This window comes from Prevotella sp. TF12-30 (assembly GCF_003436715.1).
In the GTDB taxonomy this organism is placed as follows: Bacteria; Bacteroidota; Bacteroidia; order Bacteroidales; family Bacteroidaceae; genus Prevotella; species Prevotella copri_A.
In genome coordinates this window covers 3,739-61,409 of sequence record NZ_QSQJ01000007.1, presented here as the reverse complement: position 1 = coordinate 61,409, position 57,671 = coordinate 3,739, and the positions used below count along the sequence as shown (strand labels likewise).

Below are 57,671 nucleotides of genomic sequence, written 5' to 3'. Positions count from 1 at the left end.
TGATTGTTATAGCTTGCCATATAGGCACCCGACTGCAGGGCGGCAGGATTACCAATTGGATAGTTATATCCGAGACTATATGTCTGCTGGTATGGATAAAGACCAATATTCTGATTACCAAGCACACCATAAGAAACACGAAGTTTTAAGTTGTCAACGGTCTCTGCGAGACAGCTCTGCTTCCAAAAATCTTCTTCAGTAATTCTCCAACCAGCCGATACAGATGGGAATAAACCCCATCGATGACCTTTGGCGAAACGTGAGGAACCATCATAGCGAAGGTTTGCCTCAAGAAGATAGCGATCATTGAATGAGTAGTTTACTCTACCAAAGAATGACTGCAGGGCATATTCTTCCAACGAACTGTTATTGCTTGCAGTAGAACCATCACCAGAACCTAATTCGTATAAGTAGTTGTTAGGGAAAGTATTTCTAGAACCTTCCAAACCCTTATTGGAACTTTGCTCTACAGATGTACCAGCCAACAACTTGAAGTAATGCTTTTTGATTTGCTTCTCATAAGTGGCAAGTGCTTCAAATGTGGTATAGGTATTGTTGGCAGTCCAAATACTCAATGTAGAAGGACCTATAGTCTTGTTGGCATCAAAATAAGTTTCTGCTCTATAAGCCTTATCGTATTTTGTCCAGTAGGTAACTCCCGCTTTTCCGATAATCGACAATCCCTTAATCGGCGTATCCCAGGTAAGCTGAGTGGATGCACTGACATTTCTGTTGATATTCTTCACGAAAGATTCGCTGTTAAGCCATGCTTCCGGGCTATAATTATCTTGATATCCAAAACTTCCATCCGACTTTCTACCAGCGTAAATAGCACCTTCTCTTACTGCATAACCAATCATTCCATCAATGCTCTGTGGTTCTCCGTTTGGAGCATTGTATTTGTTGTTGTATGCATTGATGTTCAAATTGAGGTGTAAACATTTTGAAAGTTCACTCTTCATGCTGAAAAGAGCAGTAAGACGCTCATTATTGGTGTTGGCAGTCATTCCCTCTTGGTTTCTGTAACCTACTGAAAGATTGTAGCTGAGGTTATTGTTGCCACCCTGAATGCTCAAATTGTGCTGGTGCTGAAAACCCGATCCAGACTCAAGAAGCCATTTTAGATGGTTTACATTAGGGTAGTTGTCAGGATCTGAGCCATCACGATACTTCTGAATTTGCTCTGCAGTGTATGCCTCTTGCTTTCCCATATTCTTCATGGCCATGTTGTAATATGTGGCATATTCCCACGATGGCAAGAAGTCTGGAAGTTCTGTTGGTGACTGCCAGCCGAAAGAATTATTATAGGTGATGGTGGTTTTGCCGGTAGCCCCCTTCTTGGTTTCAATCAAGATAACACCATTGGCAGCGCGATTTCCGTAAATAGATGCAGACGCAGCATCCTTCAGGAAAGAGATGTTCTGTATATCATTAGGATCCACATCATCCAGATTGCCTGACAAGCCGTCAATCAAGACCAACGGAGCTGTACCTGCACTGGAGAATGTTCCTGTACCTCTGATTTTAACAGAAGCACCAGCGCCAGGACGTCCGGAATTTTGCAGTACACTCAAGCCAGGAGCCAGACCAGCTAATGCTTGCGCAGTACTAGTAACTGGCTTATTTGCCAATTCCTTGGCAGTAACAGCAGAAACAGATCCCGTCAGGTTTACTTTCTTTTGGGTTCCATAACCTACAACTACAACATCTTCCAGGATTTCCGAGTTTTCTTGAAGGACGATTTGTAAGGTCTTACCATTTTCGGCCTTGATTTCTTGTGAAATATAGCCAATGTAACTTACCTGAAGAAAGTTGCTCTTGCTGGTAGTTATGGCAAAGTTACCGTCTAAATCACTAACTGTACCATTAGAAGTGCCTTTCTCTTTGATACTGACACCTATTAATGGCTCACCTGAAACATCTTTAATGTTTCCTTTTACCTGAGTTTGCGCAATACTTATGCTGGTATAAAAGGAGACAATTACCATCATAAGAAATCGCCAGTAAGGCAAATTGTTTAAAGATAATTTGTACTTCATAACAAATATTTTTAGTTTGACAAAGAGATAGAAAGTACCTGTGACAGGTATAATACCTGTCACAAATTAGATTCTATATTATGATTAAATTTGTTACTTTCCGATTTTAATAACCGGAGCTATATCGTTTAACCTTTTAGCTGGAAGAGTTACAACAAGTCCCTCGGTAGTACGCGTAAAAGGTATCTTGCCATAGCCCAATAATTCTACCCTACTGATCTTCTTCTGGAAGAGAGGACTGTTGAGAGCCAATGACTTTATCGTTACCTTTTGCTCTGCAGGCCATGCCAGCATAGTTACGTATAGGGCTTTGGAAGTTTGTGTAAAACGTTTTTCTGCTGCAGTGGCATGTGTATAAGAACCTTCATTGAATCCCTGAGCATTGATCTTGATGTCAGATTCTGAGATTGGACCTTCACCAAACACCTTCCATGGCCGAGTATCGTAAATGGCCTCTTTGTTGATGTTCATCCAGGCACCAAACTCGTTCAGGACCTTTTCTTCCTTCTCATCGAAGCTGCCATCCGCCTTGAGAGGAACACTGAGCAATAAGTTTCCATTCTTGCTGACAATATCTACAAGCAGCTTGACTACCGAAGCTGCAGACTTATAGCCATTGTTCTCATAAATAGAGGTATTGTAGTGCCATCCTCCAATACAGGAACATGATTGCCAAGCAGTTTCTTGAATTTGGTTCGGAGCACCTCTTTCCACATCCCAAACAAGTCCTTTTCGCTGGTTCTCATCCAGAATCTTACCAAACATCACGGCTTCCAGCTTTCCTTTGTGTGTAGCCATGTTGTGATTATAGAAATGAGCAGCTATCTTCAAGCCTACATCGCTAACTGGATAGAAAGGTACTGCAGTAACGTCAAAGTAAATCAAATCAGGATTATATCTGTTTATTGCATCAAGAGTTCTATTGTAGAAGTTGGTGCAGAACTTCTGGGAAGGGGTTGCAGCACCATTTCCCCATGCCCATTGACGATGAATCATGCCATCAGCCCAACTACCCTTGCTCAAAGGGTGATTCTGTGCATAAAGATCCTGAGGGTCATATCCTTCCCACCATTTTCCCTTGCCGTCTGCTTTTGTCAAAGTACCATCATAACTTACACCCATTTTGTCTCCTTCTCTATCATAACGCTGGGCTGGTTCATACCAAGTCCAGGCATGATCTGCATGGAAACTGATACCAAATGGGAGACCGTATTTCTTGGCAGCTGCAGCCCAGCCTGCCAGAATATCTTGCTTAGGTCCCATATTCTTTGAGTTCCATGGCTGATACTTACTGTCCCAAAGATCAAAGTTGTCGTGGTGGTTGCCTAAGGCAAAGAAATATTGAGCACCGATTTTCTTATAGAAGGAAACGAGCTTGTCTGGATTCCATTTTTCTGCTTTAAACAGTGGAAGCAGGTCCTTGAATCCAAATTCTGAAGGATGACCATAGTGTTCAACATGATACTTGTATTCTCTGCTTCCCTCGATATACATTGAACGTGCCATCCAGTCGCCAGTTCCTTCCACACATTGAGGCCCCCAATGTGCCCAAATGCCAAACTTTGCATTTTTAAACCAGTCTGGTACTTTGTAGTTATTTTCCAAAGATTCCCATGTTGGTTCAAATTTACCTTTCATCATTGGCTCATCAGCTTCAGAGACAGGAACCTGGCAGGTTTGCGCCTGCACTCCTTTTGCCATAGTCAAGATGACTCCTATTATAAAGAATATTTTTTTCATTTGCATATTGTTATATTGCTTTAAAATAATTGTTTGTTAAATCTGCTGCAAAGATACACAGTTTTATCCGAAGTTCATGGGATTATATGATTCTATAATAGCACAATATTGATATTTCAATAGAAATCGCATTGCGGTATGAAAATAAAATGTTATCTTTGTACCAGAAACAATCATATAAATTTAGAATAAAGATGAATATACCTATAGAATCCTTGAATTTCCAGATGCTGAATGTTGGTCTGGCTAAACATGATGCAGATTGGAACTGGCAAAACGTGGTTTCTCCTTTTACTCGCATATACCTGGTCACAGAGGGATATGCCAAGCTTTATTTGCCCAACAGAGTTGTTGATTTGCTATCGGGGCATATGTATATTGTACCTGCGCATACAGTCCACAGTTATGAATGTGCAGGAAAATTCTCCCACTATTATCTGCATTTCTACGAAGGCTTCAAGAAGGAAACCGATATATTTGATTTTTATGATTTCCCTGTGGAAATTGACTCTAATGCCCTGGATGAAGCAATCTTTGATAATATGTGTAAGCATCATCCTGAAGCTCAATTACCTGCCAGTGACCCTACCGCGTATGATAATATGGGTAAATTCATTGATTATGTCCATCGTTATAATGAGTTATCATTGGCTGAGAAAATGGAGTTGAGAGGAAGTATTCTTATTCTCTTTTCAAAATTTGTGCACAAGGCTCAAGCTAAGGTCTGGACTCAGGATAAAAGACTAGCCAAAGTCTTGACCCATATACATAATAATATATATGAGGAAATCAGCATTGATGATTTAGCTGCAATAGCCTGTGTTACTAAATCCCATTTCATAAGAATATTCGTGAAAATGATAGGTATGTCTCCTCTGCAATATATAAACAGAAAGAAAATAGATAGAGCCGAGTTGCTGCTGATCACAGATGATCAGCCAATTAAAGAGATTGCTTATGATTTAGGCTATAATGACCACTCCTATTTTATACGTCTTTTTAAAAAGATTACAGGCATTACGCCTATGGCATATAGGAAAAACATGAGATAATAGTACAATATTGTCCTACCATACAACAAAATAATGCGATGCATTTCGCGAGATTATGAGTATTTTTGCAACATAATTCTAAAAGAACAAAAAAATGGATGGATATAAACAAAAGCAATACTCATGTCTCACAAAGAGATACGTTCAGTGTCTAGACTTAAAGTCTGATGAGGAAGCGATACATATTTACCGTAAGCTTCATTCAGAGGAGTGCCATTGGAAAGAAATCAGAGATGGCATCCGATGTGTTGGAATTTTGGAAATGGAAATCTATATCTCAGACAGTCATCTTGTCATGGTGGTGGATACACCTATTGACTTTGACTGGGATTCTTCCATGTCCAAGTTGGCTAAGTTACCTCGTCAGGAAGAATGGGAAGAATTAGTGGGTAAATTTCAACATTGTTGTGCGACAGCAACGAGCAATGAAAAATGGCAAATGATGGACAGAATGTTTTATCTCTATAATTAAAACGATATGCAATACAGAGAATTAGGAAATACGGGATTGAAAATCTCGAATTTGGGATTTGGAGCTTCTTCGCTGGGAAGTGTTTTTCACGAAACAAAGGAGAATGACAGCATTATGGCTGTGGAAGCAGCTATTGAGGGTGGCATCAATTTCATTGATGTAAGCCCATATTACGGCAGCTATAAAGCAGAAATGGTTCTGGGGAAAGCCTTGAAAGGAATACCTCGTGATAAGTATTATCTCTCTACAAAGGTGGGCAGATATTGCAAGGAAGGTATTAACAGTTGGGATTATAGTGCTAGACGGGCTACAGAAAGCGTTTATGAAAGTATGGAACGTCTGAATGTAGAATACCTGGATATTATTAACGTTCATGATATTGAGTTCCAAACCACCTTACCTGGCGGATTGCAAAAAATTTGCGAGGAAACACTTCCTGCACTGATAGAATTGAAACAAAAAGGAATTGTGGGACATGTGGGTATCACAGACTTACAATTGAAGAATATCAAATGGGTAATTGAACATTGTGATAGCGGTATGGTAGAATGTATTCTTAATTTTTGTCATTACTGCTTGAATGATGACGAATTAGTTGATTATCTGGAGTTTTTCGAGAAACATGGAATTGGCGTCATTAATGCTTCACCTCTTTCCATGGGACTATTATCGCAACGTGGGGTACCAGACTGGCATCCTGCCCCAAAAACACTTACAGAAGTTTGTAGCAGAGCAGCAAAATTCTGTATGGAAAAGGATTATCCCATTGAGAAACTAGCCATACAGTATAGTGTAGCAAACCCTCGAATAGCGAGCACACTCTTTTCATCTGCCAATCCGCAGAATGTAGCCCGTAACATAGAATGGGCCAACCAAGAGCCAGATGAACAGTTGGTAGCGGATGTAAGAAAAATCATTGGGAATCAAATGAGAGTAAGTTGGGCGAACACATAATCATTTAAGCTTATGATCATAGATGCGCATAGCCACCTTTGGCTTAAACAAGATGCAGTTGTTGATGGACAACCTATCCAGACATTACCAACCAATGGGTCTCGTTCTATTTTTTTCGGTGAAGAAGTGCAGATGTTACCACCATTTATGATAGATGGAATTAATTCGGCAGAGATCTTCCTTTCCAATATGGATTATGCACAGGTAGGTGGAGCAGTTGTAGTACAAGAAGTTATAGACGGCAATCAGAATTCTTATCTGGCAGAGGTCCAACGGAAATATGCTAATAGATTTTGCTGTTTAGGCATGGCTGATAGCATTCAGGATGTTGACAGGATAATGGAAATTGGCTTAAAGGGGATATCCATTCCTGGACATCGTCTTTTAGGTACATCTCTTTTGAACAAGATGCCTCTATTTAAGTATTTAGAAGAAAAGGGGCTGATTCTTTCCATGTGTTTGGCCGATAATGAAGTGCAGATTTCTGAAATGGCAGAAGTCATTGAAGAATGCCCCAATTTGAAAGTTGCCATCGGACATTTTGGTATGGCCAATACCGCTTCTTTCAAGTCACAAGTGATGTTAGCCCGTAAGAGCAGACATGTTCGTATTGAATCTGGCGGTATCACCTGGCTCTTTCATTCAGAGTTCTATCCTTACCCTTCTGCTATTAAATGCATTTATGATGCTGCAGAATGGATTGGTGAGGATAAAATTATGTGGGGCAGTGATTATCCTCGCACAATCACTGCCATAACTTATAAAATGGCTTACGACTTTGTATGGAAATCCAAAGAACTTTCAGATTCTTTAAAAGATAAGTTCCTGGGGGGCAATGCCTATGTTTTTTATCGTTTCCACGATATACCAGAACTTAGTTATATTAAAAATATGTCAGAATAAATAGTAGATATGAAAGCAATCAAAATTTTTCATGATAAAAAACTTGAAGTGATTGATATAGAAAAACCTAAGACACTTCAAGAAGGAGAAGTACTTCTTAAGTTACATTATATAGGTTTTTGCGGCTCAGATCTCAGTACGTTTAGAGGGCGCAATACAATGGCTTTAAATCCCGTGATTCCTGGCCATGAAATTGGCGCAACCATAGAGGCTGTCGGAGTAGGTGTGCCAAAAGGTTTAAAACCAGGAATGGTTGTAACTTGCAATCCATATACCAATTGTGGAAAATGTGCCTCATGTAGGAATGGACGCGTCAATGCCTGTCAGCATAATGAAACTTTAGGAGTTCAACGGGATGGTGCCATGCGGGAGTATATTGTTCTGCCGTGGGAAAAGGTGATTCCTGCAGGGCTTCTCTCACCTACGGCATGTGCATTAATAGAGCCGATGTCTGTTGGGTTTCATGCAGTAAGTCGTGCCCAAGTTACAGATATTGACGTTGTGGTAGTGATAGGTTGTGGCATGGTTGGTATGGGAGCCATTGTGCGTTCTGCCTTACGTGGTGCTACTGTTGTCGCAATTGATATCGACGAAGATAAATTGGTAATGGCGAAGGAAGTCGGAGCAAGTTATATCATCAATTCTACAACCGAAGATGTTCATTTACGTTTGCAAGAAATAACTGGTGGTTACGGTCCTGATGTAATTATTGAAGCAGTAGGTAGTGCACCTACCTATCAGCTTGCAGTAGAGGAAGTGGCATTTACGGGGCGTGTTGTGTGTATTGGATATTCAAAAAGTGAAGTAACATTCCAAACAAAGTATTTCGTTCAAAAAGAATTAGATATTCGTGGATCACGAAATGCTTTGCCACAAGATTTCCGTGCTGTAATCCATTATTTAGAGCGTGGGAAATGCCCAATAGAAAAGTTGATTACAAAGATTATTGAACCAGAAGATGCTTTAAGTACGTTGCATTGGTGGGATGCTAACCCTGGAAAAGTTTTTCGTATTTTGGTTCATTTTTAACCGTTTTAAGTATCTAACAATACTGCGTTAAATTAAGAAATGAAAGCCAAACTTTCTGCTTTGGCATTCATTATAATATTCAGTAATAAGACTATAATTGAGGGTGTGTCATAAGCCAGTGACACACCCTCACTCCATTTATCTTATGATCTTAATCCAGGAACTTAATCATATCCTGTCGTCTTGACTTTGCCTCTGGCGATTCATTTGGGTAGCCCAGACATCAATGTCCTTAAGTTCGAAATAATTCTTCCCTTAAAGGAATTACTTTCTACCTTTAAAGGAAAATGTTTCTAGAGTTAGTAGAAAGTTTCGTTCAGTGATTTTGAATGTCCGTTCAATGACGTTGAACGGAACTTTCTTCTAGTCTTAAAAACAATTTCCTTATATGAGTTACCGCGAATTCAACAAGCAAGTGCAAAATTTGGTGGTATCGAAGATTTTTCGTACCTTTGCCGCAAAATCATCAAACTTAGAAATTATGGCAAGAACAAGAATAAAGAATCCTGTAGTATTGACCCGCATTGCGCAATATGCCATGTATGCATATTGCATTTTCGCTTTGTTCTCGATGGTATTTTTTATTTGCGGGCAAGTTAACCTGTCCTTCAGAATAAGTCCAGTCCTGATTACCCTCAAGCAGTTGGTATTGCAGCTTACCCCTATAGCTTTATGGGGAATATTCCGCTTCACGCTACCAGCAGGCGTAAGATTGCTACGACGCTGCAGCGAGTTGATGGTACTTTACTATGTGCTCTCATTCATCCTGGGACAATGCTTCAAGTTCAACTTTGTAACGATGATGCAGAACGGACAGATAACCCCCACGGCAACGATTCTCACCTGGATACAAAGCACTATGTTATTGATTTCCGTCATCACCTCCCTGGTAGCCGGCTGCCATCTGTACAGCAAGCACAGAGGTAACATGCGCAAACTGGGCATAGCCCTTGTCCTGGTTTTCATGGTATGGCTGATATGCTCAAATATACTCCCTGTTGCAGTGTTTTATCTGGCAGGTAACACCCAGCAGGCAGCCTTCACCTGCATGAATCTCATCAGTATGATAACAACGACATCGGCTTATATATACGCATACTATAGGATGTTTCGGGCAATAAAAACTATAGGATGTATCGGGCAATAAAACTAAATAAATACAAATTCTCGGATATACAGATTACAGAAAGGTTATCAGTTCTGCAGAAAGAAATTTGCAATACACTGCAAATTTTACTCAGAAACACGAGAAATTTGCAATGCACTGCAAATTTCTCGAAAAAGTTTCGTATATTTGCAGCGCATTTCATTTTTAACAATCAAGATAGAATGCAAAATGAATAGCAAAGTGAATAAATAGAACATAAAGAGAATATGATAGAGCGTAAAGAATACATGAATCTCCTGGAGAAATGGAGAGACAAGAAGACCATCAAGGTAGTAACAGGCATACGACGCTGTGGCAAGTCATCGCTGCTGAGGATGTTTAGGGAGAAACTTCTCTCGGACGGAGTATCCGAAGAACAAGTACAGGACCTCAACTTCGAGGATCTCGACAACGAACCGTTCCTCGACTATAAAATTTTGTACGCGCACGTAAAGCAGAACCTGTACCCAGACAAGATGAACTATCTCTTCTTTGACGAGATACAGATGGTGGAAAATTTCCAAAAAGTGATAGACAGCCTGTTCCTGCTAGACAACGTAGACATTTACGTTACTGGCAGCAATGCCTACCTGCTCTCTGGCGAAATAGCCACCCTGCTCACCGGAAGATACATCGAAATCAAACTCTTCCCTTTCTCCTTCCGAGAATTCATGCAGACGCAGCCTGCCCATACTTCCCGAGAGCTCGCCTATCGCCAATACATCGAACTGGGTTCCTTCCCATACATTCCCCAAATCTGCCAAGACCGAGAGATGGTGCGTGAATACCTGTCAGGTCTCTACAACACCATCGTACTGAAAGACGTGGTGAGCCGCAAGAAGATAACCGATGTGATGATGTTGCAAAGTGTGGTAAGATTCCTTGCTGACAATATAGGCAACATATCCGTAATCAAGCGCATCAGCGACACCATGACCTCGCTGGGCAGAAAGACTACATCTCATACGATAGAAAACTACGTCTCTGCCCTCACCGACAGCTATATCTTCTACCCGGTGCAGAGATATGATGCCAAGGGTAAGCAGCTATTGAAGACTGGACAGAAACTTTATCTTGCCGACGTAGGTCTGCGCCAAGTCATCAATGGCACAAAAGGTGGCGACTTGGGGCACGTACTGGAGAACATCGTGTATCTGGAACTAGCACGACGAGGCGGAGAAATCTATGTAGGCAAAGCCGGTGATGCAGAGATAGACTTCGTGGTAATCATTGGTGAACACAAGGCATACTATCAGGTATCGCTCAGCGTAAGGGATGAAACCACGATGCAGAGAGAATTGGCACCCCTGAAGTCCATCTCCGACAATTTTCCAAAATATCTGCTCACCCTGGACAACGACCCCGTCCAGTTTCATGATGGAATCAAGCAAGAATATGTGCTCGACTGGCTTATGGAATGACGCTCCTGTCTGAATTGGCAGCAAAGGATAAGAGGAGAATATTTCCTATAATAAATTGGATGGAGAAAAATTCATAATACAAGAGAAAGAAGAAGAAATAGGAAAAGAAGAAAAATAATAATAAGGAGTATGAATATCAAGGAGAATTATCAACAATATGTAAGCCGATACGCTTCTGAGGTGGCTGCCCTGAAGCGTAAGAATACGGGATTTATAATAGAAGAGCTGCTGGCTTTTGGCGGCATTCTCGCCTTCCTGATCTGCTATTTCGCATTGGATAGGGATACGCAGAACTATCTGTTGGGGGCGGCGTTGTGCCTGATTGCCTATCTGGGTATCAGACGACTTGACGACAAAAATAAGGAGAAGATAGAGCATCTTTCGGCTTTGCTCAAGGTTTATCAGGACGAAATCAAGGCTTGGGAGGGCGATTTCTCGCCTTTCGAGACGGGCGATTTCTATCAGAATCCGCAGCATCCTTATTCCTTCGACCTCGATGTCTTCGGCAAGAGTTCGCTGTTCAACCGCATCTGCCGAACCATCACATCGGGCGGTTCGGAGGCACTCGCCAGGAATCTTACCCGGGAAACACCTCTGAATATGGAGGATATCAAAAGAAGAAGAGATTTGCAGAAGGAACTGGCGGGAGAAGGCGAAAACTGGCGAATGGAATTCCTGGCACTTGGCGAAAAGAACAGAAGCCAAACTGCGGATGGCAAAATGGTGAATGGCAAGATGAAGAAGATTGATTCTGCTGCGGTGGTGGATGCGATGCAGAAGGTTTCGAAGATGGAGGTGCCGGCATGGTTTGGATCACCGGTTTCGCTCGTTATCGGATGGATGATGATTATCGGAGTCGTCGGTTCCGTGATTTTATCGATATGCGATATGGTTTCGGTGAATTTCGCCCTGTGGTGGGGGTTGGTTCAATACATGGTGGTATTCTTCGTCTGCAAGCAGACACTTGACAAGATAGACAGCAACGGAGGCAAGCTTCGCCATCAGCTCATCGCCTATGCCCAGATACTTCAGCTTATCAACAGGCGCAATTTCCATAGCGAATTAGGCAAGGAAATGCAGAATTCCCTGGCAGATGCCCTGCCTTCCTTTGCCCAACTGGAAAAGATATTGAAGGGGTATGACAGAAGAGGCAACTTCCTGGGTCTTTTCTTCACCGATGCCTTCATGCTGAGCGATTTCTTCCTGGTTCGCAGTTTCCTGAAATGGAAGAATACCTATATGGTGAAGATGGAGGAATGGATGCACATCATCAGCGAGATGGATGCAATGGTTTCGATGGCGGATTTCAGATATAATCATCCCGAGGCGGAAGAGGCTGAATTTATTTCGGGAAGTCCGGAAGCAGATACTGAAAGCCATGTTTCAGAAAATGCAGGAATCGGAAGTCCGGAAATCGTGTTCGAGGGTAAGAATCTCTATCATCCTTTCCTGGGTGCCAAGGCGGTGAAGAACGATTTCACCATCAAGGACGGCAACTATTATATCATCACCGGAGCCAACATGGCGGGAAAGAGTACCTTCCTCCGTTCGCTGGGCGTGAACTATATCCTGGCGATGGCGGGTATGCCGGTATTTGCGGATCAACTGAAGATTTCACGTTTCAGATTGTTCTCGAGTATGAGAACCACCGATGATTTGACGCATGGCATTTCTTATTTCAATGCAGAATTGATCAGATTGGAGGAACTTCTGAAGTTCTGCAAGGAAAGTGCAGAGGGAATGTTCTGCAAGGAAAGTATAGCGGGCAATAAGGAATCACTCCGAACGCTGATTATTCTGGATGAGATTCTGAAGGGAACGAATTCATTGGATAAGCTGAATGGTTCGAGAAAGTTCCTAGAAGCCATCGCCAAGCAGCCGGTGAGCGGTATCATCGCTACCCACGATTTGGAACTCTCCAAGATGGAGAATGATGCATCAGGCAAATTCCACAACTATTGTTTCGAGATAGATTTGGGCACGGATGTTACCTATACTTATAAGATACAGAAGGGTGTGGCAAGAAACCAGAATGCCACCTTCTTGCTGAATAAAATTCTAGAGAAATATTAAAATAGAATTAATAAAAGCACTACAATAAGATTTATAAAAAAGGGAAACTCCCGATAAGTTGAACAGTTTCAAATTATCGGGAGTTTTCCTTTAAAAGAATACATTATAACTCAACACTATAAAGTTATAACTCAACGCTATCCAGGCGGAATTTGAGCAAGCCGGCTGGTACCTTAACCATTACCTCATCACCTGCCTTCTTGCCCAGAAGGGCCTTGGCGATAGGCGACTTGATAGAGATTTTTCCACTATGCAAATCAGCCTCATGCGGATTTACGATAACATAGCTCATGCTGCACTTGTTGGCGAGATTGGTAATCTTAATCTTGCTCAACAAGCCAACGGTATCACTCTTCAATCGAGACTTGTCGATGACACGGGCATTCTCCAAGACCTTCTGCTTGAAGCTGATGCGACTCAAAAGCTTTCCCTGCTCACGCTTGGCAGCATGATACTCGAAATTCTCACTGAGGTCACCCTTGTCGCGAGCCTCAGCAATCGCATCACGAACGGCTGGCAACTCTACGTTAACCATGTGTTGAAGTTCGGCCACGAGCTCATCGTAGCCTTCTTGAGACATATATTCCATTTTTCCTTGTTTTCTAGTTTCTTATTGTTCTTAATGAATGATGATTTTTTATTCGGGGTGCAAAGTTACTAGTAAATCACGAAATCACCAAACTTTTTTAGTGAAAAAGTGAAGAAACTAAAGATTAGAAAAAACAGAAGCATCCTAAATCATTATTTTTGGGTATTGCAGATGTTGATAGATATTCTTACCTTTGCAACCCATTTAGTAGAAAACAACAATGTTTAGTAGAAAACAACAATGAGAGAAAAAAAGAAGAAACGTTTTACCTGGAAGAAATACCATCGTTGGTTCGGACTTGTACTGTCTGTCTTTATGTTGGTATTCTGCGTATCAGGTATCATTTTAAATCATCGCCAGCTATTCGCCGGTTGTGAAGTAAGCAGAAGTCTGATGCCATCGGCTTATCATATCAAGAATTTCAACAATGGCATCATCAAAGGTTCTATCAAGATCAATCACCGCATCGGCAAAACTCCAAGTGATTCCATCCTGGCGTATGGTTATGGTGGCGTATGGCTTACCGATGCTGAGATGAAAAGCTGGAAAGACTTTAACCAAGGGTTGCCTGAAAACGTGGATGGCAGGAATATCCGCAACATCGTGCAGACAAAAAACGGAGAAATCTGGTGTGCAGCCATGATGGATGTATATCGCTTCGATGGAAAGGAATGGAAAATGTTTCCACTCGCTGATAATGATGAGCGTATCGCCGACATTACATTGACCAAAGATAGCACAAGCATCATCGCCATGACCCGTTCTGCCGTTTATGAAATATCCGGAAAGAAGACGGATGCAGCCAACGAAAAGAGGGATGCTATCAGCGAAAAGACGAATGTTACCCGCAAAATCATCGGTCAACCGGAAGGTTTTGTTCCGGAAGTTACCCTTTTCAAGACCGTTTGGAACCTGCATAGCGGTGCTTTCTTCGGATTAGCCGGAAGATTGGTGGTGGATGCCATCGCCATCGTACTTATCATCCTTTCGATAACGGGCATCATCCTTTTCATTCTTCCTTACCGTATCCGCCGACAGAAGAGATTACAGGCAAGAGAAAAGATGCTGAAGCTTGGCAAACAGATGGTTTTCAATGCCAAATGGCATAACAAGCTGGGATATACCACCATCATTCTGACGCTCTGGCTAGCGATAACAGGAATGTGTCTCCGACCACCATTGATGATACCTCTAGCCATGAACAAAACCACAGAAAAGGTGAAGAATGGAAATGTCTGGCACGATAAACTTCGCGCTATCCGATGGGATGCAGCAGAGGGCAACTGGCTTGTTTCTACCTCAGAAGGTTTTCTGCGAGTAGATGAGCATTTCTGCCAGAAGCCGGTTTTATTGGATAAGAAGCAATCACCAAAGATAAGTCCGATGGGAGTGAATGTTTTCGAAAGCGACGGCAAGGGTGGTTGGCTGATAGGATCATTCAGCGGTATGTTCCGTTGGAATCCGGAAAAGAATCTGATAGTAGATTATTTCACGGGGAAAGCCAACCAAGGAAAATCGATGATTCCGATTTCCAGTTCTTTGGTCAGCGGTTATTCCAAGGACTTCTTTGGAGGAAAAGAAGTGGTTTTCGATTATAGCAAAGGGGCGAGTTTCGGGAAAACAACCTCTACCCCCGAGTTGCTTTCAGCCACCCCAATGTCACTTTGGAATGTGGCTTTAGAGCTTCACGTGGGTAGATGCTATTCTCCATTCTTAGGTCCTCTATCCGACCTTTTCGTCTTCATCTCCGGCTTGCTGATTACGCTGGTTTTGCTTTCCGGCTATATCATTCTGCATCGGAGAAAGAAGAAGAGCCCCAAACTTCCTCGGAAATCTCTCTAACCAGATCTATCTTTGCCCATTGCTCAGCATCGGTCAGTTTATTGCCGATTTCACAAGAGGCGAAACCGCATTGAGGACTGAGGCTCAGACGATTGAGAGGGATATATTTGGCAGCTTCGTGGATTCTGGCGATGACCGTAGCCTTATCCTCCAACACAGGAGATTTAGAGGTTACCAAACCCAGAACCACCTTCTTGCCATCTGCCACATATTTCAATGGTTCGAAACCGCCCGAACGCTCGTCGTCATACTCCAGATAGAAGGTATCTACATCTTCATGAGCGAAAAGATAAGGAGCTACGGCATCGTAGGCACCTTTGGTGGCATAGCAGGAATGATAATTGCCACGGCATACGTGGGTGTTGATAGTCAATCCCTCCGGTTTGCCCTCGATGGCAAGGTTGTTCACCTTCAGATATTGCAGGGCTTCCTGTTCAAGGGTGAAGCCGTTGCCCACCTTGGCCTTCCAGTAATCGCTATCCACAATCATTCCCCAGGTGCAATCATCCAGCTGGATGGTGCGGCAACCGGCTGCATAAATCTCCTGGAAGAAGGTGCGATAAGCTTGGGCAATATCCTCAATCAACTGGGTGGTATTAGGATAGAACTTGCGGGTATTCTCGGCATTCTTTCCACGAAACAGTTCGGCAAGAAACTGTGCAGGAGCCGGAACCGTCTGCTTTGCCTCGAAGATATACTCGCCCTTGTCATCCAACTCCTCAAATTTTTTCACAAACAGGAAATCCTTGATAAAAGGATGATTCTCTCCGGTAATCTTGCCGGTCAGTTGGATAGAACCCTTGGTTGTCTCCTCGCCATGAAACTGGTAGCCATGCTCCAGTTCGATATGCTCCACGCCATTGAAACCCCACATAAAGTCGAGATGCCAATAGCTGCGGCGGAACTCACCATCGGTGATATAAGGCAGGCGATGCGCCTTCTGCTGCTTGATGACCTCAGTAATCAGACGGTCTTCGATGCTGCGAAGGTCGGTGGCAGAAATCTTGCCATCAGCAAACTTGGCTCTTGCTTCTTTCAACTCTGCAGGACGCAAATAGCTGCCCACTGCCTCAAAATGTATATTTCTTACGTTACTCATAATTATTTTATCTCCTATATTTTTTAATGATGAATGACTTTTAATTTGCCATTATCAGATGATGAACGGCTCTTTGCATCCGGAATTGCGAGTGCAAAGGTAAGAAGAAGAATTTTATCTACCAAATATTCTTCGTAATTCAGAAAAATATGCTATCTTTGCAGCGTATTTGGCAAATCAGCAGAATATTATTCTGCAAGAAACGCTAAAAGGAGAAACAAAGAAACTATAAAACAGAAAGAAAAGGAATAATGGCTACAGAAGAAAATCTCGATGAAATCGATATCAAGATACTCAAGTTGTTGCAGCAGAACTCCCGACTCACCGTGAAGGAACTTGCCGCAAGAGTACACCTCTCCCCTTCTCCCACCTTCGAGCGACAGAAGCGATTGGAGCGTGAGGGATACATCCAGCGATACGGAGCGATAGTGGATCATCACAAGATGGGACACAACGTGATCGTGCTCTGCAATATCCGATTGAAGCAGCACACCCACGACTTGATTCAGCAATTCATGGATACCGTGCAAACCATCGACCAGATAACAGAGTGCTACAACACCACCGGCGATTACGACTTCCAGATCAAGGTGTATGCCCGAGACATGAAGGATTATCAGGACTTCATGCTCAATACCCTGGGAAATATCGACTGCATCGGAAGCCTTCACAGCATCATCGTAATTGGCGAAATCAAGGATTCGCATTATATCCCTGTGAATCAAAACAAGGAGAAGAGAAATTAAATCAAGAAAGAATGAAAGAGAATAAATATTAAGGAGAAAGAATTATGTTTTGGAAAAAGATCATCATCCTATACTTTGCTCTCCCCATGCTTTTCTGCCTTCCATCCAAGGCACAGAAGCCAGGAGAAATCGTCAGCGAGCAAACCATCAGAAAACTTGGAGAGAAGCATTTCTTCTCCACATCCCCCATTCCTGATGATATTTTCCACCTGATGCAAGGAAAGACATATAAGAAAAACTGCACCATAGCAAGAAGCGAACTGCGATATCTGCGATGCCTGCATGTGGATAAAAAAGGCAGAAACATCGTAGGTGAAATGGTGGTAAACAAGGCGATAGCCGCTGATGTACTCGATATCTTCAGAAAGCTATATGAAGCAAAATATCCGATAGAACGAATGAGACTTATCGACTACTGGGATGCCGACGACGAGAGGGCGATGAGGGACAACAACTCCTCCAGCTTCAACTTCCGCTTCATCTCGCACACCCATACCGTTTCGAAGCATGGCAAGGGACTTGCCGTTGACATCAATACCCTCTACAATCCCTATCATAAGCATTTGAAGAATGGCAAGGAAGTGGTAGAGCCAGCTACGGCACGACCTTATCTCGACCGTAACAAGCACCATACTTACATGATCAGAAAGGGCGATTTATGCTACCGGCTTTTCAAGGAGAAAGGGTTCCGATGGGGTGGCGACTGGAAACATAGCAAGGATTACCAGCACTTCGAGAAATAAGGACACAAGAAGGCTATGCTGTTGTTGCTTGAGATTCTGCAATAAACAGCATAGCCCTTTATTGTCTAACTGCATCCAATTACCTAACTGTACCAAACAGAATTATAATCTCTGCGGTCATCTTCCTCATTATAGAGGTTCTCATACTCAAGGTTCATTGCCTCGAATTTTTCCTGTGTCTGTTTCATGATAGCCCCTCCTATTACTTTAAGTTAATAAATTCGTTTCTATCTTTTGTATATGCAAAAATAGCAAAAAAATGAATCGATGCTGTCAACTATTCAGAAAACTTTTGTATTTTTGCATCAGAAAGCCATATTTGGCGACATTAAGAACAATTAGAATGAAGAAATAATGAATATGAAGATACTGCATACATTTCGACTCAATCGGGTAAAGTGGCGCCACTGGTTATTGCTGGTACTGCTCCTCCTCGTTACTCTTACCAAAATGATTCCTCTATGGGGATTCATCTACACCACCCGTATCTATCCGATTATCGGCACACTCCTCTCTCCCATCTCAGGATTTTTTCCTTTTGCCGTAGGCGATATCTTCATCGCTCTCAGCATTGCCTGGGTTATCTTCTATCCCATCTACGAGATAGGATTGAGAAAGAAGCTTGCCAGGCGATACTTCTTCCTGGCAGCGAAGAGAGGCTGTTATCCCAAGAAGAAGGTTGTATTCGGAAGAGTGGCAGAATACCTGCTTTGGGTATATGCCTGGTTCTACATCGCCTGGGGATTGAACTACTCCCAGCCGAATATCTATGATAGAATAGGAATGAAGCCGGTGGAAGTAAGCGAAGCTAAATTCAAGGCATTCGCCTATCAATATGCCGACAGCCTTAACGCTTTAAGCATTTCTGAAAAGAGTTTTTTCTCTGATAGCATCGCAGATGATGGTTTGAAGAATCGGGTGCGGGATGCAATTCTGAAGGAATATAATAAAATAGGTTATAAGGAGGGTATCAATGCACCTTTCAACCAGCATCCTCATGCCAAGACTATGGTATTCACACCCCTCAGTTCGATGTCGGGCGTTACCGGAAGCATGGGGCCTTTCTTCTGTGAGTTCACGCTTAATGGAGATATTCTTCCCCACGATTATCCTGCCACCTACGCCCACGAGTTTGCTCACTTTCTGGGTGTTGCCAACGAGGGTGAGGCGAATTTCTACAGTTACATCGTGTGCACGGCATCGGCAGATAAGCAGGTGAGGTTCAGCGGATATTACCACATATTCTTCCATGTACTGAACAATGTTTTCGATATTCTCGGCGAAAAGGAGGGAGAAAGATTCCTGAAACACATCCGTCCCGAGATTATCCAACTGGCAAAGAGCGACCGCCGCTACTGGCTCAGCAAGCGATACAAGGCATTGGATGCCGCCCAGGATTTCATCTTCGAACTCTACCTCAGGGGCAACCATGTGGCGGAAGGCAGGAAGAGCTATTCGGGCGTTATCGGCTTGATACTGGCTTGGGAAGAAAAAAAAGAATACTCAAGGAAAAGATGAGCAAGGCAGGAAATAAAAAAGAGCGGTTGATGCAATCTCTGCACCAACCGCCATTCGCATATATCTGATATTATAGAAAGTAATTTTTTAAACTAACATCGTATTTCGCAAGAAATTCTCTATAGGAGAACTACTTATTCTGCATTGGCTGTCCCTGAAATCTTCCAGGTTTTGATTTACCTGCGTAATTGCCCCCCTTGCGCGGACCTTTCTGAGCAAATCGTTTTCTCATCTGTCGTTCTATCTCATAAACCCGCTGAATCTGCTGCTGTGTCAGGAACTGAGAATACTTCTTGTAGTATTTCTGGCGGATGTTGAGAATCTTCTCGCTCATCTCAAAACGCTGCTTAATCTCCTGCTCTGTCTGAGCATCGGATTTCATTTTCCCCTTCTTGTGATGAGGACGAGGTCCTAATGCCCAAACCTCTTTCTGGAACTGGGTATAGGTGTCGATAAATTTAGAACTGGTCTTGTCATCAAGACCCAAATCGTGAGCAATATATTGTGCCTGCTTTTCAGCCAACTGTTCACGAGAGAGACGCTGCTTCTGATTAGGCGCCTGTGCACATACACTTGTTGAAACGGTCATCATTGCGACAACCATCATCAAAATACCTAAAATCTTTTTCATAATTCACCTTAATTTATATATTATAGAATCTATTAATTATATTCTTGAATCCGTTTATTCATCAAGAAAGACATCCTCCTGATAAACACTGAGCAAATAAGCCTGATCAGCAGAAGATAACTGAGCGAAAGCTTGATCTACCGCTTGCATCTCATTATCAGCCTGAGATGGCAGAGAAGAATGAGGCGCAGCGAAATCGATGTGGAGTATCAGGAGTACTGCCACCGATGCTGCCACTGCCATTGCAGCCGCCCATATCACCTTCATCAGAGGTCGCTTCTTCGGCTGTATCCTGACTGGTTTAGGTTTGTCATCCTTCACCTGTTCCAGGATATTGGCTTCCATCTCCTTGAAGAATCCTTCTGGCGTTGAGTAAGGCATCCGCTTACCCACCTGGTCGAAGTTGAATTTCCCGGTTTTATTGAAATCAAAATTTGTATCCATATTCTTTTCCATTTTGAATAACCATTAAAAACTCACAGAACTCTCACTTAATCGTTCGAATTCATGTACTTGATAATTTTCTCTTTGGCAACATGATAGCTTGCCTTGATACTGGTTGGTGTAGAATCCGCAACCTTTGCTATTTCGTCGAACCCGAGTTCATCGTAATACCGAAGGTTGAATGCCAGCTGCTGCTTTGGCGGCAGCGAGAGAATCGCCTTCTGCAGTTTCACCGCCACCTTATCATCGAAGTCGATATAATCATCGCCTTGAATCAGGTTGACACCTGTGGTTTCCGATTCTATGGAGACAACTTCCTGTCTCCGTTTGCTGATAATCCTAAGAGCCTCATTAGTGGCTATGCGATAAATCCAGCTTCTCAGAGAGCAATCGCCCCGATAGTTGCCGAACGAGCGATAGATTCTCACGAAGGTTTCCTGCGAGGCATCCTGTGCATCATCATGCGAAACCACCAGTCGGCGGATGTGCCAGTAAACTGGTTCCTGATATTTCGCCATCAGCATCCGAAATCCATTCTGTGGATTTTCCTTCAGCACTTCCATAATGCCATTGTCATTTATACTCATATTCGTTTATTTTCATGAACGTTACGATTATATGACCATTCTAAATGGGAAAAGTAAAAAGGCGGGATATATTTTTTTTCGATACCAGCTTAATTTTTACTCCTCTTTTCTCTTTTAATATCATAGAGAAGAGAAAAAAAAGAGCTATTTCTCCGGTTTCTCAAAGAAAAAGTATATATTTGCAATCGAATTGCGGATATCAAAAGATATATTGATATGAAGAAAGAAAAGAATTTAGAAAGTTTATCGGATGATGAGATTCTGCAGGGCTTCAAGGATGCCAATGCCAGAATAGTAAGGGAGTATTACTACGGCTACTGCCGGGTGGCTTATTGCATCTACGACAAGCGATATGACCTGCAGCACAAGCCAGGCATGGATTTCTTCTCTCTGGCTCACGAATACTATCTCTATCTCTGCGAACACGACTTCAAGCCTTTGGAAGATAGAAAGCCTAGCATGTCGCTCAAGACATGGATGGTAAACGGCTTTCGGTTCCTGCTGCTGGATAAGTTGAAGGAGGTGGTGAAGGAGCACCGTTTCGAGAGTTTTGAGGCGCGACAGGAAAGCCGCAAGATGCAGTTTGACGTGACCGACAACCAGTTTGAGCACGATCTTTACCAGACGATAGAAGATATCGGCAATTTCTATTATGGCAGAGACAGCAAGAACAGCATCATCCTGAAGATGCTCTATATAGAGGGATTCAGGGGCAAGGACGTAGCCGCCCAGTTGGGCATATCCCATTCAGCCGTCACCCAGCGTTGTCAGAAGATGATGCACGATGTGGTGATTCCTTATTTCAAGAGATACTTTGATGCATCGGAATACGGAAGCTATCTGTCGTTCGCAGAGGAAGACACATCTGTTTCAAGTGCTCCTAAGATGTCGATGCCGAGAATGAGTTCTATGCCGAGAATGATGGCAGAATGCATGTGCTGCGAGGAAGCGGCAGATAATGGCAATAACATATTTAATAATAAGAATAATATGAGAGATATGAAGAAGGGAAGAATCACTCCTCGCTGGATTGATTCATTAAAGGAAAACGAGATTTTTGTGTTTGGCAGCAATCTGGCTGGCATGCATGGTGGTGGCGCTGCCCGCATTGCCCGCCTGCATTTCGGTGCCGTCATGGGCAAGGGTGTAGGCTTGCAGGGCCAGAGTTACGCCATCCCTACAATGCAGGGCGGCGTGGAAACCATCCGTCCATACGTGGAGGAATTCATTATCTTTGCCCATCAGCATCCCGAGCTACATTTTCTGGTGACCCCAATAGGTTGCGGCATCGCCGGCTTCGAAGCCGAAGACATCGCCCCATTGTTCAAGAAGGCAAAGGAGATCAAGAACATCAGCCTTCCGGAAAGTTTCTGGGAGGTGATAGAGTAAAGGTTTAGGAGAATTATCAAATGAAGTTAGGAAAATTATCAAATTAATGTTAGGAGCAATGATAGGAGATATTGTTGGCTCAAAATATGAGTTCAACAATACGTTTGATTATGATTTCGAGATGTTCGGAGATGGATGCGACTTCACCGATGATACAATTTGTACGGTGGCGATAGCTGATGCGATACTGAATGGGCGAAGCTATCAGGAAAGCCTGCTGGATTGGTGCCGCCGCTATTACGAGGATTTCGATACCCGAGATTATCCGAAAGGCAAGTTCAACGAAACCTGTATGGATGCCGTACCATTGTCTTTCTATATTTTCTCCAAAGCCACATCCTTCGAGGATGCCATCCGCCTAACTATTTCTCATGGCAGCGATAGCGATACCATCGGAGCCATCGTCGGTTCCATCGCCGAAGCACGATTTGGTATTCCACAAGAAATGAAAGAGAAGGCTATCAGCTATCTGCCGGATGATATGAAAGAAGTGTTGATAAGAATAAAGTGTTGTCACTAAGATTCATATGTACAAAGAGATGTAACATACCAAATAATTCTCCAAAAATTTGGTATTATCAAAGAAAATTTGTATTTTTGTGGCAATTAAAACAAGTAAATATGACGAATCATGATTTTTGGATGTCCATCAGCGACATAATCAATGAAGGATTTACATCTGAAGGTCTAGCAAAATTAGATGATTATGCAGAACAATTCAGTACTGGAAAGATCTTATATAAACGATTTTCACCGTCAGAGCAGCTTGGCTGCGTTAAAGGGGGAACAATACATGTTATTGCATCCTTACTCGCGGGAGCAGAAGTTGGCGCAAATCAACTCACTGCGCCAGAACACAGTTTCAAAAGAGAACAGCAACTTGGAAAGATCCAAGAAAAACGCATAGAAAGCTGGGCGAAAAAGGCAGGATGCTGGGTAGAAGACACTAGCGTCTACAACCAAACCTTGGGCGAAAAATTAGCGCAAGGTGGTGAAGCTATTGTATATGATAACGGTAATTCTGTACTAAAAGTAATCGGCCTTGACTATTTCATACAGCCAATTTTTGCTTTGGACAGAATTTCGTTACACAATGCTTACTTTGAACAAACCAAGATGTTTGTATTGGGATTCGGTAGAAACTCTATGGGCGACTTTATGATTATTGTTACCCAAACTTTCTTTCAAGGTAACCAAATGCCCGAAGAAGATATTGAAGAATATACGGAACGTATTGGATTTAAACTGGTGAATCCAAGAAATTGGACATACTCCACACCAGGTATATACCTAAGTGATATGCACAACGAGAATGTTTTTCGTGGCATTGATGGAGTGGTTTATGTCATAGATTGCGACATCCGAATAAACACACCAGAACTAAAGGCTGGTGGCACACGAACTTTAACAACAGAAGTTGAATTTATAAAAGAATAAAGACATGGCAACAAGAGCTATATTGGCAATGATTGAAGAATTCGAGAAAAGAGGATTGATATAAAAAATAGCAAAAGCAGCACGATTTATCATGCAGCTTTTGCTATTCCCATTTTATTTAGTTTACTCGCTTGCAGGTAATTCTCTGCTTATACTGAGGTCCATTCTTTATTTCTCCTCAAAGTAACTACCCGCTTCCATCTTGCAATCCATCGCACGGCACTTGTTGTAGCGCTCTCGGGCTCTGTTTTCTCTGGCAAACATCGCCTTGGTGCCAGCCTCATCTTCTGAAAACTGGAGATGGTTGTCGATACCCATATTCAGAGCAATGTTCTCTACATCAAGATCATCGGTGCCGATGAAGGTAAAGGTCCAGTTCTGCTTCTTCCCTTCTTCATTATTGCCTTTTCCCCGCTACTTGATTGCTTCTTCCCCGCTTTCTGATTGCTTCTTTATCCCTTAAAAGAAAAAATAGAGGGAAAAATTAAGCTGAGGATTATCTTTTTTCAAAGATATTTTTGCCAGTAGAAATAAAACTCGTACTTTTGCACCCAATTATTATATCATACAAGTTATTAAATTACATCAAGTTACTATATTATATAAGGAGATGAAAGAAATATTGATAGTAAGCATCGGCAGCTTCTTCGGGGGCGGCATGAGATATTGGATTTCAAAGATGGTGCAATCCTGCACGGTGATTGCCTTTCCGTTCGGAACGATGGCGGTGAATGTGGCAGGATGCCTCATCATCGGGTTTCTCTCGGGATTGAACTGGAGGGAAGGAGGATGGATGTCACCATCTGCCAAACTGCTGCTCACCACGGGGTTCTGCGGAGGATTCACCACCTTCTCTACCTTCATGAACGAAGGGGCGGGATTGATGAAGGAGGAAAATTACCTCTATATGATACTCTATCTCTTCGGAAGTTTGGTGCTGGGACTCATCGCCGTTCTCGCCGGGCATTATCTGGCGAAGATTATCGCATAAAATACTTCTGAGAACAGAAAGAAGAAGAAGAAGAACCCGGATTGCCGAGAAAGAAGACCGGAGAACAGAAAGAAAAAGAACCCGGATTGTCGAGAAAGAAGACCGGAGAATAGAAAGAAGAAGAACCCGGATTATCGCATAAAATACAGAAGATAGGATTCCATCAGATGAAGAAATGATGAAAATTCTATCTTTTTTATTATTTTATATTTTCAAAATGCCTTAATTACGAAATTTATTCGTAAATTTGCAGAAAATAATCTGCACTCGACAATTTGAAAGCAAGCTTTCATTGTACTCGTTTGCTTAATTTTTGCACCAATGAATACATTAGATACAAATAATATAAAATGGAGCGAGAATGTGATCATCGCTGATGCCGATTATATCGACAAAGTGGCTTTCGACCTGACTGTCAACTTCGAGCGAATGATCAACCGACGCATCCAGCCAGCAGATATGGCTCAATGGGCAGTGTGCATCGCCCTCGACGGAGGTCTCAGAGAGGGTGAGCACGAAACGCAAGTGGTGCTTATCCACGATAAGAAATCTCTGGCAATGAAGAATTTCCGCCCTTCCAACTATGAGAAGGATCTCAACGCCCAGGCTTTCAAGGATGATAAGCTGGGAGAATTCATCTTTGCCTCTTATCCTACCGAGGAAAAGATGGTGGGAAAGGATGAATTCCTCGTAGAAGTGGCACGCACCTTATGCAACACCAAGGAGGTGAAAAGGGTGATGGTGATTCCGAACTCAGAAGATGGAGATGCCTACGACCAGCTGAGAGATATGCTGAGAAAGGTGGAAGATGACGACAAGCGCATCACCCTCTTCGCCATGCAACCCATGCCGGGAGGAAACTTCCGACAGGAGATTCTGGGTTACTCGCTGATGAACGCCCTCGGAATCTCGGCAAAGGAGATAAAATAAACATTAAAATAATAAACATAATAATAAAAAACAAGATTATAAATGAGTAGAGTACTTATGATTGGCGCTGGTGGCGTGGCTACCGTGGCTGCCTTCAAGATCGTCCAGAACCAGGACGTTTTCACCGAGTTTATGATTGCTAGCCGTCGCAAGGAAAAGTGCGATAAGCTGGTTAAGGATATCCATGCCAAGGGCTACAAGATGGATATTCAGACGGCTGAGGTGGATGCCGACGACGTTGAGCAGTTGAAGGCTCTCTTTAATAGCTATAAGCCTGAGCTTGTCATCAACCTTGCTTTGCCTTACCAGGATCTCACCATTATGGATGCCTGTCTGGCTTGCGGTTGCAACTATATGGATACCGCTAACTATGAGCCAAAGGACGAGGCTCACTTCGAGTACTCATGGCAGTGGGCATATAAGGAAAAGTTCGAGCAGGCAGGTCTCTGCGCTATCCTCGGCTGCGGTTTCGACCCAGGTGTTTCCGGCATCTTCACCGCATACGCTGCCAAACATCACTTCGATGAGATTGAGGTGCTCGATATCGTGGATTGCAACGCCGGAAACCATCACAAGGCTTTCGCAACCAACTTCAACCCAGAAATCAATATCCGTGAGATTACCCAGAAGGGACTCTGGTACAAGGATGGCGAATGGATTGAAACCGACCCATTGTCTATCCACAAGCCTCTCACCTACCCTAACATCGGCCCTCGCGAGAGCTATCTGATGCATCACGAGGAGTTGGAGAGCCTGGTGAAGAACTACCCTACCATCAAGGAGGCACGCTTCTGGATGACCTTCGGTCAGCAGTATCTCACCTACCTCGACTGCATCCAGAACCTCGGTATGAGCCGCATCGACGAAATCGAATACGAGGCTCCATTGGCAGATGGTTCAGGCAAGACAGCCAAGGTGAAGATTGTTCCATTGCAGTTCCTCAAGGCAGTATTGCCTAACCCACAGGATCTCGGCGAGAACTATGATGGCGAGACATCTATCGGTTGCCGCATCCGTGGTAAGAAGGATGGCAAGGAGCGTACCTACTACGTATATAACAACTGCAAGCACCAGGAGGCTTACAACGAGACAGGCATGCAGGGCGTAAGCTACACCACTGGTGTGCCAGCCATGATTGGTGCGATGATGTTCCTCAAGGGCATCTGGAAGAAGCCAGGAGTATGGAACGTAGAGGAGTTCGACCCAGATCCATTCATGGAGCAGTTGAACAAGCAGGGATTGCCATGGCACGAGGTGTTTGATGGCGATTTGGAGATTGATTAAACTTTAAACAGTAAAAGAATATGGCAAAAGAGATAGAAGAGGGCAAACTGACCCCCAACGAGGGAAAACTGAAAGCCCTCCAGGCAGCCATGGCGAAGATTGAGAAAGACTTCGGCAAGGGCTCTATCATGAAACTCGGCGATGAGCACGTCGAGAATATCGAGGTAATTCCTACGGGCAGTATCGCTCTCGACAATGCATTGGGCGTAGGCGGTTATCCAAGGGGACGTATCATCGAGATCTATGGTCCTGAATCTTCTGGTAAGACAACATTGGCCATCCATGCCATCGCAGAGGCTCAGAAGGCTGGCGGTATTGCTGCCTTCATCGATGCCGAGCATGCTTTCGACCGCTTCTATGCTGCCAAACTGGGCGTGGATGTGGATAACCTGTGGATTTCGCAGCCAGACAATGGTGAGCAGGCATTGCAGATTGCCGATCAGCTGATCAGCTCTGCTGCCGTAGATATCGTGGTAGTTGACTCTGTAGCTGCCCTGACTCCTAAGAAGGAAATCGAGGGCGACATGGGTGATAACGTGGTAGGTCTTCAGGCACGATTGATGAGCCAGGCACTCCGCAAGCTCACTTCTACCATCAGCAAGACCAATACTACCTGCATCTTCATCAACCAGTTGCGCGAGAAGATTGGTGTGATGTTCGGCAACCCTGAGACAACTACCGGTGGTAACGCCTTGAAGTTCTATGCATCAGTTCGCCTGGACATCCGCAAGGCAACAGCCATCAAGGACGGCGAGGATGTGGTAGGTAATCTGGTTCGCGTGAAGGTAGTGAAAAACAAGGTGGCTCCTCCTTTCCGCAAGGCAGAGTTCGACATCATGTTCGGCGAAGGTATCAGCCGTGCCGGCGAGGTATTCGGTTTGGCAGTAGCCAACGGCATCATCGACAAGAGCGGCAGCTGGTACAGCTACGGCGGTTCAAAGCTCGGACAGGGTGCAGATGCCTGCAAGGCATTGCTCAAGGATAATCCTGAGCTTCTCGACGAGCTGGAGGCAAAGGTTCGTGAAGCACTCGCTGCCAAGGATCAGAAATAAAACTCAGATGAAATAAAACTCAGATAAGGTAGGTTACACCTTATTATATATAGGGACATTATCTGGAAGAAAGAGTTCCCTAAAAACGAAATAGGAATCAAGATATGAGGAATGCGACATTTTATCGCTCCTTTTATCTTGATTCCTTTTATTTTGTCAGTACCTGACTGACAGCTTGTCAGCCGAAATCAGGAAAACACAGAAAACAAACAGCCAAATCCAGAAAAAAAATCCATTGGCACACGCTTTGTTAATTAGAAAGCGTGAACGCTGAGTTCAGGAGGTTCCCGATAGATGCATATCTTCGGCAGACTTCCCCGAAGGCAGCGATTCATGAGAAAAATAACAATATTAATAACGAAAAAATAAAAAAAAGATATAATCATGGGAAAAGTAATTGGAATTGACTTGGGTACCACAAACAGTTGTGTTGCCGTTTTCGAAGGTAGCGAACCAGTTGTAATCGCTAACAGTGAAGGTAAGCGTACTACTCCATCAGTAGTAGGTTTCGTTAAGGATGGTGACCGCAAGGTAGGTGATCCTGCTAAGCGTCAGGCCATCACAAACCCTAAGAACACAGTATATTCTATCAAGCGTTTCATGGGTGAGACATACGCTCAGAGCCAGAAGGAAGCTGAGGCAATGCCTTACACAGTAGTAAACGAGGGTGGTTATCCACGTGTTGAAATCGAGGGTCGCAAATATACTCCACAGGAGATTTCTGCAATGGTTCTCCAGAAGATGAAGAAGACTGCAGAGGATTATCTCGGACAGGAGGTTACAGATGCAGTAATCACAGTTCCTGCTTACTTCTCTGACTCTCAGCGTCAGGCAACTAAGGAGGCTGGTCAGATTGCAGGTTTGAACGTTCAGCGTATCGTAAATGAGCCTACAGCCGCAGCTTTGGCTTACGGTGTTGACAAGGCCAACAAGGATATGAAGATTGCCGTATTCGACCTGGGTGGTGGTACATTCGATATCTCTATCCTGGAGTTCGGTGGCGGCGTATTCGAGGTACTTTCTACCAATGGTGATACTCACCTGGGTGGTGATGACTTCGACCAGGTAATCATCAACTGGTTGGCTGATGGCTTCAAGGCAGAGGAAGGCGTAGATCTCCGCAAGGATCCTATGGCTATGCAGCGCTTGAAGGAGGCAGCAGAGAAGGCTAAGATCGAGTTGTCTAGCTCTACAGCTACAGAAATCAACTTGCCATACATCACAGCTGTTGACGGTATGCCAAAGCACTTGGTTAAGAATTTGACCCGTGCACAGTTCGAGCAGTTGGCTCACAACCTGATTCAGGCTTGTCTTGTACCTTGCCAGAATGCCGTTCGTGATGCTAAGCTCTCTACATCAGATATCGACGAGGTTATCCTGGTTGGTGGTTCAAGCCGTATCCCAGCCGTTCAGACCTTGGTTAAGAACTACTTCGGCAAGGAGCCTTCTAAGGGTGTTAACCCTGATGAGGTAGTAGCAGTAGGTGCAGCTATCCAGGGTGCCATCCTGAACAAGGAAGAGGGTGTTGGCGACATCGTATTGCTCGACGTTACTCCATTGACTCTCGGTATCGAGACCATGGGTGGTGTAATGACCAAGCTCATCGATGCTAACTCTACCATCCCTTGCAAGAAGAGCGAGGTATTCTCTACAGCAGCTGATAACCAGACAGAGGTTACCATCCACGTATTGCAGGGTGAGCGCCCAATGGCAGCTCAGAACAAGAGCATCGGTCAGTTCAACCTGACAGGTATCGCTCCAGCTCGTCGTGGTGTTCCTCAGATTGAGGTTACCTTCGATATCGATGCCAACGGTATCTTGAACGTATCAGCTAAGGATAAGGCTACAGGCAAGGAGCAGAGCATCCGCATCGAGGCTTCATCTGGCTTGAGCGAGGACGAGATCAACCGCATGAAGGCTGAGGCAGAGCAGAACGCTGCAGCAGATAAGGCTGAGCGCGAGAAGATCGACAAGATGAACCAGGCAGACAGCATGATCTTCACCACCGAGAACTTCTTGAAGGATAACGGTGATAAGATTCCTGCAGACAAGAAGCCAGGCATCGAGCAGGCATTGCAGCAGTTGAAGGATGCTCACAAGGCAGGTGATGTTGCAGCCATCGATTCAGCTATCAACAACTTGAACACCGTCATGCAGGCAGCTTCTCAGCAGATGTACCAGGGCGGTCAGCAGGCAGGTCCTCAGGGTGCACAGGGTGGCCAGCAGGCACAGCAGGGTGCTAACGATGGCGCTCAGGATGTTCAGGATGCAGACTTCGAGGAGGTTAAGTAATCTCTCTCATCATAGAGAAGTTATTAGATTAGCATAAAGATCAAAGGCGTGTAAGACTCTGAAAATGAGTTTTACACGCCTTTTTTCGTGTCTTTATGTTTTTTTATATATCTGCTTATGGCTTTATCGCAGAAAAATATGTATATTTGCAGGTTATGAAGGGGCGGAAGTTCCAGCAAGAGAAGAAAAAGACAAGTTCAAGTAAAAGAAGGAAAGGAAACGGGATATGGCAAAGAAAAGACCGCAGGTAGCACTGGTTTATGATTTTGACGGGACATTATCTCCCGGCAACATGCAGGAGTTCGGATTCATCCAGGCAACCGGAAAGACGAAGGAGGAATTCTGGGATAAAAACCGGAAGCTTGCCGTGGGCAAGGATGCCAGCGGCATCCTCACCTATATGTACATGATGCTGGATGAAGCAAAGAAGAACCATATCTCGCTCACCCGCGAATCCTTCCAGAGCTTCGGCAGGAATGTAGAACTCTTCCGTGGCGTGAAGCAATGGTTCTCGTTCATCAACGAATATGGTGCAAGCATCGGATTGGAGATCAAGCACTACATCAACTCCTCGGGATTGAAGGAGATGATAGAGGGCACCCCCATCGCTCAGGAATTCGAGAACATCTATGCCTGCTCGTTTCTCTATAATGAGGATGGCATCGCCTACTGGCCAGCCGTAGCCGTGGATTATACCACGAAGACGCAGTTTCTCTTCAAGATCAACAAGGGCATCCGTCAGGTGAGCGACAACAGCAGGGTGAACCAGTATATTCCCGATAGCAAGCGCCCTATCCCTTTTCCGCGAATGATTTATTTCGGGGATGGAGAAACCGATGTGCCCTGCATGAAGATGGTGAAGGAGCACGGCGGCCATTCCATTGCCGTATATGATACGCCCCAGAAGGAGGCGATGGCGTGCCAGCTGGTGAAGGAGGGACGCGTGAACTTCATGTGTACGGCAAACTACAGCAAGGGTAGCGTGATGAACATCATCGTGAAGCGAATTCTGGATAAGATCAAGGCGGATTTCGAATTCGACAGATTGATAGAGGTAAACCAGAAGAAGGCGTGGAAGTAAAGGGGTGGCTTGACAGGAGGAAGGAGGACAGGCGATGGAATCGCCTGGAACGGAGGCAAAAAGGGGGACTTGCAACTTGAAGCGAGGGGCTTTTTGCTGAAACGCTGAAACACTGAAACGCAGGAAAGAAAAAGAAAGAAATATAATATTAATAAATAATTAATGGGAAGAAACAAATACTCAGCAGGAGAAATCAAGGAAATCGGAAAGTTGCTGCGCCTGAAGAATGCCGGCAACCGTTTGCAACAGAAATTGATACGCCACGACCTTCGTGTGGATTATGAATTCAACATCTCTGACTTCAATGAGCCGGGCAAGGCTTTCGGCGAGGAGGAACTGCAGGATGCCATCAAGCGTGGTGCTATCCAGATTCTCGACGATGCCACCATCGAAGCCATGAAGGCGAAACGTGCAAGAGACAAGGCACGTGATGAGGCAGAGAAGCAGAAGGATGCCATCGCCAGCGGTGAGCAAACCGACTGGCAGGAGGCTATGAAGGAGTGGAACGAATGGGAAAGTTCTAAAGAAAAATAAATGTTAGAATCGAATTCCGAAGGAGATTCCGAGATAATGAATTCCGAAAGAAATTCCGAGGATTTATTGAATTATAACTAAGATAGAAACAAAAAAAGAAATATGGCTAAAGTATTGATCAAGACTTCAGAGGGCGACATCAAGGTGCGCCTCTATGACGAGACTCCTCAACATCGTGACAACTTCTTGAAGTTGGCAAAGGAGGGATATTTCGATGGCACACTCTTCCACCGTGTCATCAAGGATTTCATGATCCAGGGCGGCGACCCTGACAGCAAGGGCGCTCCAAAGGGCAAGATGCTGGGCACGGGCGGACCTGATTACACCATCCCTGCCGAGTTTGTTTATCCACAGCTCTTCCACAAGCGCGGTGCCTTGAGCGCTGCCCGTCTGGGCGACGAGGTGAACCCTGAGCGTGAGAGCAGCGGCAGCCAATTCTATATCGTCTGGGGTAAGACCTACAAGCAGAACGAGCTGAAGCAGATGGAGAAGCAGATGGGCATGCAGATGGAGCAGAACATCTTCAACCAGCTTGCCAAGGAGCACCATGATGAAATCATGAACTTCCGCCGCAACCGCGACCGTGAGGGCTTGATGAAGCTGCAGGATGAGCTGGTGGATGAAACCAAGAAGCGCTGCAGGGAGCAGGGTTACCCTAAGTTTACCGAGGAGCAGCAGAAGGCTTACACCGAGGTGGGCGGAACCCCATTCCTCGACAACCAGTACACCGTTTTCGGCGAGGTAGAGGAAGGCCTTGACGTAGTGGAGAAGATCCAGAACTGCGAAACCATGCGTGGTGACCGCCCTAAGGAGGATATCAGCATGGAGATTTCCATTATAGAAGAATAAAAGACATTTCTCGCAGTTTCGTAGAAAAACTGCGAGAAATTTTTATTCAGTATCAACAACTATTCATTCGTATTAAATAAAAAACAAACAAATCAAAATGAAAAAGATTCATGGAAAAATGATGAAGGGCATCACGGTCAGGAGCCTGATGATGCTCATGGCGCCGGCAGGTTCTAGCTACTGCCATGCCCTGCAAGCCACTCCTGCAAAGGCACAAGAGGCCATACAGCAAGCCACCATCGTGGTAAGCAATCCAACTTCCACACCCCGCACGGAACTCATCTCTCTCAGCATGAGCGACGTGAAGGCGAAGCTGGGCAATGCCACCCCCAAGAAGGGAGAGGCCTATATCGTGAAGAACAAGCGAGGACAGCAGATTGGCTCGCAGATTACCCACGATGGTCTTCTGCTCATAGATGCCAGCGTGCGTCCTCACGGTTCCGCCACTTACTACGTGAGCATCGGCAAGCCTTACCAGCAGAAGGTTTATGCCACCGGCGCTCTCTATAAGATAAGAAAGGATGATATCGCATGGGAGAACGACCGCTGTGCCTACCGCGTATATGGCCCTGCCCTTCAGAAGACCGGCGAGCGCTCCTTCGGCACCGACATCTGGGTGAAGAACACTCCTGATACCGTGGTTTACGAGCGATACGTAAAGGATATGAACGGAAATATCAAGGGCGATAAGATGGATGCCAAGGTGAGAGCCTTGCAGAAGCAGGAGAAGGTAGAGAAGAATACAGTAAAGGCAGCTGCTCTTGCCAAGCAAATCAAGGCCCTTCAGGCAGAATCACGAGAGACGGACATCCTCACCTCCTTCCATCTCGACCATGGCAACGGATTGGATCCTTATCGTGTGGGCGCTACCCTGGGATTGGGTGCACCAAGCCTCATGATGGGCACCCAGCAGTATCTGCCTTATTGCTACAAGACATACAGGATATTGGATAACGGTCCGCTCCGCTTCACCGTAGAGCTGACTTACAACCCATCTACCGTAGGCGATATGCAGAATGTGGTGGAGCACCGCATCATCTCGCTCGACAAGGGCAGCAACTTCAACAAGATGACCGTATGGTATGACGGCTTGACCACTCCTACCGATTTCGCCACCGGTTTCCCAATCCACGAGGAGGATACGGAGACGAAGACCTTCGCCAAGGATTACGTAAGCTATGCCGACCCTACGGATAACATCGAGGTAAACAATTCCCAGGTATATGTGGGCGTACTCTTCCCAGGAGGCATCGACAACACCTACTACCAGCTCTTTGATAAGAAGCACGATGGTGCCACCGGCCATGCTCTCGGCTTGAAACGAGGCTTGAAGAACAGAGAGAAGTACAGCTATTACTTCGGTGCTGCATGGAGCAAATATGATGTAAGGAGCTATGCCGAATGGCAGATCCGCATCAAGGATTACCTGGATGCATTGAAGAATCCTCTCCAGGTTGAGATAAAATAGAAACTTCGAATACTACTATTTTATCTCACTAGGAAATATTAGTTTCTTCACTGTGTAAATGTTTGTAATCCACGAAGAAAGTTATGTTCCGCAGTGCTGAACTTAAGTTCAACACTGTGGAATACAAGTTCAGCACTGCTGAACATAAGTTCAACACTGCTGAATATAGTTTTTAATTAAGAATACAAGAAATACTCATTCTTCTAAAAATCTTAAATCTTATAGTGCAATCAATCTTACTTCGTCATCTCGAAGCCCATGCGCACGCCATCGTAGTTATCCACAATGCTGCTCACGGCACTCATCGTAGTGCTGCCGGTAAGATTCAGCTTGCTCAGGGTCTTGACCAGCGTGAGCAGCTTCTTCTGCTCGAAGAGAAGGCTGATGCCATTGGTGGTGCGGGTGGCAAAACCCGAAGCACTTAGCAGCAAGCCCTTCAGCTGGATGGCATGCGTCTTCTCATCGAAGGTATAGGTGCCGTTCCATGCCTTGCCGTCAATCTTGGCTGCAAAGGTGCCATCGGTCTTGAAGGTAAAGTAGGTATTGCTCTTGCTGAAGCCGAACTTATTGTAGTACGTGCTCAGATTCTCCTCAATCTTGTTGGCTGCAATCTCGCCGCCAGCCTTTGCCAGCAGGTTCTCTGAGGTGAAGGCGCAACCCGGCTTGCTGTACTTCCAGGTATGGGCGCAGAGATCTGCCTGCGAGAAGGTGGCAGAACCTATCACATTGTTCAGAATGCCACTGATGATGCTGCTGCCGGTAGAGCTGCTGCCAGCAGTAGTTTTCTTCTTCGATGTCTTCTTAGTTGTTTTCTTCACAGGCATCAATTCAGAAAGTGAAGCCTCCTGAACAGCTTCATTCATTGCGCATACATTGCTGCCGGAAGTGCTGACAAGCACCAGGGCAGCCATCAAAAATACCTTTTTCATTTTTTACTTTCTATTTATTATAATTGTAACTATCGTTTCAAAAAATGCTTTTTTCATCATTATTTGTTATTTTCTTAGACGAAAGAGGCATCAAAAGGTTCAAAATATCGTTCAGAAAAGACATAAATGTTTCATTTTTTTGACATACATCAAAAAAGAACGATTATTAGCATAAATTTCTCAAAAAGTTTACCCGAATATGATAAGAAAACCCTATCTTTGCACCGTTAACAAATCACAATAGGTTATGAATGATTTAATTAAGGTCAACACAATGAGTGAGAATATGGCATTGAACAAGTGCCAGGAGATTCTCAACGATCGCCGTGAGGCTCTTGCTTCAAAGGCAAAGAAGAATGACTAAGGGTAACTTTCGCAAGAGAGTGCTCTTGAGGAAATTTACGTAAGAGAGAAAGGAAATTACGTAAAAAGATTATTTTCAGAATGACTCTTTGGTACTACAAAGAGAAAAGGCAAAAAGTCCCGTTGGCGAGTAAAATCGTTCAACGGGACTTTTTGGATTTCTATGCTGATCGGAATGATATCCCAGCGGGGGGATATTATTCCTGGCTCTTCTCAGCCTTCATGATTACCTCGACATGGTTGCCGCTCTTCATGAGTACATTCTTGAGAAAGTCGGAAACCTGCTCGCCACGGAGGTTCTTCACGAACTCCTTGTAGCCGGTATGGTTATCGAAACCGATACCTGTATAGTTGGCAATAACGCCAAGCCAGTAGGCATTGTTCTTCTCATCCACACCTGCCTGCTTCAGGAGAATCTCCTTCACCTTCTGCAAGTCGGCAGCATCTACCTGCTTCTCTACCTCTTCTACACCCTTGAAGAAATAGGTGATGGCGGTATCAGCCTTCTCCGGATTCAAGCCGGCATTGGCGGTAATGCTGATGGCTGCCTTGTCGTCGAAATCGCGGAGCATGCCGAAGGTGGCTCCTGCATGGTAAGCTGCACTCAACTGCTCACGGATGGTGCGCAGATACTGCATCTCCAGCAGTCGGGAGGTTACATCTGCCAGTACCATATTCTGCATAGAGAATGGCAACTTGGTGCTCCATATCTCTGATGCCTGGGTTTGAGGATTAGACATCGCCTTGGTAAAGTTGTTCTTCACCTCGCCCTTGGCGTATGGAATCTCCTTGTTCTTCAGCTTGAAGCCATTGTTTGGCAAGCTGGCGATATACTGCTCAATGAGCGGGAGGAGGGTCTTCTCATCGTAGTTGCCCACGAAGTAGAAGGTGAAGTCCTTGGCATTGCCGTAATACTCCTTGGCAAGCGCCATCAGGCGATCGTAGTTGATGGCGTTGATCTCATCAGAAGATGGAATGCGGCCAATCTTGCTGCCCAGGTAAAGGGTGCTCTGCAATGAATCCTGATATACCATGTTAGGATTGTTGCTCTGGTTGGCAAGAACAGTGGCAAAGGTATTCTGAAGATTCTTGAACGACTTCTCATCCTTGCTCAATGCTGTCATCTTGAGATAGATGAGCTGCATCAGGGTCTCAATGTCCTTAGGAGTAGAATTACCCGAGAGGCCATGGCTGTAAGGCTTGATGGAGAAGCCTACACCTGCCTGCTTGCCTGCGAGCGCCTTTTCAAGCTCGGTGCTTGAGAAATCGCCCAAACCGCTGGCACCCCAAGCCTCGCTCATCAGCATGATGCTAGGGTAATCGCTCTTCTCGAGAGCAGAATAACCCACCTTGGCATTGGCAGAGAAGAGAATCTCATTATCCTTGAAATCGGTCTTCTTCAATACCACCTTGGCACCGTTGGAAAGGGTAAGCTGCTTGTAACCCAGCTGCTTGTTCTCTACGGTCTTCTTGATCTTGCCTGGCTTAGGCAACTGAGCCATCAATGGCTCCTGCTTCACGTTGTCCACGTATGCCTCCAGCTTCTCTGAACGCACCTGCTTCACGATGCCGGCAAGCTCCTGCTCGGTAGGATAAACGGCACCCTCTGCTTCGCGCATCAGCACCATCGATACCAGGTTGGTATCGCTCTGGCAAACCAGCTGCTTGGCATAGGCATTGATGGCCTCCAATGGCAGCTGAGGTACTACCATCTTGTAGATCTGACTCTCGTCCTCTACCGATGGGATTGGCTCGTTGGAGATGAAGTTATCCACATACTGGGTGGTAAACTGCTCGTTCTTCATCTTATCCTTGTTGGCAAGCGTCTTATCTACCTGGCTCAGGAACTCCTCCTTGGCACGCTGATACTCAGTGGCGGTGAATCCGAAGTCGTGCATGCGCTTTGCCTCGCGCAATACGGCAGCATAAGCCTCCTTTACCTTACCTGGCTTTGCCACACCGATAAGACTGAAGGCACCCTTGGTAGAAGAGAGCAGGAAGTCGCCGTCGTCGGCACCTGCCTGAAGGAATGGGCAGTCAGCTTCCTGGGCAATCTCGGCATAGCGTGCACCCAGCATAGAGGTAACCACATTGTCCATGTATCCCTTCATGAGATAGCTCATGTTGCCCTTCATCGCATTAGGGATGGCAGGATGCTTCATAAAGATATTGAAGATATCATACTGCTGCTCCTTGTCCTTGTCGATTACGTAGATGGCTGTATCATTATCGGCAACTTCCACCGGCTCAATCTTGGCGGCATTGGCAGGCACCTTGATGCCCGAGAAGAGCTCCTTGATCTTGTTCTCGATATGGTTGACATCTACATCACCCACGATGATGATTGCCTGATTGTCTGGGCGATACCACTTGCGGTAGTAAGCACGCAGGGTTTCCGGCTTGCAGCCGTCGATGACGCTCATCAATCCGATAGGGAAACGGTAGCCATACTTGTTGTTCTGATAAAGCTTTGGCAAAGAGCGCTCTATCATGCGCTGCTGACCCACGATGCGCATACGGTACTCATTGTGTACCACGTCGCGCTCGTCATTGATGGCTTCCTCGGTAAGAGAGATGCCATTGCTCCAATCCTTGAGGATGAGCATGCATGAATCTACGGCTGTAGGGCGGGTAGTAGGTACATCGGTGAAGTAATATACGGTTTTCTCTACGCTGGTATAGGCATTGAGATTTCTACCATACTCCACGCCGATGCTCTGCAGGTAATCCTGGAGAGAGTTACCCTTGAAGTGATCGGTACCGTTGAAGGCGAGGTGCTCGAGGAGGTGAGCCAAACCGCGCTGATCATCGTTCTCATTGATAGAACCCACTTTCTGGGCAATGTAGAAGCTGGCTACATGCTCAGGATAACTGTTGTGACGAATGTAGTAAGTCAATCCATTGTCGAGATGACCAATCTTCACATTCTTATCCACAGGAATGGCTGGCATCTGTGCCATCGCACTTCCCACAGATAAACACAGCAGAAACGCTGCAAAAATCTTTCTTAGTTTCATCTGCTATTGATTTATAAAATTTCTTGTTTCAAATATTCCGCTTGCAAAATTACACAAAATAAAAAAGATTTGCAAACATTTGGGAGATTATCTTCCCCAATACCTGCAAATCTTAACGTAAAACTAACATTGGAAGCTCTTCATCCACGAACCGCGGTAAAGTCGGATGAGGAAAAGCGTGCCTCTGAGGGTAAGCTCCGTAGCCATCGCAATCCAGACACCTTCCAAGCCATAGCTCTTGGAAAGGGCGTAAGCCAGGGTGAGGCGCACCAGCCACATGGTACCCAGATTGATGGCGGCTGGCTTCCGGGTATCACCCGCTCCCACGCAGACACAATAGGTTACGATGCTCGCTGCAAAGAAAGGCTCGGCAAAGGCCTCGATGCGAAGGCAGGTGGTACCCAGCTCGCGGATGCTCTCTACCGGCGAGAGCACACCTATCATCTCGGGGGCAAAGACATACATCACCACTCCCATCAATGCCATCACGAACATGCCCAATCCCACCGTCATATAGGCGAAATTGCGGCAGAGATCGGTACGCCCGGCACCATGCGTCTGCCCCACCAGGGTGGTGGCGGCATCACCGATACCATAACCCGGCATATAGCAGAGGCTCTCGGCGGTGATGGCAAACGAGTGGGCAGCAATGGCGATATTGCCCAATGGTGCCACAATCATGGTGCTCACGATCTGCGCACCGCTCATCAGGACATTCTGTATGGCTATCGGGATGCTGATCTTGCAGGCATGGTGCAGGTATTCCTTCACCCATCGGAAAGGTTCCTTGTCCTGACGCAGATTGAGTATCCGGTTACGGCATGCCGTGAGGTAGAGATTGGGCAGCGAGATGCAGATATAGGCAAGCGCCGTGCCGCAGGCAGCTCCCACTACGCCCATCTTCATGACGTAGATGAAGAGGTAATTGAACACCACATCGCAGATGCATATCAGCACCGCCATCACACTCGGGGTATGCATGTTGCCTGCCGACTTGAGCATCATCTCGGAGATATGATACAGAAATACGAAGGGCAACGCCAAACCGTATATCAGAAAATACCGTGAGGAATTGCCCGCAATATCAGCACCGCCACCCAGCCAATAAGGCAGATGAGAATGCACTCCTACACATGCCAGGGTAACACAAAGGCTGAACACCAAACCGCATATCAGGGCATGGCGGAATACCTGGCGAGCCTTCACGAAATCGTTGGCTCCGATGAAATGAGCCACCTGCACCGAGAAACCGGTAGCTGCCGCACTGAGCAAACTGCCAATGAGCCAGTTGGTTGACTCGATAAGTCCGATGCTTGCCGAAGCCTCAGCACCCAGATGTCCCACCATGGATGCATCGATGAAGAACATCATCACGGTGGAAATCTGTGCCAGCATGGATGGAATACTCAACCCCACGATGAGATTGAGTTTCTCGCTGCGAGCCATCGCCCTACCCTCGCGTATCGACTCCATCAGATAATCTGTCTTATTCTTGAATAACATATTTTTTCTCTTATTAATTGCGTTAACGAAAAAATGGCGACTCCCGGAAGGAATCGCCACCTTTATTTAATTACATGAATTTCGTACCTTTGTTTTTCCCAAAACTTAACTTCCGCAGAGCGGAACAGTACTGTTTTTTGTCGTCACTGAATAAACAATCTTATTCTTACCTTAACTAACACCTGTCGTCCTTGAATAAACAATCTTTTCTAACTACCTTAACTAAAACCAATAAACCAATGAACAACAATCTTAACTTTACCTAACAACTAAACCTAATAAAATCTATTACCTAACTAAAAACCTAAAACTTATTTTTTCTGATGCAAAGGTACAACTATTTTCTGAAACTGCAATACTTTTAGCCGAAAAAATGCAGAAAACTAACATTTTTTTAATATAGATTGCGTTTTGTGCACGAACACAAACACTTGTTAACACATCAAAAAGGTATGTTAACACAAAGCGTTCCTAAGAATGCCATCAGATGGCAATCCTAGGAACGCTCCTATTCTATCACCTATATATAATAAGGTGTAAATCCCCCAAAAATCCTACTCTGTAATCCATTCTCCCTTGAGTGCCTGGGCAGCAGCTCTGGAACCCGGTATTACCTGACCCGGACGATAGTAGCTGTCGAGCACTATCTCGAAGCGAAGCATGGAATAGGCAGGGATTACGCTACTCGAACTCTGGGTAGAACCATAAGCCAGCTGATATGGGATATACACCAGCCAATGATCGCCGATGTGCATATTGAGCACGGCTGTGGTAAAACCATCTATCCAGCCACTCGCCAAATTGGTTGTAACCTGAGCAGTGGCCTTGTCGTAGGTACCCTCGAAGGTCTTATCGAATACATAACCTGCAGGATAAGTATCAGTGCCCAGCAATCTGCCAAGATAGCTCACCTTCACAGAATCGGTGTACATAGGGCATCCGCTGCCCTTGCCTTCCTTCAACACGCGAACCACGATGTGATCAGCATCCTTGTAGGAAAGCGGAACATCCATACCAGTCACATCCTTGTTAGATGTCTGGTTCTGGAGCGACCATTTGCGAATCACCTTCCATTCTTCGGTTCTGCCGGCAGCAATCTGTGCCTTGGCATACGCCAGCGTATCGGCAAAAGCCTGTTCGTTGCGCTCCTGCCAGTTGGCATACTCATCTACGGTGTTATCATCCTCGCTGCATGATGACAGGGCGAACACTGCCATCACGAGCAAGAAGAGATATTTAGAAATTCTTAATTTCATTACCAAGTTTCTTTAATACACTGGTGATACTTACGCGCTCCTCGATGATGCTGCGGAGGTCAGAGATAGCTACACGCTCCTGCTCCATGGTATCACGATAACGCAGCGTTACCTTGTGGTCGTTTGGTGTCTCGTGGTCAACGGTGATACAGAATGGAGTACCGATGGCATCCTGGCGGCGATAACGCTTACCGATGGAATCCTTAGGATCGCCATAGTGGGTATTGAAGTGGAACTTCAACTCATCTACGATTTCATGAGCCAACTCTGGCAAACCAAACTTCTTATCCAATGGGAATACGGCACACTTCACTGGAGCCAATGCCTCTGGCAGGCGCAATACCACACGTGTCTCACCATTCTCAAGCTTCTCCTCGCAGTAAGAGTGGCACATCACGCTGAGGAACATACGGTCAACACCGATAGAGGTCTCTACATCGTAAGGCACATAGCTCTCGTTCTTCTCAGGATCGAAGTACTTGATAGAGCGGCCGCTGTACTTCTCGTGCTGAGAAAGGTCGAAATTGGTACGGCTGTGGATACCCTCTACCTCCTTGAAGCCGAATGGCATCTTGAACTCGATGTCGGTAGCAGCATTAGCATAGTGAGCCAGCTTCTCGTGGTCGTGGTAACGGTAGTTCTCGTTGCCCATGCCCAGTGCCTCATGCCAAGCAAGGCGAACCTTCTTCCAATACTCAAACCACTTCATCTCTGTACCTGGCTGGCAGAAGAACTGCATCTCCATCTGCTCGAACTCACGCATACGGAATACGAACTGGCGGGCAACTACCTCGTTGCGGAATGCCTTACCAATCTGGCAGATACCGAATGGCAACTTCATACGGCCGGTCTTCTGTACGCTCAGATAATCTACGAAGATACCCTGAGCTGTCTCAGGACGGAGATAAACCTTGCTTGTAGCATCGCTGGCAGCACCCATCTGGGTAGAGAACATCAGGTTGAACTGGCGGACGTCTGTCCAGTTCTTGGTACCGCTGATAGGGCAGACGATACCCTCATCCTCGATAATCTGCTTCAGCATCTCCAGGTTAGGACCCTGCATTGCCTCAGTATAGCGGGCATGGAGATCATCAAACTTCTTCTGGTTCTCCAGTACACGAGGGTTGGTTGCACGGAACTGAGCCTCATCGAAGCTGTCGCCGAAGCGCTTCTGAGCCTTGGCAATCTCCTTGGCAATCTTCTCCTCATACTTAGCCATGTGATCCTCGATGAGCACATCGGCACGATAACGCTTCTTGGAATCACGGTTATCGATCAATGGGTCGTTGAAGGCATCCACATGTCCTGATGCCTTCCATACGGTAGGATGCATGAAGATAGCTGCATCGAGACCTACAATGTTCTCGTGCAACAATACCATACTCTGCCACCAGTACTGCTTGATATTATTCTTGAGCTCAACACCATTCTGACCATAGTCGTAAACGGCAGCCAAGCCATCATAAATTTCACTACTAGGGAACACAAAGCCATATTCCTTGCAATGGCTTACAATTTTCTTAAAAACATCTTCCTGTGCCATGATTAAATCTTATTTTTTTCAAATTTTCGGCAAAGATACTCTTTTTTCTCGAAAAATTGTTGTATTTTTGCCATAAATTAATAAAATAAGTATTAAAAGCTATATATGAGCGACGAAATTAAAGATAAAAACGAGATAAATGAGGAAAATACGCCTCAGGAACACTCCGACTACAAGCCGGTGAACCGTTTTGATGCTTCTGCCGTACATCACCTCAGCGGAATGTATCAGAACTGGTTCCTCGACTATGCTTCGTATGTCATCCTGGAGCGTGCCGTGCCTCATATCGAAGACGGATTGAAACCCGTACAGCGACGCATCCTCCACTCCATGAAGCGCATGGATGACGGAAGATACAACAAGGTGGCTAACATCGTGGGACATACGATGCAGTTCCACCCTCACGGTGATGCATCCATCGGAGATGCACTCGTGCAGATGGGACAGAAAGACCTGCTCATCGACACACAGGGTAACTGGGGTAACATACTCACCGGCGACCGTGCTGCCGCTCCCCGATACATCGAGGCACGACTCTCGAAATTTGCCCTGGATGTGGTATTCAACCCTAAAACCACCGACTGGCAACTCTCCTACGATGGCAGAAACAAGGAACCTATCACCCTGCCAGCCAAATTCCCGCTGCTCCTGGCACAAGGTGCCGAGGGTATCGCCGTGGGTTTGAGCAGCAAGGTACTGCCGCATAACTTCAACGACCTCTGCGATGCTGCCATCCACTACCTCAAGGGAGAACCCTTCCAGCTCTATCCGGATTTCCCTACAGGAGGCGCCATCGACGTAAGCAAATACAACGACGGACAGCGAGGAGGCGTACTGAAGGTAAGAGCCAAGATAGACAAGCTCGACAACAAGACACTCGTAATCAGCGAGATACCATTCAGCAAAACCACCGGAAGCCTCATCGACTCCATCACCAAGGCGGTGGAAAAGGGAAAGATCAAGGCAAGAAAGGTGGATGATGTCACATCAGCCAACGTGGAAATCCTCGTGCATCTGGCACCAGGCACATCTTCGGACAAGACGATGGATGCCCTCTATGCCTTCAGCGACTGCGAAATCAACATATCGCCCAACTGCTGCGTCATTGAGGACAACAAGCCGAAGTTCCTCACCGTGAGCGATGTGCTCAGACATAGCGTTGACCGCACCATGGGATTGCTCCGACGCGAACTGATGATCCGAAAGGGCGAGTTGGAAGAGCAGCTCTTCTTCTCTTCGCTCGAACGCATCTTCATAGAGGAGCGCATCTACAAGGAGCGCAAGTTCGAGCAGAGCAAGAGTCAGGACGAGGTAGTGGCATTCATCTACTCCAAGTTGGAGCCGTTCAAGGATCAGATCTTCACCGCCAATATCGACGGCAAGGGAAACGTGGAATACTCCTTCCACCGAGACATCACACGCGACGACATCCTCAAGCTCCTGGAAATCAAGATGCAGCGAATCCTGAAATATAATAAGGATAAGGCGGATGACCTCCTGCTGAAGATCAAGGCAGAACTGGCAGAAATAGAAAACGACCTCGCTCACATGACCGATGTCACCATCAACTGGTTTGAGTATCTCAAGGGCAAGTACGGAAAGATGCATCCTAGAAAAACCGAAATCAGGAACTTCGATACCATCGAGGTAACCAAGGTGGTGGAAGCCAACCAGAAACTCTACATCAACCGACAGGAAGGTTTCGTAGGTACAGGCTTGAAGAAGGATGAATTCGTATGCAACTGCTCTGACCTCGATGACATCATCATCTTCTACAAGGATGGAAAATTCAAGGTAACCAAGGTTGCCGACAAGATATTCGTGGGTAAGAACATCCTCCACGTGCAGGTGTTCAAGAAGAACGACAAGCGAACCATCTACAACTGCGTATATCGCGATGGCAAGCAGGGCGACTACTTCATCAAGCGATTCAACGTAACCGCCATGACGCGCGACAAGCTCTACGATATCACGCAGGGCACACCGGGAAGCCGCATCATCTACTTCACCGCCAACCCTAACGGTGAAGCGGAAATCATCAAGGTGACGATGGAACCTGATCTGAGCAAAAAACGCCAGAGCATCTTCCTGGAGAAAGATTTCTCAGAAATCCTCATCAAGGGACGTGCTGCCAAGGGCAACCTGCTCACCAAGCGAACCATCCGCCGCATCGGATTGAAGAGCCACGGACACAGTACCCTGGGAGGAAGAAAGGTATGGTTCGACCCGGATGTAAACCGCATCAACTATGATGAGAACGGCAGATTTCTGGGAGAATTCAACGATGATGACTCTATCCTGGTAGTACTCGACAACGGCGAATTCTACATCACCAACTTCGATGTGAACAACCATTACGAGGACAACATCCTGAGATTGGAGAAATGGGACGAGCACAAGATATGGACAGCCATTCTCTATGATGCCGACAATGAGGGATATCCATACATCAAGCGATTTACGATGGATGCCACCAAGCGCCATCAGAATTGTCTGGGAGAGAATCCGAACAGCAAGCTTATCCTGCTCACCGATACCCCATTCCCTCGCCTCAAGGTTACCTATGGTGGTGTGGATGCCATCCGACCTGCCGAGGAAATCGATGCCGAGCAATTCATCGCCCAGAAGAGTTTCAAGGCAAAGGGTAAGCGCCTGACGACATGGAAACTGGAAAGCATCGAGGAATTAGAACCGACAAGATTCCCGGAGCCTCCAGCAGAAGACGATTCAGATGCAGAAGATGCAACCGGCGATTCTGAAGGCGCAGGTAAGAATGCTGAAGCTGTAGAGAATCTCGATCCTGATGCAGGAAAAAGCGAGCAGCAGGTAATAGATGAACTGACCGGTCAAACCAATCTCTTCTCAGAAAAAGATTTCGAAGAAGATCAGAAAGACAAAGATTGGTTATCGAAGCAATAAAAGAATTCGAAAAGTTTTCGATATATATTTTTTAGGAGGGTGTACTTGGATACACCCTCCTTTTTCTCTATAGATGATTATATGCGTCGCATTGCTGTATATTTTTATTTCTTATACCCCTTCAGTTTCTCCAGGCAATAAGCCTTGAAATCATTCCAGTGGTAATAAGGCTCCACATCGCTCTTGATAGGAAGCGTAGCCTCATCCTCGCAGAGCAATACCTTCACCAGCACATCATTCGCCTTGTTGCGATAGAATACAAACTGAAGGTTGGTAGCCATCGGAGTAATCTTATAATCAAACCATTGAGAAGAAATTCTCTCAGGATCTCTGATCTCCTCGCCATATCCATTCAGATCCAGGAGACAAGTAAGCGGAGTAACCATCGTATCATGACCATATCTCAAGGTAGCACCCGGATGCGGAAGAGCTATGCAGCTATCAGCCTTCTCGATGATATCCATCAGAAGATTACGCTGGGAATATGGCTGAACATTGCCCGTATAAGGAGAATTGCCATACGCTATCTGCCACCAGATATTGGTACTTACCCAATTCTGATACAACTCCTCCTCAGTAAAGAGATCATAAAGCGAAACCTTGCCTCTCAACTCAGTACCCTGTACAGAGCTAGCCATCTCATAAAGCTTTCTGTTCAAGTCGCTCTGGTTGATATTCTGCTTCACCCAAGCCGGATCATTGAAAAGTTCCTGCATCACTCGGCTATAGTTAACGTGCTTCTGGGCAAACTCCTGCTGCACCACCTTGATGCCCACGCTATTTTTCAAGCTATCCAGGTATCTGTCTCCCTGATTCATATAGTACATATCATGCTCGCTGGCATCATGGAAGATGTGGAGCTTAGGATTCATGCGAAGCATCTGCTGCAAGCCATTCTCCATTGAGAGAATGCAGCGGATCACCACCGTGCTTCGTGCCTCAATATTCGTATTACCGGCAAAGATCTCAGGAAATCTTTCCATCATTCGCTTGGTAATACCCTGATGCTGGAGAGCTCCCAATGGAGTCAACTCGCCATCACGTCCCTTTGCCTCTTCACGAATCAGCTTCACCTTAGCCAGTGTTTCCTCACCCTTGGCAGTCAACTTACCTTCCTGCTTCGCCTTCAACAGGGAGAAATAAGGCACATCATACGCCTGCTTGCCAATCATATAGCGGGAGCCATGACGGCCATAGTGGCTCAGATAGAAAGGCTTATAGCCCTTAGGCGCCGGAGTTAACTGCTTCTGAGGTCCACGATAAGCCACATAGTTACTACCCGAAAGCGTAATGTCTCGCTTGAAATCCTCCAGAGGACTCTGAGCAGACAATGGCATCGCAAAAACAAGAGATGCCAACAATAATAGATTCTTTGTATTCATTGTTACTATAATTTTATTGTATAATTCATTTTTTTCATCATGATTATTTTCAGTTTGCCTGCAAAAGTACCATTATTTCTCGTAAAAAACAAACAAACCCGCTTTTTTCTGCTCATTTCTTCTTTTTATTCAAATATTTATTGTATCTTTGCACTCACAAATGCGCTTGTGGCGAAATTGGTAGACGCGCTAGACTTAGGATCTAGTGGTTCAGGCCGTGTAGGTTCGAGTCCTATCAGGCGCACCGAAGAAAATCCTAACTGCTTGATAATAAGCAGTTAGGATTTTTTCTTTCTAGAAATCAGGAAGTTATCATCAACCTACTTACTCATAGATATTGGAAGAAACAGTCGTCACATAACCACGTTTTTTGATTTAAATCAACAAATTCCCATATTTTACAAGAAAACCAGATAAACTATTCTTGTTTTTCGCATATTTCCTATACCTTTGCCCACGGAATTCCAATAAAAGAAAAGAAATAAAGTATTAATTTCGGTTTAAAAGATTAATTATGAAGAAGATTATGTTGAGCCTTATGATGGCTCTCGTTTCTGTTTGCGCAAGCGCACAGGTTTACATCGGTGGTACTGCTGGTATCTCTAGCAATAAGATTGGTGATGAAGATAGCAAGACAGCTTACAAGCTCATCCCAGAAATCGGTTATCAGTTCAACAACAAGTGGGATGCCGGTATCGAGGTAGGTATCCAGAAGGGCGATGTTTGCAAGATTGCCCGAGTAGGTGATGCTACTACCTTCACTATTGCTCCTTACGTACGCTATGCAGCAGTAGAGAGCAAGGTAGTTGATCTCTTCTTCGAGGGTACTATCGGTTATGGCAGTGTAAGCAAGGGCGGTGGCGACTTCTACGAGGTAGGCATCAAGCCAGGTTTGGCTGTTAAGCTTACAAAGCATGTTGAATTCATCTCAAAGATTGGCTTCCTCGGTTACAGAGGTTATTCTCCAGAAGAGGGCAAGAGCTCATCTACATTCGGAGTTGACGTAGATGCAAGCAACATTTCATTTGGAGCTATCTACAAGTTCTAATCTTAGAAAAGCTCATTTACTCATCGTAAATATATCAAGGGCGCAAGCTTTTTCCGCAACAGGAATAGCTTGCGCCTTGTTTTTGTGTGAAATCTCAATTTACATGAAACCTCAATAAAGGCAACTTATATGAAAACCTCAATATAGAGCAACCTTGATAACCCCATCTTTTCTATTCTCAAACACATCGTAGGCTTCCTCTATTCTAGATAACGGAAAACGATGGGTAATGAGAGGAGTGGTATCTATCTTGCCCTGTGCTATCAAGCTCAGGATTTCCTCACAATCACAGCCATCTACTCCACCCGTCTTGAAAATGAGATTCTTGCCATACATATCAGGAAGCGGAAGCATCTGGGGCTTATCATACATAGCAACAATAGTAACGATGGCATTAGGACGGGCACACTTCCATGCCAACTGGAAGGTATCTGAACCACCAGCTACCTCCATCACCACATCGGCTCCACCATGCAAACTCTGTTCCTCGACGAAGGTTTCGCAATCTTCCGGTTCTACCACAAGAACCTGCGGATAATGTTCCTGGATAAATGCTCTCCTGGCTTCTGATTTCTCGCAAACGATGATTTTTCCAGGATTCTTCAGTAAGGTGCAGAGCAAACAGCAAACTCCCGTAGGACCTGCTCCAATAATGAGAACCGTATCTTCTTCCTTAATTTCCGAGATTCGGGTTGCCCAGAATCCAGTGGCAAGAATATCGCCAACAAAGAGTGCCTGCTCATCGCTCACCGTATCAGGAATCTTATTCAATCCGGTAGTGGCATACGGAACTCTGACGTATTCCGTCTGGCCACCATCTATCCTGCACCCCAACGCCCAGCCACCGTGAGGAGAAGTACAGTTGTTTACGTATCCATGCTGGCAGTAGAAGCATTCGCCACAATAAGTCTCCACATTCACCGTTACTCTATCGCCCGGCTTCACATGGGTAACCTGCCCGCCTACTTCTTCTACAACACCCACCATCTCATGCCCCACGGTAATACCAGGTACGGCACGAGGCACTGAACCATGCTTGATATGCAGGTCGCTGGTACAGATACTGCTCATTGTTACTCTCACTATAGCATCCTTGGCATCCTTGATGGTAGGTTTCGCTTTCTCTACAAAAGCGAATTTTCCTTTTTTAATATATGTAAATGCTTTCATCGTCTCTAGTTTATTAATGTTTTATCGAAAATGCAAATATACAAAAAAATATTCATAGCATCATACGTTATGCCAACTTTTTATGCTTTGTTAAAATTAGAGTTTTTTTAACGAGAATATACTGAAAATTCACAGAATATATATATCTTTGCAGTATTATTATAACATCATATCACAAAAAACCATTCTATATGAATAATTACAAGAATATCAAGGCAAAGGTTCTGCGCATTGATGAAGAAGAACATAAGTTCGTCATCGAAGTAGAAAACAGAATTTACAAGGTAGGACAGATTGACTTCCAAAGGAGGCAACCCGCCCCTAAGACACTTGACTGTCTGATGATTACAACCCATCTAGGCAAGGTTTTTATTTCCCAGAACATAGAACACCTCATGAGAAAACATTATAAGGAAAATGATGAGGTGGATTTCAAGATCAAGATGACATTAGGTGATTTCTATCACCTGGAAGACGAATACGGCTTCACAGCCATGTTGAAAAGAGATACCATCATCAATGCAGCGCTCACTCCTAGAGTAAGATGCAGAGTGATGAAGTTCCGCCAGAAATACATGGAGGTACAACTCGTAGAAGTATTGGGCGCCGATAAGTCGGAGTTTTCACTTTCAGATAAAGATTTTCGTGAAATCATAGGTGATGAAAACTGGAATACCCCTGAGTTCAGAAATCTGATGCTCGGAGATACGCCTTCTGACATCTTCGACCTGGAGTGCCACCGATGGATAGCTGGCATCTCCAATCATCTCAGCCAAGATGAATTACAGACATTACTCCTGCAGATTCATTCCCAATGCATCGAAACGCTACAGGGAGAGAATCTACTACCCCGATGCAAGGAAGCCGAGCGCATGCTGCTCGAACAGCGATTTACCGATATCATCGAACTGATATCTTACTACATTCAAGCCATCAGAATATTAAGAGAGGGAAAGGCCGAGCATACCATCAGCCAGATTCTTTCCACTCTATCCACTTGTGCCTATATCTACCATCCACGCAAGCAGTTCTGCATCATGCAATGCATCTTCATGCTCGACTTTTCGATTATGGAAAAACTCATCACGTCTATTCTGACCACCCTTCGCAGCCAGCAGGTATATCTTTGGAACAGAAAACCCTTTCAGATGCAATGGCTCAAACTGTTACAAAGCTATGTAGAGAATATCTATCACCAGACAGACAGACTCTCCAGCGATGCAACAACCAAGGAAACCATGATTCAGGTTTTGACCATCGAGCTGATACTGGGACGTCATGCATCGCATAAGATTTACGACAACTCACTGAATCAGGCATTGCTCTATCGCTTGGTTTCGCTGATGAATGTAAGCGACCCAAACAAGACTCTCCAGAAAGCATTCCTTTCTCTCTTCACCCCGACAGAATTCAATGCTGCCCTTCCTTTCAACAGCGATGACGCATTCGTCCTCGCCAATATGCTCTGCTCCCAACAGGACAATGAAACCGTGGAGAGTTTTGAACCTGCCAAATATGAGAATGAAACAACTCTTCTCACCGTCAACGAGCAAGCTATCACCATACAGCCAAAGGATTTGGATAAAGAGAATGTATATATGCCTCTCTCTTCACGTATGGGATTATGGCATGGACTTTCCATCCGCCTGGACGAAAAACCACCGGTGAAACTGCGTGGAAAAGTAGGTACTACCATCGAACACTATAAGGAGCTGTGGGAATACATCAACCATTCTCTATTCTCCCAAAAGCGTAAGTCCTCAAAAAAGCAAAACAGAAAACTCTATATAGATGATGAAACGACCATCATCGTAACCAAACAACTGGCAGGACAGCTCTTATTTGAATGCAAAGTAGTAGAAGAAGGTTGTGAGGGAGTGGGAACGTTAGATGTTTTAAACGATGTTGTACCTTTCTTCCCTGGCGACATCAACACCCAGTCGTTTGAATATCAAGGGATGCCGCTCTTGTTGCATGCTTACGTAAAAGAAGTCAACAATGATGGAAGTTATGTCTTTGCCATGCGTGATATGATCAGCGAATACGCAGACGACGTACGAGTAAACGATCTGTTTTATAACTCTCGCCTCACCTGTCTGCTCTTCAATCAGGTATCAGACGTACCTCGTGTTCCTGCCGTAAGCAGCGAAGGCTTTTCAGTTTCCGTATGTCCTGCCCCTGGCATGACTCTCGATGATTTGAAAAAAGGTATGGTGATAGAAGTTGATAACATTACGGAAGGAACCAATGGTTATCTCAACGGCACCTTCCTGCGGGAATCACCGGAAAGCCGATTCAGTCTTGCCGATGCTTTCCATCAGCTGATGCTGGGGTATGCAGCACATGAGGTTTACAATCCAAAGAATGAAAAGGATGAATTGGCTAATGCGATGCCTATAGAGAAAGTATATGTATCGGAAATGATGAGCATCATAGATGCCAAAGCCACCCTAGAAGAAGACAAGATCAAGGCATACAACTATCTCAATTTCTGCCGACTTCTTGCCATCATGCTCGACAGCAAGGAGAGAACCAGTTATTACGATAGTCGACTTACGCTCCTGGAGGTGCTCAACGACTTTGCAACATTAGATAAGGTAGATATCAACAAGATTGAGCATATCGCCGAAAAGGAACCGGAATTGTTTGAACGCAATGCCATCCTTCGCCACGACTTTATGCAATTGCGTATCATCGGTTGTCTGGATAGCGAGGAACACTACGAAGACCTGTACCATTGGAGCTGTCTTACAGAAGATCCTCACCTGCAGCAACTGGCATCGCTCGTGCTCTCTCATAACTTCGTGAAGAAATCGGGACTTCTCACCCAAGCCGGTGATATCCTCGACAAGATTCGCGCTCTTCTGAAACTCCACAAGTCATCTTCCAACAAGAAGAACTATGGCAAGGAAGATTTCCATACCGAGTTCAAGACCTCCATCATCTATCCGGAAAACTCCATGCGAGTGGATGTACAGGCACAAACCGTCAAGATTATGCAGGAAATATGTGCCTTCCTCAATGCCGAGGGCGGCCATCTCTATCTGGGCGTATCGGATATTGGCTATGAAATGGGATTGGAAGAGGACTTGAAGAACCCGCTCTTCAAAGGCTCCAGAGATAAGTATGAGGTATATGTCAACAATCAGATCATCTATTATCTCGGTCAGGAAGGAGCACATTATATACATACTCACTTCGATACGGATATCAGCAATGCGGTACTCATCATCGACATCGAGCCATGCCCTACACCTAAAGCCGTAGGCAATGTATATTATGAACGCATGGGTACATCTGCGCGCAAGGTAAACGAAACCTATAAGGACAAGTTCCTTGCCATCAGAAAACAATGGGCAGAAGAGCACATTCCGCATGCAGTGGTTACACAGGAAGAAATGCCGACTGCGTTAGAAAACACTCTAGCCACCAAGGAGTCAAAAAACTCCACTAAGCATGTAGAATCTGCTCCTATCACCGACCACATCCAAACCTCACGTCTGCGCAACAATGCATTGCACGATTACGAGGAAGGCTACCGCCCTATCACGGCAGTCATCTGTCTGATGGACACGGACGAATACAAGATACTGGATGAAGACGACTGGCAGGATTATCGCCTGAAACTGGCTGTTCATGAAGACGAAGAAGAAGGATGGCTCATTCTTGTCTATGAAAGCGGAAAGGTATGCAAGGTTTCGATGGCAGAGCTCTTGCAGAGAGAACGGGGCAGAGCATTCAAGCGTTACGCTGGCGAAAAACTCATCTTTGCGTCCGTCGCCTCAGACAAGGACTCTGTATGTGTGGGATTCATTGACGGCAAGACCAACCATTACGTCAGATTTGATGATGTTGACAGATTCGAACATGGCAAGATGCAGGCAGAAGGTACCCTCCCTATGGATGTACCGAATGCCGGCGTTCATTATGTAGAAGTTATTGCGCAGAATCAAGTACCTGTCAATAGAAACATTGGTAGAAAGACCATCGGATGCATCCTGAAAACCGTAGAAGGAAGAAGATGCATGGAAGTTCTTCCCGACTGTAATTTGAAATAAATAGGTTACACCATCATTTTTTCCAGTTGCGCCTGTGCCTTTCTCATATCCTGCTCAAAACTTACATGGTCGAGAAGGAAACCATCTCTTCCATCAGCAAGTTTCTGATAAAGCTGCGGATTCATGCCATCCACATACTGGCTGATAGCATATTCGATATCATCACGCTGCGTGGGATTGGTAGAGAACTCATAGACACGAAGCTTCTGATGAATAAAGCAATAAGCCGACTCTATACAGTCTTGAGAGATACTGGATAGAGAGCAACTGTCTTGATTGGTACTGTCTCCAAAATGGGTGAAGCCCTCTTTACCGAGGGTTTCACCTTTATTTATATTTTCACCTTTGTTTATATATTGATTCATATCCATTATTTCACTCCCTTCATTGACAAGGCAATGCGCTTGCGCTTCAAATCTACTTCTGTCACTCTCACCATCACATGCTCATGGAGCTTCACTACTTCACTAGGGTCACTGATGTAGCGGTTTGACATCTGTGAAACGTGAACCAATCCATCATTGTGAACACCTATATCTACAAAGGCGCCAAATTTGGTGATATTGGTTACGATGCCAGGCACTACCATCCCCTCCTGCAGATCCTCAATGGTCTTGATGCTTGCATCAAACTCAAATTTTTCAACCTCTCCACGAGGATCCAAACCAGGTTTGTCAAGCTCAGCCATAATATCCATCAAAGTAGGCATACCCACCTCAGCAGTGACATATTTCTTAATATCTATTTTCTTCTGCAAATCCTTATCTTCCACCAGCTGCTTCACGGTGACTCCCTGATCTTTCGCCATCTGCTCAACCAAGGCATAACGCTCTGGGTGAACAGCACTGTTATCCAAAGGATTCTTGGCACCAGGAATACGGAGGAAGCCGGCACACTGCTCGAAAGCAGAAGGCCCCAGACGTGGCACCTTCTTCAACTGGGCACGCGAAGCAAAGGCTCCATTCTCCTTACGGTATTCCACAATATTCTTGGCAAGAGTAGGACCGAGACCACTCACGTAGGTAAGAAGATGCTGCGATGCGGTATTCAGGTTGACACCCACCGAGTTTACACAACTCATCACCACGGTATCCAAGCTCTTCTTAAGCTGTGTTTGATCCACATCATGCTGATACTGTCCTACACCGATGCTCTTAGGATCAATCTTTACCAGTTCGGCAAGCGGATCCATCAGTCGGCGACCAATACTTACAGCACCACGCACGGTTACATCCTCATCCGGGAATTCATCTCTGGCAATCTTGGAAGCAGAATAGATAGAAGCACCATCCTCACTTACTACATAGATATCCACAGGGTGTGGATAACTTATTTCGTGCAACCAGTCACTCGTCTCGCGACTTGCCGTACCATTACCCACAGCCATCGCCTCTACCTGATACATCTTCACCATGCGCAGGATAGCCGAAGTAGCCTCATTTTTCTTATTACGAGGAGGATGAGGATAAACGATTTCATGATGAATCAGATTACCTTGTGCATCCAGACAACAAGTCTTGCAACCATTGGCAAAACCAGGATCAACAGCCATCACTCGCTTCTGACCTAAAGGAGCAGCGAGCAAGAGCTGGCGCAGGTTCTCAGCAAAAACCACAATTGCCTCTTCATCCGCCTTCTGCTTACTGAGAGCAGCAAATTCGGTTTCAATACTAGGTTTCAAAAGACGCTTAAAGGCATCATCCACCGCTTCGCCAACCAATGTCTGGCACTCACCATATCCATGCACATAGTGGCGCTTCAACTTATCCTGGCACTGCTCATCATCTGCAGAGATACTGATACGGAGGAAACCGGCAGCCTCACCACGGCGCATCGCCAAGAGGCGATGGGAAGAACATTTCTTCAAAGGCTCAGAGAAATCGAAGTAATCAGAAAAGCGCTGAGCTTCCTCCTCATCCTTCTTCTTGGCAACCACCTTAGAGGTGATGATAGCGCCACGACGGAACTCGCCACGAATCTGGTTTCTACTCTCCTCGCTCTCGCTCACCATTTCGGCAATGATATCCTTAGCACCCTGCAGGGCAGCATCAGCATCCTTCACCTTGTCGCTTACAAACTTCTTAGCAGCTTGCAGCGGGTTGCGTTCACGCTGAAAAAGCAGAACTTGCGCTAAAGGTTCCAAACCAGCCTCACGTGCAATCTGTGCACGGGTTCTGCGCTTAGGTTTGAAAGGAAGGTAGATATCCTCCAATTCTGTGGCATCCCAACAGTTTTCGATACGCTTTTTAAGAGCATCTGTCAGTTTACCTTGCTCATCAATAGTCTTCAGGATGGTTTCTTTTCGTTTCGCCATTTCCTTCAACTTCTCGTTTGCCTGAGCGATGGCCTCGATATTCACCTCATCCATATTTCCCGTTTTCTCCTTACGATAACGGGAAATAAAAGGAATGGTGCATCCTTCTTCAAGAAGCTCCAATGTATTCTCGACAGCCTGCTCACGTAATTTGAGTTGGGCTGCAATAATCTTTGTAAATTGATTCATAATTAATTTCTATTTTTGTGAATGCAAAGATACAAAAAAGCCTCAGAAATCTTTCGAAATCTGAGGCTTTGATAAAAGAAGGCGGCTACCTACTCTCCCGCATTGCATTGCAGTACCATCGGCGCAAGTGAGCTTAACTTCTCTGTTCGGAATGGGAAGAGGTGGGACCTCACCGCAATAACCACCTGATAATGGGGTATGACGTATTTGCACACAAGCAAAACAAGATAATGAACTGTATATACAGTTGAAACTATGAACTTTCCTAAAGAAAGTGTTCGGGCAATTAGTAATGCTCGGCTTTGACATCGCTGTCTTTACACCTGCATCCTATCAACGTCATCGTCTTTGACGACCCTCAATGGAGTTCTCATCTTGCGGCTGGCTTCGCACTTAGATGCTTTCAGCGCTTATCCAATCCAGACTCAGATACCCAGCGGTGCGCCTGGCGGCACAACTGGTAAACCGGAGGTCTGTCCATCACGGTCCTCTCGTACTAGTGACGGCACCACTCAAAACTCCCACGCCCACGATAGATAGAGACCGAACTGTCTCACGACGTTCTGAACCCAGCTCGCGTGCCACTTTAATGGGCGAACAGCCCAACCCTTGGGACCTTCTCCAGCCCCAGGATGTGACGAGCCGACATCGAGGTGCCAAACCACCCCGTCGATATGAGCTCTTGGGGGGGATCAGCCTGTTATCCCCGGAGTACCTTTTATCCTTTGAGCGACGGAGTTTCCATACACATCCGCCGGATCACTATGCCCCAGTTTCCTGCCTGCTCGGCATGTCTGCCTCCCAGTCAAGCGCCCTTATGCCATTGCACTCTTTGAGGTCGGTTACCAATCGACCCGAGGGCACCTTTGGAAGCCTCCGTTACGCTTTTGGAGGCGACCACCCCAGTCAAACTACCCACCAAGCAGTGTCCGCGCATCGCGCGTTAGACCTCAGACAGCCAAAGGGCCGTATTTCAAGGATGGCTCCACGAAAGCTGGCGCTCCCGCTTCAAAGCCTCCGGCCTATCCTACACATCGGATGACCAAGGTCAATGCTAAGCTGTAGTAAAGGTTCACGGGGTCTTTTCGTCCCATCGCGGGTAATCGGCATCTTCACCGATACTACAATTTCACTGAGCTCATGGTTGAGACAGCGTCCGGATCATTACACCATTCGTGCAGGTCGGAACTTACCCGACAAGGAATTTCGCTACCTTAGGACCGTTATAGTTACGGCCGCCGTTTACCGGGGCTTCAATTCAATGCTTCCCATTGCTGGTGACATCTCCTCTTAACCTTCCGGCACCGGGCAGGTGTCAGGCTGTATACCTCATCTTTCGAGTTTGCACAGCCCTGTGTTTTTGTTAAACAGTTGCCTGGACCTATTCTCTGCGCCTCGCTCATCACGAGGACCCTTTATCCCGAAGTTACAGGGTCAATTTGCCTAGTTCCTTAACCATGAATCTCTCAACGCCTTAGTATGTTCTACCCGACCACGTGTGTCCGTTTGCGGTACGGGTGCCGCATGGGTTAAGCTTAGCGGATTTTCTCGGGAGTATGATTACCCACACTATTGGATTCTTCCGAAGAAGACTCCATACTGTCAAGTTCAGCTCGGATGGTGGATTTGCCTGCCATCCTCAAC

Annotated in this window: 44 protein-coding genes, 1 tRNA gene and 2 rRNA genes (2 of these 47 only partly in view); 28 read left to right on the top strand and 19 right to left on the bottom strand. The window is 45.4% G+C overall.

All coding sequences use genetic code 11. The features are described from left to right. Both DXD25_RS04530 and DXD25_RS04525 read right to left on the bottom strand, forming a co-directional pair. Positions 1-1,991, bottom strand: the 5' portion of a protein-coding gene (locus DXD25_RS04530; RefSeq protein ID WP_233522186.1) for a TonB-dependent receptor. 1,033 nt of this gene lie to the left of the window's left edge; 1,991 of the gene's 3,024 nt are visible here — the first part of the coding sequence; the start codon lies at positions 1,989-1,991; the stop codon falls past the left edge of the window. Positions 1,992-2,132: 141 nt separating this feature from the next. Beyond that, on the bottom strand, positions 2,133-3,779 hold the full coding sequence (locus DXD25_RS04525) for an alpha-L-fucosidase (protein WP_117661973.1): 1,647 nt from the start codon (positions 3,777-3,779) through the stop codon (positions 2,133-2,135). Between the two features lie 194 nt (positions 3,780-3,973). On the opposite strand from DXD25_RS04525, the gene DXD25_RS04520 reads away from it, so the two are divergent. The 8 genes from DXD25_RS04520 to DXD25_RS04480 all read left to right on the top strand — a co-directional run bounded on the left by DXD25_RS04520 (position 3,974) and on the right by DXD25_RS04480 (position 12,830). Continuing rightward, a complete protein-coding gene (locus DXD25_RS04520) occupies positions 3,974-4,831 on the top strand; it encodes an AraC family transcriptional regulator (RefSeq protein WP_158556288.1) in 858 nt (285 codons plus the stop codon). Positions 4,832-4,925: 94 nt separating this feature from the next. After that, positions 4,926-5,303 (top strand): L-rhamnose mutarotase, encoded by a 378-nt coding sequence (locus DXD25_RS04515; RefSeq protein WP_117661971.1) that lies wholly within the window; start codon positions 4,926-4,928, stop codon positions 5,301-5,303. Positions 5,304-5,309: 6 nt separating this feature from the next. Continuing rightward, positions 5,310-6,257 (top strand): aldo/keto reductase, encoded by a 948-nt coding sequence (locus tag DXD25_RS04510; RefSeq protein WP_117661970.1) that lies wholly within the window; start codon positions 5,310-5,312, stop codon positions 6,255-6,257. 12 nt (positions 6,258-6,269) lie between these two features. After that, positions 6,270-7,160, top strand: a complete 891-nt coding sequence (locus DXD25_RS04505) for an amidohydrolase family protein (protein ID WP_117661969.1) — start codon at positions 6,270-6,272, stop codon at positions 7,158-7,160. A 9-nt stretch (positions 7,161-7,169) separates the two neighbouring features. Next, positions 7,170-8,189, top strand: coding sequence for a zinc-binding alcohol dehydrogenase family protein (locus tag DXD25_RS04500; RefSeq protein ID WP_117661968.1), 1,020 nt, complete (start codon positions 7,170-7,172; stop codon positions 8,187-8,189). A gap of 481 nt (positions 8,190-8,670) precedes the next feature. Next, positions 8,671-9,336 (top strand): hypothetical protein, encoded by a 666-nt coding sequence (locus DXD25_RS04495; protein WP_147327846.1) that lies wholly within the window; start codon positions 8,671-8,673, stop codon positions 9,334-9,336. A 227-nt stretch (positions 9,337-9,563) separates the two neighbouring features. After that, positions 9,564-10,757 carry an ATP-binding protein gene (locus tag DXD25_RS04485; RefSeq protein WP_117661965.1) on the top strand — a complete coding sequence of 398 codons (1,194 nt, stop codon included), beginning with the start codon at positions 9,564-9,566 and terminating at the stop codon, positions 10,755-10,757. A gap of 129 nt (positions 10,758-10,886) precedes the next feature. After that, positions 10,887-12,830, top strand: a complete 1,944-nt coding sequence (locus tag DXD25_RS04480; protein WP_117661964.1) for a DNA mismatch repair protein MutS — start codon at positions 10,887-10,889, stop codon at positions 12,828-12,830. 124 nt (positions 12,831-12,954) lie between these two features. Here the strand turns inward: DXD25_RS04480 and greA are convergent, their stop codons facing one another. After that, on the bottom strand, positions 12,955-13,419 hold the full coding sequence (gene greA, locus DXD25_RS04475; protein WP_089544955.1) for a transcription elongation factor GreA: 465 nt from the start codon (positions 13,417-13,419) through the stop codon (positions 12,955-12,957). A gap of 240 nt (positions 13,420-13,659) precedes the next feature. On the opposite strand from greA, the gene DXD25_RS04470 reads away from it, so the two are divergent. Next, positions 13,660-15,261 (top strand): PepSY-associated TM helix domain-containing protein, encoded by a 1,602-nt coding sequence (locus DXD25_RS04470; RefSeq protein ID WP_117661963.1) that lies wholly within the window; start codon positions 13,660-13,662, stop codon positions 15,259-15,261. Here DXD25_RS04470 and DXD25_RS04465 read toward each other — a convergent pair. Further along, positions 15,206-16,360, bottom strand: coding sequence for a 5-methyltetrahydropteroyltriglutamate--homocysteine S-methyltransferase (locus DXD25_RS04465; protein ID WP_117661962.1), 1,155 nt, complete (start codon positions 16,358-16,360; stop codon positions 15,206-15,208). The two genes, DXD25_RS04470 and DXD25_RS04465, sit on opposite strands and share 56 nt — an antisense overlap. A gap of 251 nt (positions 16,361-16,611) precedes the next feature. Between DXD25_RS04465 and DXD25_RS04460 the strand changes: the two genes are divergently transcribed. The 3 genes from DXD25_RS04460 (at position 16,612) to DXD25_RS04450 (ending at position 19,367) form a co-directional block, all read left to right on the top strand. Beyond that, complete coding sequence (locus tag DXD25_RS04460) at positions 16,612-17,106, top strand: Lrp/AsnC family transcriptional regulator (RefSeq protein WP_089544952.1); 495 nt, start codon at positions 16,612-16,614, stop codon at positions 17,104-17,106. Between the two features lie 44 nt (positions 17,107-17,150). Continuing rightward, on the top strand, positions 17,151-17,849 hold the full coding sequence (locus tag DXD25_RS04455; RefSeq protein WP_117661961.1) for a M15 family metallopeptidase: 699 nt from the start codon (positions 17,151-17,153) through the stop codon (positions 17,847-17,849). 360 nt (positions 17,850-18,209) lie between these two features. Then, positions 18,210-19,367, top strand: a complete 1,158-nt coding sequence (locus DXD25_RS04450) for a DUF3810 domain-containing protein (RefSeq protein WP_117662015.1) — start codon at positions 18,210-18,212, stop codon at positions 19,365-19,367. Between the two features lie 130 nt (positions 19,368-19,497). Here DXD25_RS04450 and DXD25_RS04445 read toward each other — a convergent pair whose 3' ends face one another. Genes DXD25_RS04445 through DXD25_RS04435 form a run of 3 tightly spaced genes read right to left on the bottom strand, consistent with a single transcriptional unit; the run spans position 19,498 to position 21,029 of the window. After that, a complete protein-coding gene (locus DXD25_RS04445; protein ID WP_187360430.1) occupies positions 19,498-19,998 on the bottom strand; it encodes a hypothetical protein in 501 nt (166 codons plus the stop codon). 54 nt (positions 19,999-20,052) lie between these two features. Beyond that, complete coding sequence (locus DXD25_RS04440) at positions 20,053-20,442, bottom strand: hypothetical protein (protein WP_117661960.1); 390 nt, start codon at positions 20,440-20,442, stop codon at positions 20,053-20,055. A gap of 47 nt (positions 20,443-20,489) precedes the next feature. After that, complete coding sequence (locus DXD25_RS04435; protein WP_117661959.1) at positions 20,490-21,029, bottom strand: RNA polymerase sigma factor; 540 nt, start codon at positions 21,027-21,029, stop codon at positions 20,490-20,492. Positions 21,030-22,028: 999 nt separating this feature from the next. Between DXD25_RS04435 and DXD25_RS04430 the strand changes: the two genes are divergently transcribed. From DXD25_RS04430 to DXD25_RS04420, 3 genes are all read left to right on the top strand, one after another. Beyond that, on the top strand, positions 22,029-22,418 hold the full coding sequence (locus DXD25_RS04430; RefSeq protein ID WP_117662014.1) for a hypothetical protein: 390 nt from the start codon (positions 22,029-22,031) through the stop codon (positions 22,416-22,418). Between the two features lie 46 nt (positions 22,419-22,464). Then, on the top strand, positions 22,465-22,938 hold the full coding sequence (locus DXD25_RS04425) for an ADP-ribosylglycohydrolase family protein (protein ID WP_117661958.1): 474 nt from the start codon (positions 22,465-22,467) through the stop codon (positions 22,936-22,938). 101 nt (positions 22,939-23,039) lie between these two features. Next, complete coding sequence (locus DXD25_RS04420; protein ID WP_117661957.1) at positions 23,040-23,855, top strand: hypothetical protein; 816 nt, start codon at positions 23,040-23,042, stop codon at positions 23,853-23,855. Positions 23,856-24,023: 168 nt separating this feature from the next. Here DXD25_RS04420 and DXD25_RS04415 read toward each other — a convergent pair whose 3' ends face one another. Continuing rightward, positions 24,024-24,173 (bottom strand): hypothetical protein, encoded by a 150-nt coding sequence (locus DXD25_RS04415; RefSeq protein ID WP_187360429.1) that lies wholly within the window; start codon positions 24,171-24,173, stop codon positions 24,024-24,026. Positions 24,174-24,465: 292 nt separating this feature from the next. On the opposite strand from DXD25_RS04415, the gene crcB reads away from it, so the two are divergent. The 9 genes from crcB to DXD25_RS04370 all read left to right on the top strand — a co-directional run bounded on the left by crcB (position 24,466) and on the right by DXD25_RS04370 (position 34,336). Beyond that, positions 24,466-24,846: a fluoride efflux transporter CrcB gene (gene crcB / locus DXD25_RS04410; protein ID WP_117661956.1), complete on the top strand. Its 381-nt coding sequence runs from the start codon at positions 24,466-24,468 to the stop codon at positions 24,844-24,846. Positions 24,847-25,167: 321 nt separating this feature from the next. Further along, positions 25,168-25,776, top strand: a complete 609-nt coding sequence (locus DXD25_RS04405) for a DUF6621 family protein (protein ID WP_117661955.1) — start codon at positions 25,168-25,170, stop codon at positions 25,774-25,776. Between the two features lie 42 nt (positions 25,777-25,818). Next, positions 25,819-27,060: a saccharopine dehydrogenase family protein gene (locus DXD25_RS04400; protein ID WP_117661954.1), complete on the top strand. Its 1,242-nt coding sequence runs from the start codon at positions 25,819-25,821 to the stop codon at positions 27,058-27,060. 20 nt (positions 27,061-27,080) lie between these two features. Continuing rightward, positions 27,081-28,112 (top strand): recombinase RecA, encoded by a 1,032-nt coding sequence (recA, locus tag DXD25_RS04395; protein WP_089544943.1) that lies wholly within the window; start codon positions 27,081-27,083, stop codon positions 28,110-28,112. Between the two features lie 384 nt (positions 28,113-28,496). Next, positions 28,497-30,404 (top strand): molecular chaperone DnaK, encoded by a 1,908-nt coding sequence (gene dnaK / locus DXD25_RS04390; protein WP_117661953.1) that lies wholly within the window; start codon positions 28,497-28,499, stop codon positions 30,402-30,404. Between the two features lie 226 nt (positions 30,405-30,630). Further along, positions 30,631-31,485: an HAD family hydrolase gene (locus tag DXD25_RS04385; protein WP_117661952.1), complete on the top strand. Its 855-nt coding sequence runs from the start codon at positions 30,631-30,633 to the stop codon at positions 31,483-31,485. Between the two features lie 162 nt (positions 31,486-31,647). Continuing rightward, a complete protein-coding gene (locus DXD25_RS04380; protein WP_117661951.1) occupies positions 31,648-32,019 on the top strand; it encodes a hypothetical protein in 372 nt (123 codons plus the stop codon). 102 nt (positions 32,020-32,121) lie between these two features. Continuing rightward, complete coding sequence (locus DXD25_RS04375; RefSeq protein WP_117661950.1) at positions 32,122-32,868, top strand: peptidylprolyl isomerase; 747 nt, start codon at positions 32,122-32,124, stop codon at positions 32,866-32,868. Between the two features lie 97 nt (positions 32,869-32,965). Then, complete coding sequence (locus DXD25_RS04370) at positions 32,966-34,336, top strand: DUF4861 domain-containing protein (protein ID WP_233522185.1); 1,371 nt, start codon at positions 32,966-32,968, stop codon at positions 34,334-34,336. A 236-nt stretch (positions 34,337-34,572) separates the two neighbouring features. Here the strand turns inward: DXD25_RS04370 and DXD25_RS04365 are convergent, their stop codons facing one another. From DXD25_RS04365 to DXD25_RS04345, 5 genes are all read right to left on the bottom strand, one after another. Beyond that, positions 34,573-35,265 (bottom strand): DUF4923 family protein, encoded by a 693-nt coding sequence (locus DXD25_RS04365; RefSeq protein WP_117661949.1) that lies wholly within the window; start codon positions 35,263-35,265, stop codon positions 34,573-34,575. Positions 35,266-35,825: 560 nt separating this feature from the next. Beyond that, on the bottom strand, positions 35,826-38,645 hold the full coding sequence (locus DXD25_RS04360) for a pitrilysin family protein (protein WP_117661948.1): 2,820 nt from the start codon (positions 38,643-38,645) through the stop codon (positions 35,826-35,828). A gap of 123 nt (positions 38,646-38,768) precedes the next feature. After that, on the bottom strand, positions 38,769-40,148 hold the full coding sequence (locus tag DXD25_RS04355) for an MATE family efflux transporter (RefSeq protein WP_117661947.1): 1,380 nt from the start codon (positions 40,146-40,148) through the stop codon (positions 38,769-38,771). 554 nt (positions 40,149-40,702) lie between these two features. After that, on the bottom strand, positions 40,703-41,404 hold the full coding sequence (locus DXD25_RS04350) for an FKBP-type peptidyl-prolyl cis-trans isomerase (RefSeq protein ID WP_117661946.1): 702 nt from the start codon (positions 41,402-41,404) through the stop codon (positions 40,703-40,705). Next, positions 41,385-42,947, bottom strand: a complete 1,563-nt coding sequence (locus DXD25_RS04345; protein WP_117661945.1) for a glycine--tRNA ligase — start codon at positions 42,945-42,947, stop codon at positions 41,385-41,387. The genes DXD25_RS04350 and DXD25_RS04345 overlap by 20 nt, the downstream gene beginning before the upstream one ends. Before the next feature lie 105 nt (positions 42,948-43,052). Between DXD25_RS04345 and DXD25_RS04340 the strand changes: the two genes are divergently transcribed. Further along, on the top strand, positions 43,053-45,866 hold the full coding sequence (locus DXD25_RS04340) for a DNA gyrase/topoisomerase IV subunit A (protein WP_117661944.1): 2,814 nt from the start codon (positions 43,053-43,055) through the stop codon (positions 45,864-45,866). A gap of 104 nt (positions 45,867-45,970) precedes the next feature. Here DXD25_RS04340 and DXD25_RS04335 read toward each other — a convergent pair whose 3' ends face one another. Beyond that, the gene (locus DXD25_RS04335) at positions 45,971-47,248 is read right to left on the bottom strand and encodes a histidine-type phosphatase (protein ID WP_117661943.1); all 1,278 of its coding nucleotides are present in this window, start codon (positions 47,246-47,248) and stop codon (positions 45,971-45,973) included. Between the two features lie 162 nt (positions 47,249-47,410). On the opposite strand from DXD25_RS04335, the gene DXD25_RS04330 reads away from it, so the two are divergent. Both DXD25_RS04330 and DXD25_RS04325 read left to right on the top strand, forming a co-directional pair. After that, positions 47,411-47,492: transfer RNA gene (locus DXD25_RS04330), tRNA-Leu, on the top strand. Positions 47,493-47,762: 270 nt separating this feature from the next. Next, the gene (locus DXD25_RS04325; RefSeq protein WP_117661942.1) at positions 47,763-48,296 is read left to right on the top strand and encodes an outer membrane beta-barrel protein; all 534 of its coding nucleotides are present in this window, start codon (positions 47,763-47,765) and stop codon (positions 48,294-48,296) included. A 138-nt stretch (positions 48,297-48,434) separates the two neighbouring features. Here the strand turns inward: DXD25_RS04325 and DXD25_RS04320 are convergent, their stop codons facing one another. Further along, entirely contained in the window at positions 48,435-49,466 is a 1,032-nt protein-coding gene (locus DXD25_RS04320) for an alcohol dehydrogenase (protein ID WP_117661941.1), read from the bottom strand. Between the two features lie 191 nt (positions 49,467-49,657). Here DXD25_RS04320 and DXD25_RS04315 point away from each other — a divergent pair, with 191 nt between their 5' ends. Next, positions 49,658-53,524: a helix-turn-helix domain-containing protein gene (locus DXD25_RS04315; RefSeq protein ID WP_117661940.1), complete on the top strand. Its 3,867-nt coding sequence runs from the start codon at positions 49,658-49,660 to the stop codon at positions 53,522-53,524. Between the two features lie 5 nt (positions 53,525-53,529). Here DXD25_RS04315 and DXD25_RS04310 read toward each other — a convergent pair whose 3' ends face one another. From DXD25_RS04310 to DXD25_RS16920, 4 genes are all read right to left on the bottom strand, one after another. After that, positions 53,530-53,889: a hypothetical protein gene (locus DXD25_RS04310; protein ID WP_367379914.1), complete on the bottom strand. Its 360-nt coding sequence runs from the start codon at positions 53,887-53,889 to the stop codon at positions 53,530-53,532. Positions 53,890-53,894: 5 nt separating this feature from the next. After that, positions 53,895-56,027, bottom strand: a complete 2,133-nt coding sequence (locus DXD25_RS04305; RefSeq protein ID WP_117661939.1) for a Tex family protein — start codon at positions 56,025-56,027, stop codon at positions 53,895-53,897. Between the two features lie 76 nt (positions 56,028-56,103). Beyond that, a 5S ribosomal RNA gene (gene rrf, locus DXD25_RS04300) occupies positions 56,104-56,216 on the bottom strand. A gap of 77 nt (positions 56,217-56,293) precedes the next feature. Next, positions 56,294-57,671, bottom strand: a 23S ribosomal RNA gene (locus DXD25_RS16920) (it continues 1,643 nt past the right edge of the window).

What these genes read in the sequence shown, in the direction of transcription:
- DXD25_RS04370 (WP_233522185.1), top strand. Translation starts at nt 32,966, where the DNA reads ATGAAAAAGATTCATGGAAAAATGATGAAGGGCATCACGGTCAGGAGC.
- DXD25_RS04440 (WP_117661960.1), bottom strand. Translation starts at nt 20,442, where the DNA reads ATGGATACAAATTTTGATTTCAATAAAACCGGGAAATTCAACTTCGAC.
- DXD25_RS04515 (WP_117661971.1), top strand. Translation starts at nt 4,926, where the DNA reads ATGGATGGATATAAACAAAAGCAATACTCATGTCTCACAAAGAGATAC.
- DXD25_RS04495 (WP_147327846.1), top strand. Translation starts at nt 8,671, where the DNA reads ATGGCAAGAACAAGAATAAAGAATCCTGTAGTATTGACCCGCATTGCG.
- DXD25_RS04425 (WP_117661958.1), top strand. Translation starts at nt 22,465, where the DNA reads ATGTTAGGAGCAATGATAGGAGATATTGTTGGCTCAAAATATGAGTTC.
- DXD25_RS04455 (WP_117661961.1), top strand. Translation starts at nt 17,151, where the DNA reads ATGTTTTGGAAAAAGATCATCATCCTATACTTTGCTCTCCCCATGCTT.
- DXD25_RS04345 (WP_117661945.1), bottom strand. Translation starts at nt 42,947, where the DNA reads ATGGCACAGGAAGATGTTTTTAAGAAAATTGTAAGCCATTGCAAGGAA.
- DXD25_RS04405 (WP_117661955.1), top strand. Translation starts at nt 25,168, where the DNA reads ATGAATACATTAGATACAAATAATATAAAATGGAGCGAGAATGTGATC.
- DXD25_RS04385 (WP_117661952.1), top strand. Translation starts at nt 30,631, where the DNA reads ATGGCAAAGAAAAGACCGCAGGTAGCACTGGTTTATGATTTTGACGGG.
- crcB (WP_117661956.1), top strand. Translation starts at nt 24,466, where the DNA reads ATGAAAGAAATATTGATAGTAAGCATCGGCAGCTTCTTCGGGGGCGGC.
- DXD25_RS04435 (WP_117661959.1), bottom strand. Translation starts at nt 21,029, where the DNA reads ATGAGTATAAATGACAATGGCATTATGGAAGTGCTGAAGGAAAATCCA.
- DXD25_RS04305 (WP_117661939.1), bottom strand. Translation starts at nt 56,027, where the DNA reads ATGAATCAATTTACAAAGATTATTGCAGCCCAACTCAAATTACGTGAG.
- DXD25_RS04350 (WP_117661946.1), bottom strand. Translation starts at nt 41,404, where the DNA reads ATGAAATTAAGAATTTCTAAATATCTCTTCTTGCTCGTGATGGCAGTG.
- DXD25_RS04365 (WP_117661949.1), bottom strand. Translation starts at nt 35,265, where the DNA reads ATGAAAAAGGTATTTTTGATGGCTGCCCTGGTGCTTGTCAGCACTTCC.
- DXD25_RS04340 (WP_117661944.1), top strand. Translation starts at nt 43,053, where the DNA reads ATGAGCGACGAAATTAAAGATAAAAACGAGATAAATGAGGAAAATACG.
- DXD25_RS04310 (WP_367379914.1), bottom strand. Translation starts at nt 53,889, where the DNA reads ATGAATCAATATATAAACAAAGGTGAAAATATAAATAAAGGTGAAACC.
- DXD25_RS04430 (WP_117662014.1), top strand. Translation starts at nt 22,029, where the DNA reads ATGAAGAAGGGAAGAATCACTCCTCGCTGGATTGATTCATTAAAGGAA.
- DXD25_RS04470 (WP_117661963.1), top strand. Translation starts at nt 13,660, where the DNA reads ATGAGAGAAAAAAAGAAGAAACGTTTTACCTGGAAGAAATACCATCGT.
- DXD25_RS04520 (WP_158556288.1), top strand. Translation starts at nt 3,974, where the DNA reads ATGAATATACCTATAGAATCCTTGAATTTCCAGATGCTGAATGTTGGT.
- greA (WP_089544955.1), bottom strand. Translation starts at nt 13,419, where the DNA reads ATGGAATATATGTCTCAAGAAGGCTACGATGAGCTCGTGGCCGAACTT.
- DXD25_RS04480 (WP_117661964.1), top strand. Translation starts at nt 10,887, where the DNA reads ATGAATATCAAGGAGAATTATCAACAATATGTAAGCCGATACGCTTCT.
- DXD25_RS04510 (WP_117661970.1), top strand. Translation starts at nt 5,310, where the DNA reads ATGCAATACAGAGAATTAGGAAATACGGGATTGAAAATCTCGAATTTG.
- recA (WP_089544943.1), top strand. Translation starts at nt 27,081, where the DNA reads ATGGCAAAAGAGATAGAAGAGGGCAAACTGACCCCCAACGAGGGAAAA.
- DXD25_RS04460 (WP_089544952.1), top strand. Translation starts at nt 16,612, where the DNA reads ATGGCTACAGAAGAAAATCTCGATGAAATCGATATCAAGATACTCAAG.
- DXD25_RS04355 (WP_117661947.1), bottom strand. Translation starts at nt 40,148, where the DNA reads ATGTTATTCAAGAATAAGACAGATTATCTGATGGAGTCGATACGCGAG.
- DXD25_RS04525 (WP_117661973.1), bottom strand. Translation starts at nt 3,779, where the DNA reads ATGAAAAAAATATTCTTTATAATAGGAGTCATCTTGACTATGGCAAAA.
- DXD25_RS04320 (WP_117661941.1), bottom strand. Translation starts at nt 49,466, where the DNA reads ATGAAAGCATTTACATATATTAAAAAAGGAAAATTCGCTTTTGTAGAG.
- DXD25_RS04380 (WP_117661951.1), top strand. Translation starts at nt 31,648, where the DNA reads ATGGGAAGAAACAAATACTCAGCAGGAGAAATCAAGGAAATCGGAAAG.
- DXD25_RS04420 (WP_117661957.1), top strand. Translation starts at nt 23,040, where the DNA reads ATGACGAATCATGATTTTTGGATGTCCATCAGCGACATAATCAATGAA.
- DXD25_RS04445 (WP_187360430.1), bottom strand. Translation starts at nt 19,998, where the DNA reads ATGAAAAAGATTTTAGGTATTTTGATGATGGTTGTCGCAATGATGACC.
- dnaK (WP_117661953.1), top strand. Translation starts at nt 28,497, where the DNA reads ATGGGAAAAGTAATTGGAATTGACTTGGGTACCACAAACAGTTGTGTT.
- DXD25_RS04500 (WP_117661968.1), top strand. Translation starts at nt 7,170, where the DNA reads ATGAAAGCAATCAAAATTTTTCATGATAAAAAACTTGAAGTGATTGAT.
- DXD25_RS04465 (WP_117661962.1), bottom strand. Translation starts at nt 16,360, where the DNA reads ATGAGTAACGTAAGAAATATACATTTTGAGGCAGTGGGCAGCTATTTG.
- DXD25_RS04360 (WP_117661948.1), bottom strand. Translation starts at nt 38,645, where the DNA reads ATGAAACTAAGAAAGATTTTTGCAGCGTTTCTGCTGTGTTTATCTGTG.
- DXD25_RS04400 (WP_117661954.1), top strand. Translation starts at nt 25,819, where the DNA reads ATGAGTAGAGTACTTATGATTGGCGCTGGTGGCGTGGCTACCGTGGCT.
- DXD25_RS04485 (WP_117661965.1), top strand. Translation starts at nt 9,564, where the DNA reads ATGATAGAGCGTAAAGAATACATGAATCTCCTGGAGAAATGGAGAGAC.
- DXD25_RS04315 (WP_117661940.1), top strand. Translation starts at nt 49,658, where the DNA reads ATGAATAATTACAAGAATATCAAGGCAAAGGTTCTGCGCATTGATGAA.
- DXD25_RS04450 (WP_117662015.1), top strand. Translation starts at nt 18,210, where the DNA reads ATGAAGATACTGCATACATTTCGACTCAATCGGGTAAAGTGGCGCCAC.
- DXD25_RS04505 (WP_117661969.1), top strand. Translation starts at nt 6,270, where the DNA reads ATGATCATAGATGCGCATAGCCACCTTTGGCTTAAACAAGATGCAGTT.
- DXD25_RS04375 (WP_117661950.1), top strand. Translation starts at nt 32,122, where the DNA reads ATGGCTAAAGTATTGATCAAGACTTCAGAGGGCGACATCAAGGTGCGC.
- DXD25_RS04415 (WP_187360429.1), bottom strand. Translation starts at nt 24,173, where the DNA reads ATGGGTATCGACAACCATCTCCAGTTTTCAGAAGATGAGGCTGGCACC.
- DXD25_RS04335 (WP_117661943.1), bottom strand. Translation starts at nt 47,248, where the DNA reads ATGAATACAAAGAATCTATTATTGTTGGCATCTCTTGTTTTTGCGATG.
- DXD25_RS04325 (WP_117661942.1), top strand. Translation starts at nt 47,763, where the DNA reads ATGAAGAAGATTATGTTGAGCCTTATGATGGCTCTCGTTTCTGTTTGC.